We start from the raw sequence: 55,699 nt of genomic DNA on the forward strand, positions 1-55,699 counted from the left end.
GGAGCAGGTGCATAAATGGCCGACGTATTAACGCCCGAACAGCGTCGGCTCAATATGAGCCGAATCCAGGGTAAAGATTCGAAGCTCGAGATGCTCATTCGGCGCGGGCTGCACGAACAAGGACTTAGATACAGGCTACATGCTCGGTCTCTTCCCGGCACACCTGATCTGGTTTTTTCAAGCCAACGCGTAGCTCTATTCGTTCATGGCTGCTTTTGGCACAAGCACGAGTGTAAATTCTCGAGGATACCGACAACGCGCAGAGAGTTTTGGGCAAGCAAACTACAGAAGAACGTTGAACGCGATACTCTCGTCACATCCCAACTTATGAATAATGGGTGGCGCGTCATAGTGATCTGGGAATGTGCATTTCGATCGCAAAGCAGGGAAGCCATTGAAACAGCGCTCGCCACAATCTCTTCCGAAATACGAACTGGCACCACCCCCTTTCGGGAGTTTCCTAGCCGCACCTGAATTGGAACATCGACCAAGGATTCGAAGCGCCCACCAGCGAATTTACGGATAAATCATGGCGAAAGAAGAGATCCAACGGAGGGATATTCCATGAGCAACAGCGACCAACAGTACAGACTTCCGGTAAAAGCTGCAAGCCATGTACTGGCCCTTCTAGGAGACCAACTGATTGGCGACGAAAAGCTCGCCATATTCGAGCTTGTAAAAAATAGCTACGACGCGGACGCAAATAGTGTTCTGGTTTCGCTAAACCTCACGCGCCCCGGCGAAGGAAGCATCGTCATTCATGACGACGGGCACGGCATGGGTAGGAATGGCATAGAGCAAGGATGGCTCTTCATTGGTCATAGCGCTAAGCGTGGTGCGCGCGCGGCCCGGTCTCCGAAATATGGTCGACTTCCACTTGGAGAAAAGGGGGTCGGCCGCCTCGCTGCGTTCAAACTGGGTCGTCGCCTTCAATTGATTACGCGGGCGGCTGGCGAACTAGAGTATGAAGTAGAACTGGATCTGGACGAGTTGATCAACCAAGGGCCGTTAGTCCAGGACCTCTCGGCCACCATCAGCGCACGGCAGCACGGAAAGATCTTTAATGAAGGCAGTACTGGCACTCGTATTGAGATCGGGGCGCTGAATAGAGAACACTGGTCACGAGGCGATGTTCGCCGAATGCAGCGTCTTATTACCAGTCTCGCCAGTCCATTTGCCACACCAGACAATTTTCACGTCGAGCTCCAAATACCCGGGCGCGAGCAGGAACTTTCAGACACGCTGTCACTGAGCCAGTTCCTCGAGAATGCCCCATGGCGCTTTCAATTTGAGCTAACTGAGAATGGTCGCTACAGTTGGGTCTATGAGTTTCGTCCTCCCAATTGGAAAGACCTCAAGATCCGCTACCTAACTTCCGACGGTGCTTCGCTTCTCTTGGTGCCCGAAGACAGCAGCGAGTATCGAAGCCCAGGTGAGCGAGACAGAGTGACGCTGGAATCATCGGATCTGGCCGGCATTGGGCCAATTCGAGGAGTTATCTATGGTTATTTCCGCCGCTCAGAGATCCTCAGAGCCTCGGGAGCGCAGCAGCAATTAACAATGTGGCTGGATGATCAGACCGGCGCCCGAATCTATCGAGATGGCGTTCGCGTATTTACATACGGCGAACGAAACGATGATTGGTTGGGGCTAAACGTCCGTCGAATAAATCGCCCCGCCGGAAAATTCGGGACGAACTCCATTGTCGCTGGCATAGAAATCGGCAGTGAGAAAAGTCGCGGATTGACCGAGAAGACGAATCGTGAGGGCTTCAACGAAAATCAGATTTTTCGAAATTTCCGCAGGGCGACATTGAGTGTGTTCGATCACTTTGAAAGACTCCACTCCGAGGACCGAGTAAAGCTGGTATCCGCTTTAAAGGGCTCCGATCCAGAAGCGCCTCCAATACGCCTGACTACAGCACTCGAAAATGTCAAGCGGGCAGTTGCAAAGGACACATTCCTGTCCGAATCACTCGGCTCTGATATCAAGGTCATCGAAAACGAATTCGAGAAGATGCGGGACGTCATGGTCGCAGCGGGCTCGTCCGGTCTAAACCTTGCCCTCGTAGTTCATGAGGTAGAGCGCGCCGTGGAAGGCGTAGCGAAAGCAATTGACTCGAAAGCACTGGAGACGGCGGCGACACAGCTCAATCATCTCAAGGCACTATTAAAGGAAATTGGGCCACTTCTTCGAAAGGAGCCCGCCCGTCAGCTCATGATCAGTAAGGCGATAAGAGCCGCCCTCGGATTCTACGAAGCGCGCTTTTCCGGCCACAACGTTGCATGGAGCGCTCCTGTCTTATCCGGCGATGATCCCGATTTCAAAGTAAAAGCGCCGAGTAATCTGCTTGTCAGTGCCTTGGCGAATGCCATCAACAATGCCTTATTCTGGTGCCGAGCGAGACGAGATAACGATCCGGACCACCCCGCAGCGGTCGCTTTGAGAACGGCCTGGAACGCAGCAACGGAAAGTGGGCTCGTAGCCGTACTGGATACAGGGCCGGGCTTTTCTATTTCTCAAGATCAAGCTACGCAAGCGTTTATATCAACGCGCCCCGGTGGCATGGGGCTTGGCCTTTACTTCGCGGAGCAGACGATGGAGATTTGCGGCGGAGCTATTGAGATAACTAGCGCCTCGGAAATCGCTGACGAGCTGGATCTTAATGAAGTTTACGATGGAGCGGCCGTAGTATTTCGGTTCGGGAGGACTAAATGATATTCTCGCCCGTGAGAGCGATTGCAATAGATAACAACGCGCTCGAATTAGTCTCAATCGTCAACGGTTTAGCTGCCCAAGGCATCGCTTGCAGCGCCCATCTCTACGACCTCGGAGATTTAATACCGCCGCCGCCCCGGGAGGGATATGAACATCTTCGACTTGCATTCGTCGACATCAATCTACAAGATGCGGCGGATCTCGAGGCAAAGAATCTCGCCTCAATTATCACCAGCGCACTAGCTCGCGCGATTTCCAAAAATTCCGGACCGTATTGTCTGATATTCTGGACGAGCTACTCACAAAGAGTCGATGAGCTAAAGCCAGAGGTAGAAAGGCAATTGACGCAAAAGGGGATTCCTTTACCATCACTCGTTACCCATATGGCCAAGGGCGATCTGATTCCCTTGACAAATGGAAGAGAAGCCGAAGCTGTAAATACAGGGCTTCATACCCATATTGAAAAGCAAGCCGCTCTCACTCATCTACTTGGTGAGTCGATAAAAAACATCGTTGATCAATCGGGAGCAGTAGGCGCTGCTAGCGCATGGGAAACGCTCTTGAGCGAAGCTGCCTCTGCAACTTTTCGCGAGCTTTTCAATGAAGTGCGTCACAAGCCATCGAGCGAGCAAGCGACCGCCTTTGCACAACTTTTGGCCACCGTCGCCATTGAAGCAACAGGCCAAAAAAATGCAAGAGATAATCCTTTAAGTGCCCTGACCGAGGGTTTGCTAGACCTCGTGCTGGATCACCTAAAGGAAGGACCAGCGAGTAGCGCCGCAGAAGAAGCCGTGAGGAGCACTCTTCTGGGCTATATCAGGGCGGGAAGCGCAGACCTACCAAGCGCAACAATTTCCAAACTGAATCGAGTATTTCAGATTGAGTTACTACCTGAACAGGCTCCGCAGCACATATCGCGCGGACTGATTATTACTCCAACCCAGGAATTGCTTCAACAGATCGGGCTGGAAGAAGGGTGGGAGCGGTTCATCTGGAAAGAGGTTCTGCACGATCCATTGCGCTTGAAGAGAGAAGATCCCAAACGTGCAGATCTGCTACTGAAAAAAGATGCTGCTACTCAACGCATTCGCCCCATGCTCGTAGAAGTGGGGGCGGATTGCGATCACGCACAAAGAAAGCCTCGAAGTCATCGGTTTCTTCTAGCGGCAGAGGTACCTAGCGATCTTGTTGATACCTTTCTTGCGTCCAGCGACTCGGGCAGACGTTCACCGTATGTGTCCGATGCAATAGAGGTTCTTGGCCCTTGGCCGATTGGAAGGGATGAGTCAGTACTCGCCGTGTGCTGTAAACGCTTTTGGTCTTATCAATTGGAGAACATTCCTACCGGAAGCAAAAGCATCATGCGCTTAAGAGGGAGTTTGGTTGACCATTTATTGCATCGCTATTCAACCCTGGCGACACGACCTGGGTTTATCAATCTTCGTTCCATTCAACGATGAATGAACTGTATTTTGTCAATTTTGGCCATACCGGTGGAAGCAGGAACGGAAAGCCACGCCCCGCTCTTTTCATACTGTTGCGATATTTTGATTGTTCCGAATGGTAGGCCGTACAGGACTTGAACCTGTGACCAAAGGATTATGAGTCCTCTGCTCTAACCAACTGAGCTAACGGCCCCCTGGGGGTAATGCGCATATACGAACCCTGGCGGGTTCGCGTCTCCGGCGTTGCGCCGAAGGGGCGGATTGTAAGCACGCTCTCGCGCTCCCCAGCCCGCCTACTTCTGCGATAGCGCGTTGCTCACCATCCTCGACGTGATGTCCACGATCTCGATCATCCGGTCGTACGCCATCCGCGTCGGCCCGATCACCCCGAGCGTCCCCACCACCTCGCCATCCACCTCGTACGGCGCCGACACGATCGACAGCTCCTCCACCGGCACCACCTGGCTCTCGCCGCCGATGTAGATCCGCACCCCGTCCGCCCGGCTCGAGACATCCAGCAGCCGCATCAGCTGCGTCTTCTGTTCGAAGAGATCGAACATCCGCCTCAGGCTGCCCATGTCGTGGCTGAAGTCCTGCACCGTCAGCAGATTCCGCTCGCCGGAAATCACCATCGGCTCGTGCTCCTGCAGCCCCTGCTGCCCCACGTCCACCGCGGCGCTCATCAGCTTCGCGATCTCCCCGCGCAACTGATCCACCTCCGACCTCAGCCGGTCCCGCACCACATCCAGACTCAGCCCCGCATAGTGCGCGTTCAGCCGGTTGCTCGCCTCCGTCAGGTCCCCCTGCGTCAGGTCCTGCGCCGTGAACACCAGACGGTTCTGCACATCCCCGTCCGGCGACACCATGATCACCAGCACCCGCCGCTCACCCAGTCTCAGGAATTCAATGTGGTGGAACACCGCCGACTTCCGCGGCGACGTCACCACCCCCACGAAACTCGACAGGCTGCTCAGCAGCTGCGCCGCGTTCGCGATCACCCGCTGCGGCTGGTCAGGCAGCAACTGGCTCTCGAAGCTGCCGTGCGGCATCCCCGGCTTGGCCGTCAGCAAGGTGTCCACGAACAGCCGATACCCCCGCGCCGTCGGGATCCGCCCCGCACTCGTGTGCGGGCTCGCGATCAGACCCAGCTCCTCCAGGTCCGCCATCACGTTGCGGATCGTCGCCGGACTCAGCTCCAGCCCCGACGCCTTCGACAGCGTCCTCGAGCCCACCGGCTGACCATCGGCGATATACCGCTCCACCAGAGCCTTCAGCAGTGTTTTAGCGCGGTCGTCGAGCATGTTTTTCATTCTAGTGAAGCTGGCAGCGCCACCCCCTCGCACCCCCGGTCCGGTCACATCCCCTGTGGTGTAATTCCCCGCTATGTCCAAGCGCTTCCGTCACGTGGCCATCGTCGGAAAACCCCAGTCGCGGGGCATCCGCCCCATCCTGGAAGAGATTGCCGATTTTGTCGCCTCCCAGGGATTGGATGTTTCCCTTGAAAAGGAAACCGCCGACTCCACCGGAATCACCGGCCTCCCCGCCCTGACCCACGCCGAACTCGGCACCCAGTGCGACCTGGCCATCGTCGTCGGCGGCGACGGCACCATGCTCGGCTTCGGCCGCCAGGTCGCCCGCTACGGCCTCCCCCTCGTCGGCATCAACCAGGGGCGCCTGGGCTTCATCACCGACATCTCCGCCGACCAGTTCAAGGACGCCCTCGCCCCCATCCTCAACGGCGACTTCGAGATCGAACACCGCTCCCTCCTCGAAGGCGCCGTCATCCGCGACGGCGAGCAGATCTTCTCCGGCGTCGCCCTCAACGACGTCGTCGTCTCCCGCGGCGCCACCGCCGCCATGGTCGAACTGCGCGTGGACGTCGGCGACGAGTTCGTCGCCAACATGCGCGCCGACGGCGTCATCGTCGGCACCCCCACCGGCTCCACCGCCTACGCCCTCTCCGCCGGCGGACCCATCCTCCACCCCGGCATCGCCGGCTGGGTCCTCCTGCCCATCGCCTCCCACGCGCTGTCCAACCGCCCCATCGTCCTGCCCGACTCCGGCGAGGTCCGCCTCACCATCGTCGCCGGCCGCGACGCCTCGGTGAACTTCGACATGCAAGCCCTGGCCTCCCTCCTGCACGGCGACTGCATCACCGTGCGCCGCTCCCAGCACCGCGCCCCCTTCCTCCACCCGCGCGGCTGGAGCTACTACGCCACCCTCCGGCGCAAACTCCGCTGGAACGAAGGAACCACCTGATGCTTCGCCGCCTCAGCCTGAAAGACTTCGTCATCGTCCCGGCCCTCGAGCTCGACTTCTCCGCCGGCTTCTCCGCCCTCACCGGTGAAACCGGCGCCGGCAAGTCCATCCTCATCGACGCCCTCCAGCTCGCCCTGGGCTCCCGCGGCGACGCCGCCGTCGTGCGCGAAGGCGCCGCCCGCGCCGAGATCGCCGCCGAGTTCGACCGCCCCCGCGCCCTCGCCCCCTGGCTCGAGGACGCCGGCTTCGAGGCCTCCAGCGACGGCGCCAGCGACACCCTGCTCCTGCGCCGCGTCATCGACGCCCAGGGCAAGAGCCGCGCTTGGATCAACGGCGGCACCGCCACCGTGGCGCAGCTGCGCGAACTCGCCGAACACCTGCTCGACATCCACGGCCAGCACGCCTGGCAAGGCCTGACCCGCCCCGCCAGCGTGCGCGAGCTGCTCGACAACTACGCCAGCATCGACACCAGGCCGATGGCCGCCGCCTTCGCCGACTGGCGCCAGGCCACCGAGGCCCTCGCCGCCGCGCAATCGAAGCAGGCCGACCTGGCCCGCGAACACGAGCGCCTGAGCTGGCAGGTCAGCGAGGTCGGCCGGCTCGCCCCCGGCAGCGACGAGTGGGACGAGCTCAACGCCGAGCACCAGCGCCTGTCGCATGCGCAGTCGCTGATGGACGCGGCCCGCGGCGCGCTCGAGCGCATCGCCGAGGCCGAGATCAACGCGGAATCGCTCACCGACGAGGCGCTGTCCGCGCTGCAGGACGTGCTCGAGTACGACGCCGGCCTGCAGGACACCGTCAACGCGCTGCTCGGCGCGCAGGCGCAACTGCAGGACGCGGCGCACAGCCTCAGCTCCTATCTGAACGCCGCCGACCTCGATCCGGACCGGCTGCAGCAGCTCGACGAGCGCGTGTCCGCGTGGGTGACACTCGCGCGCCGCTATCGGCGCCAGCCGGCGGAACTGCCGGCGCTGCTGGAGGAATGGAAGACGGAACTCGCGCAGCTCGACGCCGCATCCGACCTCGACGCGCTGCAGGCCAGGCAGACGGCCGCGCTCAAGCGCTTCCAGAAGGAAGCCAAGAGCGTCAGCACCGCGCGCGCCAAGGCGGCGCCGGCGCTGTCGAATGCGGTGTCGCAGGCGATGCAGCAACTCGGCATGGCCGGCGGCCGCTTCGAGATCGCACTGCTGCCGCAGGACGAGCCGCAGAGCTTCGGGCTGGAGTCGGCCGAGTTCCTCGTCGCCGGCCACGCCGGCAGCACGCCGCGCCCGCTCGCCAAGGTCGCCTCCGGCGGGGAGCTCTCGCGCATCGCGCTGGCCATCGCGGTCACCACCAGCCAGCAGAACAGCGGCGCCGGCACGCTGATCTTCGATGAGATCGATGCGGGCGTCGGCGGCGCCGTCGCGGAGACCGTCGGCCGCTTGATGAAGCAACTCGGCCAGCGCGTGCAGGTGCTCGCGGTGACCCACCTGCCGCAGGTCGCCGCCTGCGCCGATCAGCACTTCCTCGTCGCCAAGGCGCTCAAGGACGGCAAGACCAACTCCGACGTCCGCCCCATCGCCGGCGAAGCCCGCACCGCCGAGATCGCCCGCATGCTCGGCGGCGAACGGCTGTCGTCGACCTCCCTCGCGCATGCGCAGGAGATGCTCGAGCTCTCCGCCCGCACCGCGCCGGCCCAGGCCGCGAGCCCCGCCGGCGCCCCCAGCGCCCCGAGCAGCAGCAGCAGGAAGGTCAAGCCGTGAGCGCGCCCAACACCGCCCCGGTGCCCGCGCCGCAGGCCACGCCCACCGCCAGCTCGCCGCGCGGCGAGGTCGTGCTCGTCACCGGCATGTCCGGCGGCGGCAAGTCCATCGCGATGCATGCGCTGGAGGACGCGGGCTTCTTCTGCGTCGACAACCTGCCTCCGGAGCTGCTGCCGCAGTTCCTCGAACTGGAACGCCAGCGCGGCTGGCGCCGCGTGGCCATCGCGGTCGACGTGCGCAGCGCGGGCTCGTTGCCGCAGCTGCTGCAGCACATCAAGACGATGCGCCAGGAAGGCGTCACGCTGCGCTCGATCTTCCTCGACGCCGACGACGACACGCTGCTGCGCCGGTTCTCGGAGACGCGCCGGCCCCATCCGCTGCGCGCGCGGCAGGATGAGCCGCAGGACGGCGACCTTCATCGCGCGCTGCAGGAGGCGATCGCACTGGAGCGCGAGCTGCTGACCTCGCTGCGGATGGAGTCCACGGTGATCGACAGCAGCCAGCTGCGGCCCGCGCAGCTGCGCGGATGGCTGAGGGATCTGGTGCGGGTCAGCGGCTCATCGCTGACGCTGGTATTCGAGTCGTTCGCGTTCAAGCACGGCGTGCCGAGCGACGCGGATTTCGTCTTCGACGTGCGCGTGCTGCCGAATCCGTATTACGACCGCGAGCTGCGTCCGTTCACCGGGCGCGACGAGCCGGTGGCGGCCTATCTGGAGGGCCAGCCGGAGGTGCGGTTGATGCTCAGCCAGATCGGCGCGTTCATCGCGCAGTGGCTGCCGAACTTCGCGCAGGATCAGCGCAGCTATCTGACGGTGGCGATCGGCTGCACGGGGGGGCAGCACCGCTCGGTGTACCTCGTGGAGACGCTGGCCAAGCAGTTCGCCTTCCACGGGCAGGTGCTCAAGCGGCATCGGGAACTGGACGCGCGCTGAGGGGCTGACTCGCGCCCTTTTGAACTCCCTAGAGTTCCAACTCCCTCGCCCTTTGAACTCCCTCGAGCGCTAACTCCTTCGCGCCTGGAACTCCCTCGCCCCGCTTGCGGGGAGAGGGAGTTCCGGGGGCGAGGGAGTTCGAAGCGCCAGGGAATGGCTCAAGCGGCACTCGCGCCGCCTTTTTCCTGCGCCTGGAGTTCCATCTCCTGCGCCTGGTTGAACAGCAGGATCCCCAGCACCACCGACGAGAACGGCACCAGGCAGACCAGCGCGATCATCCACAGCACCACGCCGCGGCCCGCGCGCTTGAGCGCCAACCCCATGTAGACCCAGTGCGCCACCAGCGCGCAGAACAGCCCGATCCCGAACATCGCCGCCCGCGCCGGATCCACATCGTCCATCTGCGAATCGCTGATCAGGAACCACAGGCACGCGCCGCTGGCCAGCAGCGCGATGAAGGCGGATTCGAGCGCGCTCTTCAGCGCGGCGGAGGGCCTGGGCGAGGCGTTCGACATGATGTCCCTGACTGTCGTGTTTGGCCGCTGCGCGGCGATCGCGCGAGCATACCGGAGCCGCCCTGCCCACAGACCGGCGGAACCCCTGAGGCAGGCGGGGCCGCCCCGCGCCGCACACTCTCCGCCGCTCAGTCCAGCAGCTTCTTCAGCGGCGCCGGCAACGCGTACTCCGACAAGCGCTCCCGCGCCACCCACACGCCCTCGCCCGCCGGCCGCGTCTCGCGCGGCAGCAGCGCCCGCCGCGGATGCAGCAGCCAGTCGAAATGCGTCAGCACATGCTTGACCCGCGGCAGCGTCTCCGGCGCCGCCACGCCCAGCGCCGCGCTCTGCGCCGTCAGCGCCGCCTCGTCGTCGAACAGCGGCAGCGTCCACAGCCCGCCCCACACGCCCTGCGGCGGCCGCTGCTGCAGCCACACCCGCCCTTCGTGCTCGAGCCACAGCCACCAGCTCTCCCGCTGCCCGCGCTTGAGCTTCTTCGTCTTGATCGGATAGCGCGCCGGCTCGCCCTCCGCCAGCCCCGCGCACAGCGAACTCACTGGGCAGAGTAGGCATTGCGGACTGCGCGTCGCGCACAGGCTCGCGCCCAGATCCATCATCCCCTGCGTGTACGCCGGCATGTCCTGCGGCGACTCCGGCAGCAGCGCCTGCGCTTCGCGCCACAGGCGCTTCTCCTGCGCCGCCGAGGCCAGATCGCCATCGAAGGCCAGCAGCCGCCCCAGCACGCGCTTGACGTTGCCGTCCAGGATCGCCACCCGCTCGCCGAAGCAGAACGACGCGATCGCCGCCGCCGTCGAGCGGCCGATGCCGGGCAGCTCCGCCAGCTCGGCCGCGCTGCGCGGGAAGGCGCCGCCATGGCGCTCGACCACCGCCTGCGCGCACTTGTGCAGATTGCGCGCGCGGCTGTAGTAACCCAGCCCGGCCCACGCGGCCATCACCTCGTCGTTCGGCGCCGCGGCCAGCGCGGCCACGTTCGGAAATCGCTCCAGGAAACGCCGGTAGTAGCCCAGCACCGTCGTCACCTGCGTCTGCTGCAGCATGATTTCCGACAGCCACACCCGATACGGATCGCGCGTGTTCTGCCACGGCAGGTCGTGCCGCCCCTCGCGGCGCTGCCACGCCAGCAGCCGCGGCGCGAAATCGCCACGCACCGCGTCCACGCGGGCTCTCAGATCGTCATCGGTCATCGGCATCGTTCGTTCCAGCGAAGTTCACGCGGGCTGGCATCGCTCCATCGCCTCATCGCTTCTGGCAGCTCGGACAGAAGAAGGTCGAGCGCTGCCCCTGCACGATGCGCCGGATCGTCGTGCCGCACTGGCGGCAGGGCTCGCCCTCGCGTCCGTACACCCGCGCCTGCATCTGGAAGCTGCCCGCCACGCCGTGCGCGTCCTTGAAGTCGCGCAGCGTGCTGCCGCCGGCTTCCAGCGCCTCACCCAGCACCTGCCGCAGCGCCGCCGCCAGCTTCGCCGCGCGCGGCCGGCTGAGCTTGCCCGCCGCCATCCGCGGATCGACGCCCGCCAGGAACAGCGCCTCGCACGCATAGATGTTGCCCGCCCCGACCACCACATCGCCGGCCAGGATCGCCTGCTTCACCGCGACGCGCCGGCCGCGCAGGCCTTCATGCAGATAGGGGCCGTGGAACTCGATGTCGAAGGGCTCCAGCCCGATGCGCGCCAGCAGCTTGGCCGCCGGCTCCACGTCCAGCCCGTCCGACCACACCACCGCGCCGAAGCGGCGCGGATCGGTCAGCCGCAGCACGCCGCGGTCCGTGACCAGGTCGAAGTGATCGTGCGGCCCCGCCGCCGGCGGCTGCTCGCGGAACGCCAGCGAGCCCGACATGCCCAGGTGCATCAGCAGCCCGCCGCCCTCCCCGTCCGGATGGCCGGGTTGTTCGCCGGCCGGCTCCAGCGGCAGCCACAGGTATTTGCCGCGCCGCTGCGCCTCGCCCACGCGCCGTCCGATCAGCCGCTGCGCCGCCACGCCGAGCGGCCAGCGCAGCGGTTTTCCCAGCCGCACATCGAGCACGCGCGCCCCCGCGATGGCCGGGGCAAAACTTCGTCGTGTAACTTCAACTTCCGGTAACTCGGGCATCCCCGGATCATAGGCGCGGCCTCGCGCGCGCCCTCCTAGAATGGTCCACGGCTTGCCCGCCAGGCCTTCCAGGACAGTTCAGGAGTCTCCCCATGCCCGCCCTCGTGCGCCACCCCCGGTGGCTCTTCGCCGCCCTCGCCCTGAGCTGCGCCGCCCACGCCCGCACCGCCCCGCCGAACGAGGCCGCGCCCCCCTCCGCCGCACCGTCCGCCCCCGCCGCCGCGGAAACCCCGGAGGCAGCCGCCTCCGCGCCGGTCGTCAACTCCGACCTCGACGCGCCGATGTTCTATCAGCTGCTGGTCGGCGAGCTCGAACTGCAAGGCGGCCAGCCCGGCGTCGCCTACCAGGTGCTGCTCGACGCCGCCCGCCGCGGCAGCGACGAGGACCTCTTCCGCCGCGTCGTCCAGATCGCGCTGCAGGCCCGCGCCGGCGACCAGGCCGTGATCGCCGCGCGCGCTTGGCGCGACGCGGTGCCGACCTCGCTGGAGGCGCATCGCACGCTGGTCCAGTTGCTGGCGCTGCTGAACCGCCCGGCCGAGGTGCCGCCGGTGCTGCGCTCGCTGCTGACGCTGACGCCGGCCGACAGCCGCGGCTCGGTGATCGCGTCGCTGCCCGGCCTGTTCCAGCGCAACCCCGAGCCGGCGCGCGTGCAGGAGGCCTTCGAGCCGATGCTGCGCGAAGCCGCCGCCAAGCCCGAGACCCGCTTCGCCGCGCTGCTCGTGCTGGCGCAGTTCGCGAAGAACGCGGACAACTTCGAGACCGCGCTGGTCCACGTCCGCGCCGCGGCCAAGGACTTCCCGGATCGCGAGGAGCCGCTGCTGATGGCGCTGGAGCTGCTCCCGCGCCGCCCCGAGGCCGAGGCCCTGATCACCGCCGAGCTGCAGGCCCATCCCGACAAGCAGTCGCTGCGCCTGGCCTACGCGCGCGCGCTGGCCCGCGCCCAGCGGCCCGGCGATGCGGCGCGCGAGTTCCGCCTGCTGACGCAGGAGTCTCCGGACGAGCCCGGTCACTGGCTGGCGCTGGGCTCGCTGGAGCTGGACCTGCAGCATCCCGACGCCGCCGAGGACGCGCTGCAGCGCTACCTGAAGATGGTCGACAAGCCCGCCGCGTCGACGCTGGCCGAGCGCGCCATCGCCGCCGCCGGCCTGGACCGCGCCGACAAGGAAGCCAAGCTGCAGGGCCAGTTGCTGCTCGCGCAGGCCGCGGAGATGCGCGGCGATTTCAAGACCGCCGAGAAGCGCCTGGCCGGCCTCGAGGCCGCGCCAGGCAACCTCGACATCGCCTACCGCCGCGCCTCGCTGCTGGCGCGCCAGGGCAAGCTCGACGAAGGCCGCAAGCTGCTGCAGCAGCTCTCCTCCGAACGCGACCAGGACCGCCGCGCCCGCGTGCTCGCCGAGTCCCAGCTGCTGCGCGAGAACAAGCAGTGGCAGGCCGCCTATGACCTGCTCGGCCAGGCCATCGAGAAGACGCCCGAGGACGCCGACCTGCTCTACGAGCAATCGATGATGGCCGAGAAGCTGGGCCGCGCGCAGGAGATGGAAGCGCTGCTGCAGAAAGTGATCCAGCTCAAGCCGCAGCACTACCACGCATACAACGCGCTGGGCTACTCGCTGGCCGATCGCAACGAGCGCCTGCAGGAGGCGCGCGACCTGATCTCCAAGGCGCTGAGCTTCGCGCCGGGCGAGCCCTTCATCGTCGACAGCATGGGCTGGGTGGAGTTCCGCCTGGGCCGCCTCGGCGAGGCCGAACGCCTGCTGCGCCAGGCCTACGGCTCGCGCCCCGACGCGGAAATCGCCGCCCACCTCGGCGAGGTGCTCTGGAATGCCGGCAAGCAGGACGAGGCGCGCAGACTCTTCGCCGACGCCGCCCGCCGCGATCCGCGCAACGAGGCGCTCCAGTCCGCGATGCAGCGCCTGCAGGTCCGCCCCTGATGCGGCGGCGGCAGTTCAACGGCGGCGCGCTGGCCGCGCTCGCCGGCCCGGCGGTCCTCGCGGCGGCGGCGCTGGGCGGCTGCAGCGCGGTGCCCAAGGCCTCGGAATCCGAGGCCGCCGCGCTCGCCAACGCGCCGCGGCTGACCGGCAAGTTCGGGCTGATCGTCCCGCCCTCGGGCAGCCAGCGCGGACAGAACGTCAACGCCAGCTTCGAGCTGCTCGGCGATCCGCGCCGCGGCCAGCTCGAGATGAGCAGCCCGATGGGCAGCCTGGTCGCGCGCGTGAGCTGGCAGCCGGGCTCGGCCTGGCTGAAGACGCCCGACGGCGACCGCGCCTACGACGACATCGATGCCCTCACGCAGGAGCTGCTCGGCGAGCCGCTGCCGGTGCAGGCGCTGTTCGACTGGCTGCGCGGCCGGCCGTGGCCGCAGGCGCCTTCGCGCAGCGCTGGGGAACAAGGCTTCCAGCAACTCGGCTGGCAGGTCGACCTGCGGCGCTTCGCGGATCAATTGATCTCCGCTCAGCGGCTCAATCCCAATGGACCCGAGCCGCTGGCCACGCTGCGCTTGAAACTCGACGCGGCCGCCGCGCCCTGATCCATTCGGCGTCCACCCGTCATATCCACAAAATATCGCGGGGAATTCTTCGAGCAGTTTTCACGAGGGAATCACGCGCAGTTTGTCAATCGCACGCGCGACGCCCTCGAAACTCCCGCGAACCCGGCGGCATACTCCCCCGCCATGTCGACGTCCATGACCTCTCAAGTTCCCGCGGCGCCGCTGAAGGCGCTCTATGACGTGCCGGCGCCGGCCAAGCTCAACCTGTTCCTGCATGTGGTCGGGAAGCGGCCGGACGGCTATCACCTGCTGCAATCGCTGTTCGTGCTGATCGACTGGGCCGACACGCTGCACTTCGAGCGCCGCGCTGACGGCGCGCTGCAGCGCCACGACCGCGGCGACGCGCTGCCGCCGGACGACCTGTGCCTGCGCGCCGCAAGGGCGCTGCAGCAGGCCAGCGGCTGCGGCTTCGGCGCGGACATCCACATCGAGAAGCGGCTGCCCTCGGGGGCGGGCATGGGTGGGGGCTCGTCGGACGCGGCCAGCACGCTGCTGGCGCTGAACCGGCTCTGGGGCCTGCACTGGCCGCGCGAACGGCTGCTGCCGATCGCGCTCAAGCTGGGCGCGGACGTGCCCTTCTTCGTCGGCGGGCGCAACGCCTTTGTCGAAGGCATCGGCGAGATCCTCACCCCGATCGAGGTGCCGGAGCTGCGGCTGGCGGTCGTCAAACCGGCGGTCAGCATCGGCACCAAGGAAATTTTTTCGAGCCCCCTGTTGCAAAGGTCAAAAAGCGTGGCTATAGTAGCGGGCTTTCCTGCAGCGAACGGCAAACGCAGCGAAGAACTCTCGGCAACGAGAATTCCCCGCAACGAAGCCAATAGCTCGGGTGAACGCGAAGACAGTATGTCTGGCGATCACCAAACGCCGGAGATACTCGTGCAGCAGCTGTACGAAGGATGGGGCAGAAATGATCTGCAACCGCCCGCCGAAGCTGCCAGCCGCGAAGTATCGACAGCGCTTGAATGGTTGCAAACCCGCTACGAAAATTCTCGGATGACGGGTTCAGGCAGTGCAGTTTTTGCTATAGTTCAGCCCTCGCCGAACGCGAAACAAAGCGTGAAGCGACATGCAAAGCAAATCGCGGCGCAGGAAATAGACAAGGTCACCGGCCTGGAGAGCAATCTCAAGGCGACACCGGAAAGCGAGTTCTCGGAACTGCCGGACGGTTGGGTCGGAAAGATGTGTCGCAGTCTGACGGTTCATCCCCTGCGGGATTGGGCGGCAGATTGAAGGTTGTAGGGTGTTGTTCCACGAACAATGTCCTGTGTAGGGGAGTCGCCAAGTTGGTTAAGGCATCGGATTTTGATTCCGACATGCGAGGGTTCGAGTCCTTCCTCCCCTGCCAAATTCTCAGTCAGTTCAATCCGGGACCCGCTGGGTTGGCCACCGGGCCATAAATCTAAGGATGGCCCGCTGTGCTACTCAATACCGTCCTCTTCACGGGTAACGCAAACCCGTCCCTCTCCAAAGAAATCGCCACGCATCTGGGCCTCGAGCTCGGCAAAGCCGTGGTCGGTCGGTTTTCCGACGGTGAGGTGGCTGTCGAGATCCAACAGAACGTCCGCGCCCGCGACGTCTTCGTGGTCCAGCCCACCTGCGCGCCGACCAACGAAAACCTGATGGAGCTGCTCATCATGGTCGATGCGTTGAAGCGCGCCAGCGCGCGCCGCATCACCGCCGTGATCCCCTACTTCGGCTACGCGCGCCAGGACCGCCGTCCGCGTTCGACGCGCGTGCCCATCTCGGCCAAGGTCGTGGCCAACCTGCTGGAAACCGTCGGCGTCGAGCGCGTCCTGACGATGGACCTGCACGCGGACCAGATCCAGGGCTTCTTCGACATCCCGGTCGACAACATCTACGCCTCGCCGGTGCTGCTGTCGGACCTGAAGGCCCGCAACTACAGCGACCTGGTGGTCGTGAGCCCCGACGTCGGCGGCGTGGTGCGCGCCCGCGCGCTGGCCAAGCAGCTGGGCTGCGACCTGGCGATCATCGACAAGCGCCGTCCGGCCGCCAACGTCTCCGAAGTGATGCACGTCATCGGCGAGATCGACGGCCGCAACTGCGTGATCATGGACGACATGATCGACACCGCCGGCACGCTGGTGAAGGCGGCGGAGGTCCTGAAGGACCGCGGCGCCAAGAGCGTCTTCGCGTACTGCACCCACCCCATCCTGTCGGGCCCGGCGATCGAGCGCATCGCCGGCTCGCTCCTGGACGAGGTCGTCATCAGCAACACGATCCCGCTGTCCGAGGCCGCCAAGGCCTGCGGCAAGATCCGTCAGCTGTCGGTCGCCTTCCTGTTCGCCGAGACCATCCGCCGCATCTCGGACGGCGAATCGGTGACCTCGTTGTTCTCGGAGCAGAACAACAACTTCTGATCACAAGCGTTCAGGCCGCGGTCCGCGAGGACGGCGGCCTTTTCACGAAGGCGCCTGGTCGCGGGGCCTTCAACCGCAGCGTCAATGGTGGCGCGGCGTCCATTTGGAGATTGATATGAAATTCGTCGCTTTCGAGCGCAAGCTGCAGGGGACCGGAGCGAGCCGCCGCCTGCGTCACGCCGGCAAGGTTCCGGGCATCGTCTACGGCGCCGGCGAGCCGGCCCTGGTCGAGCTGGACCACAACGCGCTGTACCACGCCATGAAGAAGGAAGCTTTCCACAGCTCCATCCTCGACATGGAAGTGGACGGCAAGACCACGCAAGTGCTGCTGCGTGACTTCCAGATGCACCCGTACAAGCAGCAAGTGCTGCACGTGGACTTCCAGCGCGTGGACGCCACGACCCGCATCACCAAGAAGGTGCCGCTGCACTTCGTGGGCGAAGCCGAGTCGCCGGCCGTCAAGACCGACAAGGGCACCGTCAACCACGTGCTGACCCAGCTGGAAATCACCTGCCTGGCGCAGCAGCTGCCCGAGTTCATCGAAGTCGACCTGAGCGGTCTGACGATGGGCCACTCGATCCACGTGAACGACCTGAAGCTGGCCGACCACATCAAGGTCGTCACGCACGGCAAGCCGAACCCGGTCGTCGCGACCCCGGTGCCGCCGGTGGTGGAAGAGATCGTCGTCGCCGCCGCTCCGGCGCCGGACGCCGGCAAGAAGAAGGGCAAGAAGTAAATTCTTGCCTGACGCGGACCTGACGAGGACCGCGATCCGCGCGGGAGTTCCCGATGGAACTCCCTCCAAGGAAGGCCCCCTCGAGGGGCCTTCTGCTTTTGGGCCTGCCACTGATAATTCCGCCTCATGATTCGTCTCTTTGTCGGCCTGGGCAATCCCGGCCCTGAATACGAGGACACCCGCCACAACGCCGGGTTCTGGTGGATAGACGCGCTGGCGCGCGGTCTGAAGGTCACGCCGCAGCTGGACACGAAGTACCACGGCCTGGTGGCGCGGGTGAACGACGCGCCGGGGGCGTCCGGCCCGATCTGGCTGCTGCAGCCGATGACCTACATGAATCTCTCGGGCAAGTCGGTGGCGGCGCTGGCGCGCTTCTTCAAGATCGAGCCCGAGGAGATCCTGGCCATCCATGACGAGCTCGAGATCGCGCCGGGCGAGCTCAAGCTCAAGCAAGGCGGCGGTAATGCCGGCCACAACGGCCTGAAGGACATGCAGGCCCAGCTGGGCAGCGGCAACTTCTGGCGGCTGCGGCTGGGCATCGGCCATCCGGGCCACAAGGGCGAGGTGGCGGGCTACGTGCTGCGCAAGCCGCCGGTGGCGGAACGCCAGGCCGTCGAGGACTGCATCGGCAAGTCCCTCGAGGCCTTCAAGCTGATGACCGCCGGCGACATGGCCAAGGCCGTGGCGCAGCTGCACGCGAAGCCGCCGCGGCCCAAGCCGCCCAGACCGGCCCACCTGCCTCCGAAGCCCGGCGCCCCTGCTGCCGAGGCTGCTCCCGCCACACCCTCGACTTCGACTTCGACTTCGACCGCGAGCCCAAGCTCGCCTGCGACCTCGAACGCGCCCTCGTTGGCGCCCCCCTCTTCCGGAGACTGACATGCCGCTTCGCGCCGCCTCGATCCTGACGACTGTGTTCCTGGTCTTCATGTTCGGCGCGGCGCAGGCGCAGCGGCCCCCGGCGCGCCCGGCGGCGCAGGACGCGCCACGCAGCTATCACCGCTGCGGCCCGCAGGGCCAGGACTTGCGCGATGGGCCCTGCCCCGACGGCCAGGGCCGCGCGCTCGAACTGCCCAAGGACGAGGTCGACCCGAAGGCCGCGGCCGAGGCCCGCCGGCGCGTCGCCGTGGAGACCCGTGAACTGGCCGCGCGCCAGCGCGAGCGTGAGCGGCTCGCCGCCGCGGCGCCCGCGCCCGCCGCCGGCATCGACGGCCGGCTGGCGGCCCAGCGGCCGGCGACGCGCCCCGCCAAGCCGGCCGATCCGAAGAAGCCCAAGCCCAAGGATCCGAAGCAGCCACCGAAGAAGAAGCCCAAGGTGCCGAAGCCGCCAGAGCCCTCGCTGCCGCCGACGCCAACCGCGAAGGCCCGCAAGATGACCAAGGAGCCCAGGCCTCCTCAGACAGGCAAGGCACGCAGGGGCGGCGATGCCAGGTCTCGCTAGAATGCGCGCCGTTGGTGCTCGCGCGGACATTGCGTCCGTGCAGTTAAACGGGAATCAGGAAGCCGGCGCGTCCCCGATGCGCTCGCCAACCTGAGCTGTCCCCGCAACGGTAAGTGGCCGCCGGCCGCGCGACCGCGATCCTGACGCAGGATGCCCGGCTCGCCGCCGGCACTGCCTGTCCCCGTGTCCACTGGCGCGCGAGCGCTGGGAAGGATGCAGGCAGCGGCCACCAGCCCGGATACCGGCCAACAGGTGGTACCTGCCAGCGATCCCGATGCATCGGGACGTTACGGGTGCCGTTTCCTCAGGCGTCCTGCGGGTGAGCAGGGCCCTGAACCGTCGTTGGTCCGCTCCTCATGCTTCCGTTCGTCTCGCGCGCGCGCCTGGCTGCCCGCTCGCTGCTCGTCCTCACGCCGATCGCTTTCGCCTCGGCCGTCTCGGCGCAGTCGGCGCAATCGGCGCCCTCCTCCACCACCCGTCTCGACGAGGTCACCGTCACCGGCACCCGCAGCCCGATGAAGCTATCCGATGTCGCGGCCGACCTCACCGTCATCGATCGTGACACCATCGAGCGCCAGGGCCTGGGCAACATCGCCGCGCTGCTGCGCAACGTCGCCGGCCTGCAGATGACCAGCAATGGCGGTCCGGGCAACACGACCTCGGTCTTCGTGCGCGGCGCCGAGACGCGCCACACGGTGGTCCTCATCGACGGCGTGCGCATCGACGGCCAGTCCACCGGCGGCGCGCGCTGGGAGAACCTGCCGCTGTCGCTGATCGAGCGCGTCGAGGTCCTGAAGGGCCCGGCGAGCGCGCTCTACGGCTCCGACGCCATCGGCGGCGTCGTGCAGATCTTCACCCGTCAGGGCAGCGGCCCGGCGCGCTGGGAATTCGGCGTGGGCGGCGGCAACCTGGGCCAGGCCAAGGCGGATGTCGTCCTCAGCGGCGGCAGCGCGGTGTTCGACTACGCGGCCTCGCTCGCCGTCGATCGCGGCACCGGCTTCAACGCCTACACGCGCACCGAGAACAAGAGCTACAACCCCGACCGCGACGGCTGGCGCAACTACAACGGCAGCCTGCGCCTGGGCGGCCGCGTGGCCGAAGGCCAGCGCCTGGAGTTCCTTGGCTTGAAGAGCCGCAGCGACGTCGGCTACGACGCCGGCAAGAACGCCGACGACCGCGGCATCACCGAAACGCTGGCCGCCAAGCTCAGCCTCAAGTCGACCTGGTCGCAGGCGCTGTCCTCGCAGCTCTCCGTCGGCCAGTCCGAGGAGAACTACGAGACCCGGCCCAGCGCGCCCTACCTCTCCAGGACGCGCATCCGCAGCGCCTCGCTGCTGGGCTTCTACAAGTTCAACGACCAGCACCAGCTCAATGGCGTGCTGGAACGCCGCGAGGACCGCCTCGCCAACGCCGAGCTGATCGCCGGCGGCAAGGACACGCGCAGCCAGAACGCGATCGGCCTGAGCTACCTCGCCACGCTGGACGCCTTCAGCCTGCAGGCGCACGGCCGCCATGACGACGACAGCGAGTTCGGCGGCATCGACACCGGCAGCCTCGCGGCGGGCTACAAGCTCGGCGGCGGCTGGCGCGTCACGGCCTCGGCGGGCAATGCCTTCCGTGCGCCGACGCTCTACCAGCGCGGCAGCATCTACGGCCCCGACACTGCCAAGCCGGGCGTGGAGGCGCTGCGGCCCGAGCGCGCGCACAACCGCGAGGCCGGCCTGGCCTGGAGCCAGGGCGGCTTCGACCTCGCGCTCACCACCTTCCACAACCGCGTCACCGACCTGATCGCCTTCGGCGCCGCGGGCACGTGCCGCGCGACGCTGGGCTGCTACACCAACGTCGCGCGGGCGCTGCTCAAGGGCACCAGCCTCAAGGGCGGCGCGCAGCTCGGTCCGGTGCGGCTCAGCGCCACGGTCGACTTCCTCGATCCCACCGACGCCCGCACCGGTCTGGTCCTGCAGCGCCGCGCCAAGCGCTTCGGCACGCTGCGCGCGGAAACCGCGCTCAGCGCCTGGACGCTGGGCGCGAACCTCGTTGGCTCGGACCAGCGCTTCGACGACGCGGCCAACAAGACGCGCCTGGCCGGCTACGGCCTGCTCAACCTCGACGCGCAGCGCGCGCTCGCGAAGGACTGGCGCCTGCAGCTCAACGTCGACAACGCCTTCAACCGCGCGTACCAGACGGCGAACTACTACCAGCAGGCGCCGCGGACCTGGTTTGTCTCGCTGCGCTACACGCCGTCGCTGTAAGGTCGCGGCATCGCCCACACCGCCCGCACTGCCCGCACCGCCCACACGCCTTCATCGCCAGGGAGACCCGCATGTCCGCTCATCACCTGATCGTCGGCGGCCAACGCAGCGGCAAGTCGCGCCATGCGGAGCGCCTCGCGCTGCGCTGGGCGCGCTCGCCAGGGCACCAGGTCACCGTGATCGCCACGGCCCAGGCCCATGACGACGAGATGCGCGAGCGCATCGCCCGCCACCGCGCCGACCGCCCGGCCGGCTTCGACACCGTCGAGGCGCCGCTGCGGCTGTGCGACGCGCTGCGCGCGCAGTCCTCGCCGCGCCGCCTGCTCGTGGTGGACTGCCTGACCCTGTGGCTCACCAACTGGCTGATGCCGATGGACGGCGCGCCGCGGCTCGACGACTGGCGCGCCGAATGCGCCGGCCTGCAGCGCCTGCTGCCGCAGCTCGCCTCGCCGGTGGTCTTCGTCTCCAACGAGGTCGGCTGGGGCGTCATGCCGATGGGGCGCGAGGTGCGCGCCTATGTCGACGAGCTGGGCCGGCTCAACCAGCTCGTCGCGCGCCAGTGCGGCGAGCTGACCCTGATGGTGGCCGGCCAGCCGTGGACGCGGCCGGTGATCGACGTGGAGAACCCGCACAGCCCGCAACCCCTGGAGGGCGACCAATGAATCCGATGACCCTGCTCCCGCGCGCGCTGCGCCTCATGGGCATGGCGGGCGCGGCGCTCGCTGCCGCGCTCACCGCCGCGCCGCTCCTCGCCGCGCCGAGCGCGCCTGTCGTTCCCATCACGCTGAAGGACGATCGCGGCCATGCCGTCGCGCTGCCGGTCGTGCCGCAGCGCATCGTCAGCCTGCTGCCCTCGCTCACCGAGACGATCTGCGAGCTCGGCGACTGCGCCAAGCTCGTCGGCGTCGACCGCTTCTCCAACTTCCCGGCCTCGGTGCAGAAGTTGCCGCGGCTCGGCGGCCTGGACGACACCAGCATCGAGGCGCTGGTCGCGCTCAAGCCGGACGTCGTCCTGCTGGGTGTCTCGGCGCGGGTCATCGACCGGCTGGAAGGCCTGGGACTGAAGGTCGTCGCGCTCGAGCCCAGGAGCATGACCGACGTCCAGCGCGTGCTCGGCAAGGTCGGCCAGATCCTGGGCAAGGAGGACGACGCGCGCCGCCTGTGGAACCGCATCGACGGCCACATCGCGCAGAGCGCCGCCACGCTGCCGCCTGGCGCGCGCGGCCTGAGCGTCTATTACGAGGTCGATGCCGGCCCCTACGGCGCGGGCACGGCCTCGTTCATGGGCGAGATCCTCACGCGGCTGGGCGCGAGGAACATCATCCCGGCCGAGCTGGGCCCCTTCCCCAAGCTCAACCCCGAATTCATCGTCCGCGCCGACCCGCAGGTCATCATGGTCGGCCAGCGCAACGCGCCGGGCCTGCCGCAGCGCCCGGGCTGGCAGGCCATCCGCGCAGTCAAGAACCAGCGCCTGTGCGTCTGGATCCCGGCCGAGTCCGACGTCCTTGTGCGCCCGGGCCCGCGCATGTCCGAGGCGGCCGCGCTGATGGCGCGCTGCCTGCGTGACGCCGCCAACGGCCCGGTGCCGCTGCCCACGGTGCCCTTCAACGCCCCGCCCGGAGGCATGCGTTGATGCACGCCATGAGCGGCCGCACGCTGACGCAGCTCGCCGCGCTGCTCGCGCTGGGCGCGGTGCTGCTCGCGCTGGGCCTGGCCATCGGCAGCATGGGCTGGAGTCCCTGGACCGAGGGCGGCGACACCATGCGCCTCATCCTCTGGGACATCCGCGCGCCGCGCTCGATCGGCGCCTGGCTCGCGGGCGCGCTGCTCGCGCTGGCTGGCGCCATCGCGCAGGGCCTGTTCCGCAACCCGCTCGCCGATCCCTACCTGCTCGGCTGCTCGGCGGGCGCCTCGCTCGGCGTCGCCGCGCTGCTCTTCGTCATGGGCGTCTCGCCGGCCGCGGCCGCGCTCGCGCTGCGCGTGGGCATGACCGGCGCCGCCTTCGCCGGCGCCGTCGGGGCGGTGCTGCTCACGCTGGTCCTGGCGCGCGGCGTCACGCAGAGCCTGCGCCTGCTGCTCGCGGGCGTCGTCGTCGGTGTCGTGCTCGGCTCCGGCGCGGCGCTGTTCACGCTCATGAATCCCGACATCCTGCGCGCCATGCAGGCCTTCATGCTCGGCAGCACCGGTTACGTCGGCTGGAGCGCGGTGCAGGTCATGGCCGCCTCGTTCGCGCTGTGCCTGCTCGTCGCGCTGGGCAGCAGCCGCGCGCTGGACGCGCTCACGCTGGGCGAGGACACCGCGCGCTCGCTCGGCCAGCGGCTCACGCTCATCCGCCTGCTGCTCATCGCGGCGCTCTCGCTGGCCACCGGCGCGGCGGTCGCGCAATGCGGGCTCATCGCCTTCGTCGGCCTGGTCGCGCCGCACCTCGTGCGCAGCTGGGGCCCGACCACGCACGGCGCGCTGCTGCTGCTGTCGCCGCTCACCGGCGGCGCGCTGCTGCTCGCGGCCGACATCGCCGCGCGCTGGGTCATCGCCCCGCAGGAGCTGCCGGTGGGCATCATCACCGCGCTGCTCGGCGGCAGCTACCTGCTGTGGCTCATGCACCGGCGCAAAGCCCACTTCGGCGGTGCCGGAGGCGCGCGATGAACGGCGCCGCCCGCTTCCCCGCCGAGCGCGACGCCACCGGTGCTGCCGCGCCCGTGGACCTCGGCCGCGTGCCCGCGCTGCGCATCGAGCTGCGCTCGCTCTCGCTCGGCCCGCGCGAAGTGCTGCGGCCGCTGACCCTCGCGCCGGCTCCCGCCGCATGGACCGCGATCGTCGGCCCGAACGGTGCCGGCAAGTCGACGCTGCTGCGCGCCATGGCCGCGCTGCTGCCGTTCGACGGCGCGCTCACGCTCGACGGCAAGCCCTGGAGCGCGTGGCCGGCCAAGGAGCGCGCGCGCCACGTCGCGTGGCTGGGCCAGAACGAAGCGGCGTCCGACGACCTCACCGCCTACGACGTCGCCATGCTCGGCCGCCTGCCGCATCAACCGTGGCTCGCGCCGGCGAGCGCCGCCGACCACGCGGCCGTCGAACACGCCATGCGCCAGACCCAGAGCTGGGACTGGCGCGAGCGCGCGCTCGGCAGCCTCTCCGGCGGCGAGCGCCAGCGGGTGCTGCTGGCGCGGGCGCTGGCGGTGCGCTCGGGCGTGCTGTTGATGGACGAGCCGCTGGCCCACCTCGATCCGCCGCATCAGAGCGACTGGGCGCGGCTCGTGCGCGAGCGCGTCGCCAGCGGGGGTGCGGTCGTCAGCGTCCTGCATGAGCTCAATGTCGCGCTGCAGGCCGACACGCTCGTCGTCATGGACGAGGGCCGCATCGTCCACCAGGGCGCGCCCCACGATCCCGCCACGCACGACGCGCTGCAGCGCGTCTTCCACCACCGCTTGCTGATCCTGCGGGTGCAGGGGCGGTGGGTGGCGCTCAATGCCTGAAGGAACGATGTCATGACGGGTTGTCCCGCCTTCCTCATCAGCGCGCCGGCTTCGGGCCAGGGCAAGACCAGCGTCACCGCGGCGATCGCGCGTTCCGCGCGGCGGCGCGGCCTGCGCGTGCGCGTGTTCAAGACGGGCCCGGACTATCTCGATCCGATGGTCCTGGCGCGCGCGAGCGGCCACACCGTCTATCAGCTCGATCTGTTCATGGGCGGCGAGGCGCACTGCCGGCAACTGCTCGACGACGCCTCGAGGGACGCTGACCTGATCCTGGTCGAAGGCGTGATGGGTCTTTTCGATGGCAAGCCGAGCAGTGCGGATCTGGCCGCGGCCTTCGACCTGCCGGTGCTGGTGGTGCTGGATGCCTCGGCGATGGCGCAGACCTTTGCGGCCTTGGCGACGGGGCTGGCCCGATTCCGCGATGACATCGTGGTGGCGGGTGTCATCGCCAACCGTGTCGGCAGCGACGCGCATGCACGCATGGTCGCCGAAGGGCTGCCGAAGGAACTGCCATTGATCGCCGCGCTCAAGCGCAACGGTGATCTCTCGCTGCCCGAGCGCCACCTGGGTCTGGTGCAGGCCCTGGAGCTTCCTGAGCTCGATGCGCAGCTCGACGCCTGGGCCGACGCCTGGGATCTCGGCGCGGGGCTGGGTGTCTCGGAGGCTGGCGACCGGGTCCCCCTTTTTGGAACTCAAGGAACGAATTTGCTTGCCGGCAGGCAAGCAAAGGGGGGAGATGGAAAAAAGGGGGGCCCGGTTGACGGCCTCGCGCTCGATCGTCGCCTGGAGGGCTGCCGCATCGCAGTCGCGAGCGATGCGTGCTTCTCCTTCATCTACCCCGCCAACCTGGATCTGCTGCGCGCACTCGGCGCTGACGTGCGCGAGTTCAGTCCGATCGCTGGCGAGGATCTTCCTGAATGCGATGCCTTGTGGCTGCCGGGCGGCTATCCCGAGTTGCATGCTGAGGCGCTGCGCGCGCATCCGCGTTTCTTCGCGGATCTGAAGGCTCACCTGGAGGCGCGAAGGCCTTTGCTTGCCGAATGCGGCGGCATGCTGGTGCTGCTTGACGAGTTGAGCGATGGCGAGGGCGTGGCGCATCCGATGGCTGGCGTGATGCCTGGCCGCGCCGCGTTGCAGAAGCGTCTCGCCGCCCTGGGTCTGCAGGCCATCGCCTGGCCCGAGGGTGAGCTGCGCGGCCACACCTTCCATTACTCCACGATGGACACGCCGCTCCCGCCGATCGCCACCGCGCGCAATCCCAATGCCGGCCGCGCCGCCGAGGCGCTCTATGCGCGCGGCCCGCTGCGCGCGAGCTACGTCCATCACTACTTTCCGTCGAACCCTGCCGCCGTCGCGGCGTTCTTCGGCGGCGAGTCCTCCTCCGAATCCCTTTCCAGGAACTGAGTCCCGACCATGCTGCTCGAATCCGGCTTCTCCCATATCGCGCAGGCCCTGCTGTGGCCCGTGCTGATCCTCGTCGCCCTGGGCTTCGTCTACGCGCTGTGGACGGCGGGTGCCACCTTGATGGAGGCCGTGCAGCGCCGCCGCCCCGGCTTCCGCCTGCTGACCGTTGGCGACGACAGCAACCTGGAGGCGCTCGAGCTGCAGATCGTGCGCCGCCTGGAGGCCCCGCGCCTGCTGGGCCGCGTCGCTCCGCTGCTGGGTCTGATCGCCACGATGGTCCCGCTGGGGCCGGCGCTGCAGAGCGTCGCCGCCGGCCAGGGCCAGCAGGCGCTGGCGGTGTTCAGCTCCGCGTTCTCGGGCGTCGTGCTCGCACTGGCGGCCGCGGCCATCGCGCTGGTCGTGTACTCGATCCGCCGCCGCTGGCTGCTGGCCGAGCTGCTGGCCGTCAAGGCCGAGAAGGGCTGGGCATGAGCGCCGGCCGCCGGCTGTCCATCCTCGCCGAGGAGGACGACGATCCGATGCTGTCCGCCGTCAACCTGGTGGATGTGTTCCTGGTGCTGGTGGTGGCGCTGCTCACCGCGGTCGCGTTGCAGCAGCAGTCGCAGCCTGACGAGACCATCATCCGCAACCCTGGCCAGCCGGGCATGGAGATCGTCGTGCGCAAGGACGGCCAGGAGATCAAGTACCGCGGCAATGGCGGCAGCGCCGAGGGCCAGGGCGAGCGCGCCGGCGTCGCCTACAAGATGAAGGACGGCTCCATCATCTACGTGCCCGAAGGCGGCTCCGCCGCCGACGCCAAGGACGCGCCGCAGCGATGAAGCCCGCGATCCTGTTCGCGCGCGGCGTCGCGGCGGCCGCGCTGTGCGTGCCGCTGCTCGCCGGCGCCGCGTCACGGCTGCTGTTCCTCAGCGTCGACATCACGCCCGCGGCCAAGCACGCGCTGGTCGAGCGAGAAGGCCGTGCCGCCGGCTTCGACGTGCGCCAGATCGAGTACCCGCTGCGCGGCGCGCCCGTGGACAAGGATCCGGCGCTCGAGCGTGCGCTGAAGGACGCGGACCTCGTCTGGATCGACGCGCCGCATGCGACGGCGGAGGCGCGCCTGCATCAGATCGCCGATGCCGCGCTGCAGCGCGCCGCCCTGCCCGCTTCGCGCGTGCTGTGGATTCCGGCCGGCGAGCCCGCCTCGACCGAGCGCAGCCTGCGCGGTTATCTGCAAGCCGGCGGCCCCGCCAACACGCGCGCCGCGTTCACGCTGGCGCGCGCGATGCTCGATGGCAAGCCGGTTCCGGACCTCGGTCCGCCGCAGCTGGTGCCGCAGCGCGGCGTCCACTTCCCCGGCGCGCCGCGCCTCTTCGCCGATGCCGCCGAGTTCCGCGCCTGGGCCGCCTCGCAGGGCCTGAAGGGCGAGCCGGTCGCGATCCTGCTGCACCGCTATCACTTCGTGCAGGGCAACACCGCGTGGCTGGATCGCTGGCTCGCGATGTTCCGCCAGCAAGGGCTGCTCGCCTACGCGGCCTTCAGCGGCCAGTTCAGCGACAAGCCGCTGTCCGAGCTGCTCGAGCGCGACGGCCAGATCCAGGCCCGCGTGATCGTCAACCACAGCCTGCTGCCGCAGGGCGCGAGCCTGCAACCCACCTTCGAGCGCTGGGGCGTGCCCGTGCTGCAGACGCAGCCCTATCGCCAGGACGCCGCGGCCGCATGGGAAGCCAGCGAGACCGGGCTCGCGCAGTCCGACATCCCGTTCTACTTCGCTCAGCCGGAAGCGGCGGGGCTGATCGATCCGGTCGTCGTCGTCGCGCATCCGAAGCAGGGCGAGCCCGAGCTCATCGACCGCCAGGCCGCGAGCGTCGCCGGCAAGGCCGCGCGCTGGGTCGCGCTGCAGACCAAGGCGAACGCGGACAAACGCCTGGTCGCCTTCGTCTACAACTATCCGCCTGGCGGCAGCAACTTCGGCGCGTCCTTCCTCAACGTGCCGCGTAGTCTGGAGCGCGTCAGTCACGGCCTGCAGGATGCCGGCTACGCCGTCACGCCCCAGGCCGAGGCCGACTGGATCTCCGGCCTGAAGCCGCTGCTCTCGGCCTACTACCCGGGCACCGATCCGCTCGCGCTGCTGGAGGCGGGCCAGGCCGAGGCGCTGCCGCTGGCCCGCTACACCGCGTGGTTCGACGCGCTGCCCAAGGCGGTGCGCGAGCCCATCGCCGCGCGCTGGGGCGCGCCGTCGGCCAGCCGCTACGTCGTGCGCTTCCATGGCGAGCCGGTCTTCGTCATCCCGCGCCTGAAGCTCGGCGCGCTGACGGTGCTGCCGCAGCCGCCGCGCGAGGAGACGCTGCGCAGCGGCCAGGACCCGTTCATGCATCGCAGCAGGACGCCGCTGTCGCATCACTACCTGGCGACCTATCTGTGGGCGCGGCAGGCCGACGCGGTGATCCACTTCGGCACGCACGGCACGCAGGAATGGGCGCCCGGCAAGATCCGCGGCCCCGATGTGCTCGATCCGGTCTGGCTGCCGCTGGGCGACGTGCCGGTGATCTATCCCTACATCGTCGACAACCTCGGCGAGGCGCTCACCGCCAAGCGGCGCGGCCGCGCGCTGATGGTGAGCCACCGCACGCCCAGCTTCGCGCCGGCCGGCTTCAACGCGAAGATGGCCCACATGCATGAGTTGATGCACGAGTGGGAGACCGTCGATCCGGGTCCCACGCGGCAGGGGCTGGAGCGGCAGATGATCCAGCAGTTCGTCGAGCACAACCTGCATCGCGACCTGGGCTGGACCGCCGAGCAGATCGCCGCCAACTTCAGCGGCTATCTCGAGCTGCTGCATCCCTACCTGGACCGGCTGGCGCAGAGCTCGCAGCCCAAGGGGCTGGCGGTCTTCGGCGTGGTGCCCGACGAGGCCCAGCGCCGCGGCTCGATCCTGCAGCTGCTGCGCGTGCCCTTGATCGAGGCGCTCGGCGAGGACATCGACGAGGCCTTCCTCATCGACCACGAGGGCGTCGCCAAGGCGCGGCCCGCGCGTTGGCTCGACCTCGCGCTGAAGGATCCGGAGGCCGCCAGCCATCTGGACCTGCGGCCCTCCACGCCGGCGTCCGGCAATGAAGCCTTCGTTCCCAATCGCGCGGCGCGCAAGCCGATCGATCAGGCCGCGCTGTACCAGCTCGCGCTGCGAGCGCAGGAGATGTCGGCGCGGCTCTCGACCGAGGGCGAAATGCCCGGCCTGCTGCGCGCGCTCGACGGGCGCTTCATTCCGGCGGCCTATGGCGGCGACCTGCTGCGCAATCCGGACAGTCTGCCGACGGGCCGCAACCTCACCGGCCTCGATCCCAACCGGCTGCCGACGAAGCAGGCCTTCGAGGCGGCGCAGGCGCTGTTCAAGCGCTGGTACGAGGAACAGCGCCGCGCCGGCACCGCGCCCAAGCGGCTGGCGCTGTCGCTGTGGGCCGGCGAGACGCTGCGGCATCAGGGCGTGATGGAGGCCCAGGCGCTGGTGGCGCTGGGCGCCGTGCCGGTCTGGGACGCGACCGGCCGCCCCGCGTCGATCAAGCTGCTGAGCCCGGCCGAGCTCGGCCGGCCGCGCGTGGACGTGCTGCTCTCGATCACCGGCTCCTACCGCGACCAGTTCCCCGCGCTGATGAAGCTGCTGGACCAGGCCGTCGCCGCGGCCGGCGAGGCCGAGCCCGACAACGCCATCGCCAGCAACAACCGACAGATCGCGGCCGAACTGCGCAAGGCCGGTCTCAAGCCCGCGCAGGCGCAGGCCCTCGCGCAGGCGCGCGTGTTCGGGAATCCGGCCGGCGACTACGGCACCGGCATCGCCGACGCGGTGCAGGACAACGGCCTCAAGAGCCAGGACGGGCAGACCGATCCGCGGCTCGGCCAGCTGTTCCTGTCGACGATGAGCCAGCCCTACGTCGATGGCGAGCCGCTGAGCGTGCCGCCGGCGCAGGCGCGCGAGGCGCTCGGCGCGCACCTGCGCCACACCGACGCGGCGCTGATGTCGCGCAGCAGCCATCTCTACGCGATGGTCAGCAGCGACGATCCGTTCCAGTACCTCGGCGGGCTGGCGGCAGCGGCGAAGGTGGCGGGCAACACCAGCGGCGTCGCGCTGCACGTGAGCCAGCTGCAAGATGCCGCGGAGCAGCACACCGAGACCGCCGCGCAGGCGATCGCCCTCGAGATGCAGAGCCGCTACCTGCATCCCGGCTGGCTGCAGGCGCAGAAGGCCGAAGGATGGGCCGGCGCGCTGCAGGTGCTCAAGGCGGTGCAGTACAGCTTCGGCTGGCAGCACATCGCGCCGGGCACGGTTCGCGCGGACCACTGGCAGAGCTTCTTCGACGTGCTGGTCAAGGACAGGCACCGGCTGGGCGTACCCGAGTGGCTCAAGCAGAACCCGCAGGCCTATGCGCAGGCGCTGGAACGGCTGGTGCAGGCCGATCGCATGGGCTATTGGAAGCCGGACGCGCAGACGCGGCAGGAACTCGCGTCGCTGTACCGCGATCTGACGCAGGCCGCGCCGCTCAGCAATGAACTGGCCGCGGTGCGGCGCTGGACGGCGGATCAGCTGCCGCAGCTCGTGCCCGCGGTGCGGCCGGCCGCGCCGGCGGCGGCCGCGCGTCCTGCGGCGAAGGCCCCCGCGCGCGCCACGCCCGCCGCGCCGCCGGTGCCGGCCGTGCGCGGCCTGGCGCTGCAGCGCGTGCCCGATGCGCCCAAGCCGTCGCCGCGCATGAACACGCAGCGCTCGCTCGAACAGGCGCTCGCGTGGGTCGCGATGGCGCTGCTGATGTGCGGCGGCGCGATGTGGCAATCGCGGCGTGCGCCGGGCACCCGGAACGGGGGCGGCGGCCACGGCATTCACAACGACAACAACGACCTGCGCCTCGCTCAGGGCCTCGCATGAACTCGAACAGCAACCCCGCCCTCGCGATCACCGCCCTCGCCGGCGCGATGGCCTGCCTCGCCGGCGCGGCGCAGGCCCAGGACGCGGCGGAGCCGCGCACGCTGGACACCGTCCGCGTCAGCAGCCGCGCCCAGCTCGGAGAGGCCGGCAGCGCCTCCGAGGGCGAGGTCGGCGTCGAGCGCCTCGCGCTGCGGCCACTGCTGCGCCCGGCCGAACTGCTCGAAGCGATGCCCGGCATGACCGTCACGCAGCACAGCGGCGACGGCAAGGCCAACCAGTATTTCCTGCGCGGCTACAACCTCGACCACGGCAGCGACTTCGCGACCTTCGTGCTGGGCATGCCGGTCAACATGGCCAGCCACGCGCATGGCCAGGGCTACATGGATCTGAACTTCCTGATCCCGGAGCTGGTGGAGAGCCTGCGCTATCGCAAGGGCGCGTTCGCGGCCGAGGACGGCGACTTCGCGACCACGGGCGCCTCGCGCATCGGGTACATGAGCGAGATCGATCGCCCCTTCGCGCAGGTGACCGCCGGTCCTTACGGCTACCAGCGCGCGCTGGCGGCGGGCAGCGCGGCGGCGGGTGGCGGCTGGACGCTGCTCGGCGCGGTGGAAGGCAGCCGCTACGACGGCCCCTGGGACCAGCCCGAGGACCTGCATCGCCGCAACGCGGTGCTGCGGCTGACGCGCGGCGACGAGCGCAACGGCGCGCACGTCGACCTGCTGAGCTACAGCGCCGGCTGGCGCGCCAGCGAGCATGTGCCGCAGCGCGCCATCGACAGCGGCGAGATCGGCCGCTATGGCACGCTGTCGCCCAACGATGGCGGGCGAACGCATCGCCATAGCCTGAGCGGCGGCTTCGCCTACAACCAGGGCACGGGGCAATGGACTGCCGATGCCTGGCTGATCGATTACGGGCTCAACCTGTTCTCGGCGCCGTCGGGCTTCATCAACGGCCCGGACGGCGACCAGCATGAACAGGCGGATCACCGCAAGCTGTGGGGCGGCTCGCTGAAGCATCAACTGCCTGCAGCGTGGCTGCCGGCCGGCCAGCAGCTCAGTTGGGGCCTGCAGTGGCGCCATGACCGCATCGGCACGCTGGGCCTCTACGACACGGTGGACCGCGTGCGCACCCGCACGGTCCGCGAGGACCGCGTCAGCCAGGACAGCGCGGGCGTCTTCGTCGAACTCGGCAGCCGATGGACCGACTGGCTGCGCAGCACCGTCGGCGGGCGATGGGACACGATGCGCGCGACGATCACGCCCACCGGCGGCGAATTCAACATGGGCAACGGCGGCAAGGCACGCCAGTCGCAGTTCAGCCCGAAGCTGGGGTTGATCGCGCGGGTCGCGGCGGATACCGAGGTCTATCTGCACTGGGCCCGGGCCTTCCGATCCAACGACGCGCGCGGCGCGACGACCACGGTCAGTCCGGCCGACGGCTCGGCGACGGATCCGCTGCCGCTGCTGGCGCGCACCACGACCTCGGAGCTGGGGCTGCGCACCAAGCCGGCGGCGAACTGGACGACCAGCCTGGCGCTCTGGCAGGCCAACCTGGCGTCGGAGCTGGTGTTCGTCGGCGATGAAGGCGTGACCGAGGCGCGCGGGGCGTCGCGGCGCGTCGGGCTGGAGTGGTCCAACGACGTGCAGGCGGGCAGGGACTGGCTCATCGACGCGGACGTCGCGTGGTCGCGCGCGCGATTCACCGAGGCGACGGAGAACGCGTTCGGCAGCGGCCGCAGCGTGCCCAACGCAGTGCCGCTGTCGGCGTCGTTGTCGGCCAACTGGGCGCCGGCCGGGCGCTGGACCAGCGGCGTCAAGCTGCGCTATCTGGGCGCCTATGCGCTGGAGGAGACCGGGACGCAGAAGTCGCGCGCCGTGTTCACCGCCAACTGGCGACTGGGGTATCAGGTCAGCGATCGCTGGCAGGTGGGGCTGGATGTGCTGAACGTCTTCGACACCAAGGCCAATGACATCGAGTATTGGGGCGCCGCCTGCACGCGGGCCGAAGGCGCCGGATGCAATGGCGGCGCGGGCATCGAGGGGCGGCTGGTCCATCCGATGGAGCCGCGCACCTTCCGGCTCAGTCTGCGCGCTCGGATCTGATCCCGCTCGAGTCCACCACCAAGTCACCCTTCGACAGGTCTCTACTTACGGAACACCGATATGGAAATCGAACAACCGCCCGTTGACCGCGAGCGCGTCATCCCCAGCGGCGAGCGCCGCGGGCTCGTCCTCGTGCACACCGGCAACGGCAAGGGCAAGAGCACCGCCGCCTTCGGTCTGGCGCTGCGGGCGCATGGCCGCGGCAAGAAGGTCCACATCTACCAGTTCATGAAAGTCCCCAGCGCGCGCTTCGGCGAGCATCGGCTGTTCGAGCAGATCGGCCTGCCCATCGAGGGCCTGGGCGACGGCTTCTCGTGGAAGAGCAAGGACCTGGACCATTCGGCGCAGCTCGCGCGCGATGGCTGGGAGCGCGCGAGGGCGACCATCCTGGGCGGCGAGCACTTCCTCGTCGTGCTCGACGAGATCATGTATCCGCTGCGCTACGGCTGGCTGCCGCTGGATCCGGTGCTGGAAACGCTGCGCACGCGGCCATCCCACGTGCACGTGTGCCTCACCGGCCGCGGCGCGCCGCAGGAGCTGATCGACCTGGCGGACACCGTCACCGAGATGACCATGGTCAAGCATCACTTCAAGGCCGGCGTGCCCGCGCAGCGCGGCATCGAGGATTGACCGCTAAGCTGCGCGCCTGATTCCGGCCGCGCCGCTGTCCGCGCCGCCTGCCTCTCCGCCTGCCCCACCGCCCGACGCCCTCATGACTTCGATGCCCTGGCTGTTCGCCCTCGCCATCCCGGTGGCGCTGCTGCTCGACCGATGCTTTGGCGAGCCGCCCGCGCGCGTGCATCCGGTCGTGTGGATGGGGCGCTTCCTGGCGCTCTTCGGCGAGCGGCTATGCGCGCTGTCAGCGCGGGCCGCCCTGCTGGGCGGCGCGATCGCGTGGACGCTGGGCGCGGCGATCGCCGCCGTGATCGCCTGGGCGGTCGAGTCCGCCGTGATCCGCGGCGTCGAGCCCTGGCTCGGCGCGTGGCCGCTGGCGGCGGCGGCCTTGCTGCTCGGGCTGGCGCTCAAGCCGATGCTGGCGTGGCGCATGCTGCGCGATGAGGTCGGCGCGGTGGAGACCGCGCTCGCGCGCTCGCTCGACGAGGGGCGCGCGCAGCTGTCGCGCCTGGTCAGCCGCGACACGCGGCCGCTCTCGCCGGCCCAGGTCCGCGAGACCGCCATCGAGACGCTCGCCGAGAACCTCAACGATTCGGTCATCGCGCCGCTGTTCTGGTTCATGGTGGCCGGGCTGCCCGGCGCGGCGGTCTACCGCTTCGCCAACACCGCCGACGCGATGTGGGGCTATCGCGGCCGCTGGGAGTGGGCCGGCAAATGGGCGGCGCGCGCGGACGACGTGCTCTCCTGGATTCCCGCGCGGCTGACGGGCCTGGCGCTGGTCGCGGCGCGGCCGGCGCTGATCGCGCCGCTGCAGCGCGAAGCGGCGCGAACGCCGTCGCCCAACGGCGGCTGGCCGATGGGCGCGATGGCGTTGCGGCTCGGACGCTCGCTCAGCAAACCCGGCGTGTATCGCCTGAATCCCTCCGGCAGCGAGGTCGTCAGAGACGACCTCCACCGCGCCCAGCGACTCGCGAGCTCGGCGATGCGCACGCTGGCGCTGCTGATGGTGCTCGGCACGGCGGCATTGCGCGGCGGCTTCGCCTCGGCGCTGGCGGGCGGCTTGAGCTTCGGAGGCGCGCGATGAGCCGCTTCATGCACCTCACGCACGGCGGCACCGACGCGGGCCCGCCGGTGCGCCACGATTTCTCGACCAACGCCCATCCCCTCGGCCCGCCGCCCGCCGCGCTCGACGCGGTGCTGCGCGCCGACCGGCTGCGCTATCCCGACCCGGCCTACGCGGCGCTGCGCGCGCGCCTGGGCGCCTGGCATGGCGTCGAGCACGACCGCGTGCTGCCGGCGTCCGGCGGCTCGGAGGCGATCCGCCGGCTCACCCTGGCCGCCATGCTCTCCGGCGTGACGCGCGTGTGCGTGCCGCGGCCCGGCTTCGGCGACTACGCCGCGGCGGCGCACGCGCTCGGGCTGCAGGTGTCGGGCTACGAGGACGCGTTCCAGCTCGCCGACGCGCTGACGCTGCCGTCGCTGGTCTGGGTCTGCGATCCCAACAACCCGACCGGCGAGAGCTTCGGCGCCGCCGAGTGGACGGCGGTGGCGGTGGCGCTCGGGCAGAGCGGCTCGCAACTGGCCGTCGACCAGGCCTATGGCGCGCTGCGCCTGGGCGGCGGCTGCGCGCTGCCGCAGGCCATCGCCGATGGCGCCTGGCGCCTGGTCTGCCCCAACAAGGCGCTCGGGCTGACCGGCGTGCGCGGCGCCTACCTGATCGGACCGCGCGACGGGCTCTGGATCGATCGCGTCGCGGAGCTCGCCCCGAGCTGGGTGCTGTCGGCCGAGGGCCAGGCCTTGCTCGAGGCCTGGACCACGCGGTCGGTGCGCGATGAACTCGAGGCGTCGTTGCCGCTGCTGCGCGACTGGCGCGCCGCGCAATGGGCGCGGATGGCGGCGATGGGCTTCGACCAGATCGACGGCGGCGCGGCCAACTTCTGGCTCGCCGCGCTGCCCGCGCCGTGGGAGGCGGAGCCCGATGCGCTGCTGCGCGGGTTGCGCGCGCTCGGCATCAAGCTGCGCGACGCCGCGTCCTTCGGCCTTCCGGGCCTGGTGCGCGTGTCGGTGCAGGCGCCGGAGGCGGTCGACGCGCTGGAAGCGGCGATGCGCAGCTTCAGCGGCCGGACGCCGATGCCGCTGGTGCCGCCAGCGCCGTCGCGGCATGGTGCGTTCGACACCACGCATCCTCAAGGAGACACCCGATGAGCAGCGCCCCCCGCGGCCGGGCCGTGATGGTGCTGGGCACGACCAGCGGCGCCGGCAAGAGCTTCCTGACGACGGCGCTGTGCCGCTGGTATGCGCGCCAGGGGCTGCGCGTCGCGCCGTTCAAGGCGCAGAACATGAGCAACAACGCGCGCGTCGTGCCGGGCCTGGGCGGCCGCCAGGGCGAGATCGGCTCGGCGCAGTACTTCCAGGCCTTGGCGGCTCGCGCACGGCCGGAGGTGCGCATGAATCCGGTGCTGCTCAAGCCGGAGAAGGACACCGCCTCGCAGGTGGTGGTGCTGGGCGAGGTCGACGAGGCGCTGAGCCGCGCGCCCTGGCGCGCGCGCAGCGAGGCGCTCTGGGGCCGGGCGCGCGGCGCGCTGCATGAGCTCTTGTCCGAGAACGATGTCGTGGTCATCGAGGGCGCGGGCTCGCCGGCCGAGATCAACCTGCACAGCAGCGACTACGTGAACATGCGCACCGCCCGCGAAGCGGGCGCCGCCTGCCTGCTGGTCACCGACATCGATCGCGGCGGCGCCTTCGCGCATCTGTTCGGCACGCACCAGCTGCTGCCGGCGGACGAGCGCGCGCTGATCCGCGGCTTCGTGCTGAACCGCTTCCGCGGCGATGCGGCGCTGCTGTCGCCCGGGCCGGAGATGCTGGCGCAGATGACCGGCGTGCCGACGATCGCGACGCTGCCGATGTGGCGCGGCCATGGACTGCCCGAGGAGGACGGCGTCTTCGACGATCGCGCGACCGGCGGCCTCGGCGGCATCGGTCCGGGTGCGGGTGCGGGTGCGGGCGGCATCGTGCGCGTGGCCGTGGTGGCCTATCCGAGGCTGTCCAACCTCGATGAATTCCAGCCGCTGCGCAATCTGCCCGGCGTGCGGCTGAGCTGGGCGCGCGAGCCGGCCGAGCTCGACGGCGCCGACTGGATCGTGCTGCCCGGCTCCAAGGCGGTGGCCGCCGATCTGGCCTGGCTGCGCGCGCAGCGGCTGGACACGGTGATCGCGGCGCATGCGGCCGCCGGCCGGCCGGTGCTGGGCATCTGCGGCGGGCTGCAGATGCTGGGCGAGGCGCTGGTCGATCCGCATGGCCTGGACGGCAATGCGCCGGGCCTGGGGCTGCTGCCGCTGGTCACGCTGTTCGAGCGCGAGAAGCTGCTGCGCGAGACCGAAGGCCGCTTCGCGCCCGCGCTCGACGCGCCGTGGACGGCGCTGAACGGCCTGCCGGCGCGCGGCTACGAGATCCACCATGGCCGCACGGCGCAGCATCCCGGACTGCCTGCCGCGCGGCCGGTGCTGTTCGATGGCCTGGGCGAGCCGCTGGGTTGGCAGCACGGACCGGTGCTCGGCCACTACCTGCACGGGCTGTTCGAGGACGAGCGGGTGCTGTCCGCGCTGTTCGCGCGCCCGGTGCGCCCGCTCGACCAGGTCTTCGATGAGCTGGCCGACTACATCGATCGCCATTTCGCGCCTGGCGCGCTGATGGGGCTGCTGTCGCCAGTCGCGGCTGCCCAGACTCCCTCCTCCTGAAGTCCACGACGTCCACCATGACCACCCAAGACCTGATCCCCGAGATCCCCTCGCTGCACGACGACGCGCTCGCGGCGGCGCTGCGGCATCGCATCGATCGCAAGACCAAGCCGCTGGGCGCGCTGGGCCGGCTCGAGGGCCTGATGCTGCGCCTGGGGATGATCCTGGGCACGGAGCAGCCGCGGCTCACCGAGCCGCAGATGATGGTGTTCGCGGCCGATCACGGACTGGCCGCGCACGGCGTGTCGGCGTATCCGCCGGACGTGACCTGGCAGATGGTCGAGAACTTCCTGGCTGGCGGCGCGGCGGTGTCGGTGCTGGCGCGCCAGCACGGCCTGACGCTGAGCGTCGTGGACGCGGGTGTGCGGCACGTCTTCGAGCCACGGCCGGGGCTGCTGATCGCCAAGATCGCGATGGGCAGCCGCGACATGCTGGAGGGCCCGGCGATGACGATGGACGAATGCGCGACGGCGGTGGCGGCGGGCAAGACGCTGCTGCAGAAGCGGCCGGGCAATGCGCTGCTGCTGGGCGAGATGGGCATCGGCAACACCTCGTCGGCGGCGCTGCTGCTGGCGCGGCTGGGCGGCCTTGCGCTGAAGGACTGCGTGGGGCGCGGCACCGGGCTGGACGACGCGCAGCTGCGGCACAAGCTGGAGGTGCTGACGCGCGCGCTGGAGCGGCATCCGCGCGCGACCGATCCGCTGACGGCGCTGGCCGCGCTGGGCGGGCTGGAGATCGCGATGATGGTGGGCGCGGTGCTGCAGGCGGCGCTCGAGCGCCGGGTGATCGTGGTGGACGGGTTCATCACGGGCGCGGCGGTGCTGGTGGCGTCGCGGCTTCAGCCGGCGGTGCTGGAACGCTGCGTCTTCGCGCACCGCTCCAACGAGCAGGGCCACCGGCTGATGCTGGACAGGCTGCACGCCGAGCCGCTGCTGGACCTGGGGCTGCGGCTGGGCGAGGGCTCGGGCGCGGCGCTGGCCTGGCCGCTGCTGGAATCGGCCTGCCGCGTGCTCGGCGAGATGGCGAGCTTCGATGCGGCAGGGGTCAGCGACAGGGCTTGATCGGGCGGGCCGTCACGCAGGCTGCGGGACGATCTCCTCGATCGAGACGCCCGAGGCACGTGCCTGCGGCGCGCCTGCCGCCTGAGCGGCGGCCTGCTCGATGACCTGATGGAGATGGGCGCCGGCGAGCTGCTCGTACGCCGCCTGGTGCTCTTCGCTCAGGCCACCCACATAGGCGCCGATCCGGGCCACCTGCGCCTGCAGCTCCTCGGGCGTGCGAGGGGTCATCGTGGCCAGCGTCTGCCCATCCGGCCCCTTGAACAGGTTGGCCACCTGGCTGCCGAGAGAGGCGATCTGCCCGCCGCCCCAGTTCATCGCCAGCTCCGCGCCGCGCGCGACGGGGCCGGGCATCGTCATCGCCATGGCGGTCATGACCAGGCTCGCGTAGTAGGGCGCTGAGGCGCTGGACTCGATCAAGCCCTTGGGCGTGAACTGCTTGGACAGCTTGTCGGCGGTGAGCGCGATGGCCATCACCATGCTGGTCGCGGCCATGCCCTTGAAGCGCTCCATCGCGTCCTGGCGCGTGGTCTGCCGGTTCCAGGCGCTCTGCGCCATGACCGCGGTGACGACCACGCTGTCGGCCGCGAGGTCCACCGTGCCGATCGGGTCGGGCTGGATCAGGTAGACGGTGGTGCCGGTCACGCCGGCGGCGAAGAGCGTGAGCGCGAGCTTGGACGCGAAGTCGGGGTGGGCCTGCGGCTCGCGCGGAATCGAGGCCGCGGTGGGCTCCTGCGCCGCGCCGAGATGGAAGGCCTGGTCCAGGCGCTTCGTGCATTGCGCGATCGAGGCCAGCAGATGCGTGCACTGCGAGTTGAGCGTGCGCGTCAGCTCGTGGCCGGACTCCGGATCGGTGAAATCGCGGCGCGCCTGCTGCAGCGCCTTGCGTCCGTCCTCCAGCCCTTGCCAGAGCTGGGACAGCTCGGCGTGGACGGCCTCGCCGACCTGACCGGGCGTGAACTGGCGGCGCAGCGAGCCGGCCTGGCCGGAGAAGCCCGCCTTGTCCATGCCGGCCGCCACCGCGTTCGCGCCGAGCGCGACGGCCTTGGCCGCGCCATTCCTGATGCTGCCCCAGACGAAGGGGGCGATCAGGATGGTGCCGGCGGCGGCGGCGAAGCCGGCGTGCGCCACCTTGCTGTGGTCGACCGCCTCGGCGTGGTGACGGACCGACTCGGAGCCGTAGCGCTTGGACATCTCGACGGACAGGAAGATCGCGTTGAGCAGGGCCGGATAGAAGTGGACCTCGTCGGACTGGCGGCCGAGTTCGCCGCCCCCCAGCGGGAACGGCAGTCCGTCGGCGGTGGGACGCAGCGTGGTGCCCGCCACGCCGACGACCGCCTTGGCCGCGGCGGCCACGGTGTAGGCGAAGGTCTTGGCCTGATTGGCCAGCAAGGGGCTGGGCACGATCACGGGCCACAGATTGACCAGGTTCAGCAGCGCCTTGGCGGCGCGGCCCGACGCGGAGGTGCCATGCTCCAGCGGATCGATGGCGCGCTCGATGGCCTCGATGTCCTTCATCAGGGTCTTCTTGAAACGCGGCTCGATGCCGGGCTCGCCCTGGACCATGCCGCGCAGGGCGGTCAGTTGCTCGCGGCAGCGGGCGAAGGTGAAGGCCTGGTCGGGTCCCGGCTCGGCGCTGCGCAGCACCGCCAGGAAGGACCGGTCGTCGGCATGCGGCTGCAGCATGGTCCGGAGGTCGCTGAGGGACCACAGGGCCTTCGCGGCGGAGACGACGGCGTCCTGGGTGCTCGACAGGCCTTGAAGGGCCGCGGTGCCCGCGGTGCCCAAGGCGCCGGCCACACCGCCCACGAGTCCGGTCAGCCGGGAGCCCGGCGCGCCGGCCTGCGCAGAGGCCTGGCCATCGACCGCGGGCGATTGCGGCGCCGCGGAGCGCGGCGGCAACGCCACCGTGTCGTCGCGGGGCGGCGTCCCGGTGGTGTCGGCGGAGCGGCGGCTGGAGATCGGCGATTCCTGTGCGGCGGAAGGCGCCGAGGTGGACGCCAGCGCGGCGGGCGAGGTGTGCGCGGGGACCGGCAGCTCGACGTGGCGCGAGGGCGAGGAGGAGGCGGAAGAGATGGGAGACGGCATCAGGGGTGTCCTCATGCAGCCGGAAGGCGCGGCACGCCGTGGCGGCGCCGCCTTCCGGCCGTCCTGGGTTGAACGGAGAAGTGGCGCTGTGTTGCCCGTACTGCAATGGGCGCCAACTCGTGCGAGAGGCCATGATGGCGAGCGGCCGGGCGAACACCGCGCCGAGGCGCGAAGCGCGGCGAGGCTCGGCGAAGAAGGCTTGCGAATCCGGGACAGCGCGGATGAGCCGGACGGGCCGGGCAGCGCCTCCCAGAAGATCCGGGGCGGCATTGCTGACCTACCGCTCAGCCTGTGGTGAGCGGCCCTTTGGAGCATCGGCCTATAGCGGATCGATGGAATCCCGTCCCGTGACCCGCTGGTTTCGCATCCTTGTCCTGACGATCCTCGTTCCCGCCTATGGCATGGCTGCCGCCGAGGTCACGATGTTCGCCGGAGGCGTCGCCCATGCGCAGCACCTGCTGATCGACGGCCACCCCGCCGATTCCGCGATCAATCCATGACTTTTGGTCGCGAAGGGTAGCTCGCGGAATCCGCAGAATGGAATTGAATCATCAACCAAAGCCGCGTAGGTGCCTACGCGGCTGCTCAGCTGAGGAGTGACTTCCATGGCAAGGCCATCGTTCAACAGCGCCTGGGCAGCCTTCATGGCCGTTCGTCTACCGGTGCTCGAAGTGGGCAGGAAGATCGGCGGCAATGTTCAGAAGAACATCGAATTGCCCGAAGGTGGTTTCCGGAATGCGTGCCCCATCCGGATGAGTTATGTGCTCAACAAGACCGGCTTCCCCATTCAAAAGAGCCGCCTGTACGCCATGGTGAGCGGGGGCGACGGGAATCAATACCTTTATCGAGTCGCGGACATGATGGCCTATATGGAGCGCACGTTCGGGCGCGCTGACAAGATGGTCCGTTCCCCAAAGGAATCGGACTTCAAGGGCCGGAAGGGAATCATCGTCGTGAAGGGGAGCGGTTGGGCTGATGCCCGGGGTCACGTTACCCTTTGGGACGGCACCAAATGCTCGGATGTCTGCCATCTGATGCACGACCCCGACAACGGCCCCTTCATCCCGGAGACGGCCTCAATCTGGACTCTGCGATGAAAGCTCTTCTGCTTGCCGCCATGCTCTGCGGCTCCGGCGCGATGGCCCAACAGGCTCGAACCAATTCGGACCAGGCGAAAGGCCCAGTGGCAACCTATTCACAAAAGACGCTGCTGAAGAACTGGACCATGAGCGTCTGCCTCGCCAAAGTGGCGAAGACACAGGACGCCAAGGAAGACGCAAATGCAGCCGCAAGCGCCTACATGGAATTTGGAAAGTTGCCGATCGAGGCTTATGAACCGCTACGAGAACTGGCGGACCGCTTCGCGAAGCGGACCTATGGCGGATCCATCCAGTCCGACTTCAACACGATGAAGTGCATCGACTTGATGCACAGCAGTGAACTGGACACGCTCGCGACCCGTCTGGCGAAATCAGCGAAGTAGCCTGCGCACCGCGCAGTGAGCGGGCGGCGGCACCCCAAACGCAAAGCGGGCCCGCAGGCCCGCTTTCACTTTTCCGTCGCGATTTCCGCGAGGCATCCGATCAGATCGAGTACCCCAGCAGCATCGCCACGCCCGGCTCCTTGTTCGGACGCTTGAAGCCGTCGCGCGTCAGGCGGTTCATCGGAATCGCCAGCGTCGCCGTCTGGAACCACTTCGCGTAGAGCTGCTCGATCTCGCCGCTCGAGTACACATGGCTCAGCGCCCGGTCCACCGCCGACGCCAGCCGCGCATCCCCCTTGCGCATCATGATCCCGTAGGGCTCCACCGAGAACGCCAGCTGGCCCAGACCCAGTTGGTCCAGCGCCTTCTCCTTCGACGCCAGTCCCAGCAGCAGCGCATCGTCCTGCGCGAACGCCCGCGCCTTGCCCTCGCGCAGCGCCTTGAAGGCTTCGTTGTTGTTGGCGTACTGCACCAGCTTCATCTTGGCTTCGCCCGAGTTGTTCAGCTGGTTGAACAGCTTCTCCGACGTCGTGCCCTTGCTCAGCGCGATCGTCATGCCGTCCATGTCCTTCACCGTCTCCACCTTCGAGCCGTTCGGGATCAACACCCGCATGCCCGCCACGAAGATCGTGTAGCTGAAGTCCACCTGCTCCTGCCGCGCCTTGGTGTTGGTCGTGGAGCCGCACTCCAGGTCGATCTCACCCTTCTGCAGCTTCGGAATGCGGTCCGCGCCCGTCACCACCACGTAGTTCACCTTGACGTCGGGCAGCTTCAAGTCCCGCTTGATCTCGTCCACCGCCGCCAGGCACAGGTCCACCGAGTAACCCTGCCCCTGCTTCTGCTCGTTGACGAAGGAGAACGGCCTCGCAGCCTCCCGCACCCCCAGCGTGATCGTGTGCGTGTCCTTGATCCGCGCCATCGTGTCGATGGTTGGTCCGGCGGCCAGCGCCGGTTGCGACGCGAGCGCCGCGAAGGACAAAAGGGCGGACAGCGCAACGGCGCCGCTCGGGCGCCGGATTTCGGTGGGCATGGTGTGAATTTGCGTCAGTGGATACCCTGAATTCTAGGGAGGCAGGCATGCCAACTTGGTAACGAAAGGCTCTCCAGCCTCGCACCGAGCGTGCGATAGTCACGCCGCCTCCGTTTCCGCGTCCCCCATCCGGACGCCCGCTTCATGGTGAACCCCGCCGCCGGGCACGCGCCCTCCCCCGTTCCGCCGTCCGGGGAGACCCCGCATCACGGCCCGCGCCAAGGCTTGGCCGCCCTCACGCTGGGCGCCCTCGGCGTCGTCTTCGGCGACATCGGCACCAGCCCCCTCTACACCATGCGTGAGGTGCTCAACCCCGCCAACGGGGTGACGCTGCAACCCGACACCATCGTCGGCGCCGTCTCCGCCATCTTCTGGGCGCTGATGCTGGTGGTGACCCTCAAGTACGTCGTGCTGATCCTGCGCGCCGACAACCGCGGCGAGGGCGGCATCATGGCCCTCACCGCCCTGGCCGTGCGCGCCGCCGGCTCGACACCCCAGCGCCGCCGCGTGCTGCTGCTGGTCGGCGTCTGCGGCGCCGCCCTGTTCTACGGCGACAGCGTCATCACCCCTGCCATCTCCGTCATGGGCGCCGTCGAAGGCCTGGAGATCGTCACGCCGTCCTTCAAGCCCTTCGTGCTGCCCATCTCGCTGGTCGTGCTCACCGCCCTGTTCCTGATCCAGCGCCATGGCTCCGCCGCCGTGGGCGTGCTGTTCGGACCGGTGATGCTGGTCTGGTTCGCGGTGCTCGGCCTGGCCGGCGTCCACCAGATCGCCCAGACGCCGGAAATCCTGCAGGCGCTGAACCCGCTGCGCGGCCTGGAGTTCCTGCGCGAGCGCGGCCCCGCCCTCTTCCTGGTCGTCGGCGCGCTGGTGCTGGCCCTGACCGGCGCCGAGGCGCTCTACGCCGACATGGGCCACTTCGGCAAGCGGCCGATCCGCCTGGCCTGGACCGCGCTGGTGCTGCCCACGCTCGCGCTCAACTATGCCGGCCAGGGCGCGCTGCTCATGCGCGATCCCGCCGCGCTGGACAACCCGTTCTTCCGCCTCTTCCCCGCCGCGGCCCTGTTGCCCGTCGTGATCCTGGCCACGCTGGCCTCGGTGATCGCGTCCCAGGCGGTGATCTCCGGCGCGTTCTCGCTGACCAAGGAAGCCATCCAGCTCGGCCTGCTGCCCCGCATGCGCGTGCTCTACACCTCCAGCCACGCGATGGGCCAGGTCTACCTGCCCGCCATCAACTGGACCCTGCTGGTGGCCGTGCTGCTCGCGGTGCTGGGCTTCGAGAGCTCCTCCGCGCTGGCCTCCGCCTACGGCATCGCGGTCACGATCACCATGCTGATCACCACCGCGCTGACCTACTTCGTGGTGCGACACGCCTGGCGCTATCCCGCGCCGCTGGCCTGGGCCGCCACCGCCGGCTTCCTGCTCGTGGACGCGGTGCTGGTGATGTCCTGCTCGCTCAAGGTGATGCAAGGCGGCTGGTTCCCGCTGGCCATGGGGCTGGTGCTCTTCGCCGTGATGGCCACCTGGCGCCGCGGCCGCGAGCTGCTGCACGCCCAGGCCGCCGGCGACGACCTGCCCCTGCGTCCCTTCCTCCAATCGCTGGAGCACGACATCTCCGGCAACCGGCCCGAGCGCATCGCCGTCTATCCGGTCGGCGATCCGGAAGTCGTTCCGCCGGCGCTGCTGCACAACCTCAAGCACTACCAGACGCTGCACGCGCGCAACGTGCTGGTGACCGTGCGCTTCGACGAGGTGCCCTACGTCCCCGAGGACCAGCAGCTCACCGTCGAGCCGCTGCCCGCCGGCTTCTGGCGCGTCGAGGTCCGCTACGGCTTCAAGGACGAGCCCAACATCCCCGCCGCGCTGGGCCGCTGCGCGCGCCACGACCTGCAGTTCGATCCCTTCCTGGCCTCGTACTTCCTGAGCCGCGAGGTCGTGGTGCCGGCCGCCAAGGGACAGGCCTCGCAGATGGCGCGCTGGCGCCGCCAGCTGTTCGCCACCATGGCGCGCAACGGCGGCAGCGCGGCCGACTACTTCCGGCTGCCCGACAACGTCGTCATCGAACTGGGTTCGCGGGTGCAGCTGTAGCGCCCGCCGCCGGCGCGCCGCGCACCAGTTGGCGCATCAGCAGCGCCGCCACCGCCGTCGAGGCGATCACGACGTAGCCGACGTGGTCGAAGTCGTTGACATGGCCGTCCGGGCCGATGAACACGATGTGGCCCGCCACCAGCGAGGCCAGCCCGCCGGCCAGCTGCTGCAGCGCCGAGTTGATCGCATTGAACGAGCCGCGCTGCTCCGGCGACGGCACGCCTGCCAGCGTCGCCTGCGCCGGGATCATGCGCGAGAAGATGCCCACGAACATCACTACGTTGACCAGGATCAGCACCCACAGCGGCGACACGCCGAGCCGGGTGTAGAAGGCCACCATCGCGATCGTGATCACGCAGCCCGCATAGAACACCGGCATCGCGCCGAGCCGGTCGGCCAGGCGCCCGATCAGCGGCGAGAACACCAGCGTGCAGATGCCGGTGATCAGATAGATGATGGGCAACTGGTCCAGCGGAATGCCCACGTTGTGCACCACGAAGGCGCTGGCGAAGGGCATCAGCATGAAGCCGCCGGTCGTCAGCAGCGCGGTCAGCGCGAAGGCCAGTTGCTGGCGCGGAATGCGCACCGTCTGCAGCAGGTGGCGCGAGGCACTGTGCTGGCCGGTGCCGGGCGCGCCGAGGTGCGCGTTCACCGGCTGCAGCTTGAGCGCGATCACGCCCAGCGCAATCAACCCGAACAGCACGATCGCCAGGAAAGGCGCGTGCCAGTCGTAGCGCGCCAGATAGATCGAGAACGGCAGCCCCAGCACCTGGCTGGCCGCGAAGCCGCCCTGCAACAGGCCCATGACCCGGCCGCGCTGCGCGGGCGGAAACAGGTCGGCGGTGATCGCCATGATGATCGAGCCGATGACGCCACCGAACAGCCCCGTGACGATGCGCGCCGCCAGCAGCGAGACGAAGCTCGTCGCCAGCCCGCACCACAGCGTGCCCAGCAGGAAGCCGCCGAAGAAGAACAGCAGCAGCCGCTTGCGGTCGAAGCGGTCGGCGAAACCGGCCGTCAGCAGTCCCGCGACGCCGGCGCTGAACGCGTAGGCCGACACGGCCGTCCCGAACTCGCTCGAGCTCATCTTCAGTGCCGGCATGATCATCACGCCCAGCGGCGACATGATCATGAAGTCCAGCACCACGGAGAACTGCAGCAGCGCCATCAGCGCGGCGGCGAGCTTCTGATAGGGCGTGAACGCCTGCATCGCGGCGGGCGTGCCCGGCTGCGCCCCGGCGGGAACCGCCGGCGTGGCCGGTCCGGGCGAAGTGGATTTGCTTTCTGACATGGGGCGCGATTCTGCGCATGCCCGGTCTCCACTGCGTAAAGACATGCCTGCAACGCGGGAAACCCTGGGCCTCCGAGCCGGGCGCCAATCCCACGTCACCGGAAACAGGGGGTGAATCGCGCGGGCGCCAGGTCTAGACTGACTGCACGCCGGCAGGCAGTCCCGCGCATCGACGCACGCAAGTGCGCGCGCGATGGAGTCCGGCGCAGGTCAGGGAGTGGATCTGGCCGGTCGGGGCAGTCGATGCCAAGCCGTGAAGCGCTACTCCGGATCATCGAGATCCATAGTCAGGTCGCCCAGCTCGGGCTGGACCTGGCGGGCGTGATGTCGCTGTCGGTCCACGGCACGCTGGACCTGGTCGAGGCGGACGGCGCCGCCATCGAACTCGCCGAGGGCGAGGACCTGGTCTATCGCGCCGTCGCGGGCGCCGCCTCCCATCAGCTCGGCGTGCGCGTGCGGCGCGATGGCAGCCTCTCGGGCACCTGCCTGCGCCAGGGCATCCCGCTGATCTGCGAGGACGTCGAGTCCGACGGCCGCGTCGACATCGAGGCCTGCCGCCGTGTCGGGCTGCGCTCGATGATCGTGCTGCCGCTGGTGCATCAGGGCACGCCGGTCGGCGTGCTCAAGGCGTTCTCATCGCGCACGCACTGTTTCGGGAGCAGTCAGGTCGACGTGCTGTCGCTGATGTCCAAGGTGCTGGGCGCCGCGATGTACTGGGCGACCCGCTACGGACGGGACGACCTCTTCCATCGCGCCACCCATGACGACATGACGGGACTGGCGAATCGCTCGCTGTTCATGGATCGTCTTCGCCACGCCACCGCCGAAGTCGAGCGCGGCGATCCGCCCATCGCCGTCGTGCTGCTGGACATGGACGGCCTCAAGCGCATCAACGACACGCTGGGCCATGCGGCCGGCGATGCCGCGCTGATCGAGTTCAGCCGGCGCCTGGCGTCCGCGACGCGCGAGTCCGACACCGTCGCGCGGCTGGGCGGCGACGAGTTCGCCGTCCTGCTGACCCACGCCGGATCGGCGGCGGTGCTGGAATCGACGCTGGACCGCATCCACTCGGCGATCGAAGGGCCCTTCCCCTACATGGAGCGCGTGCTGCAGCTGCGCGCCAGCATGGGCGCCTCCCGCTGCCCCGAGGACTGGCGCGACGCCACGGCGCTGATGGAATGCGCCGACATGCGCATGTACGAGGCCAAGCGCGCGCGCCAGGGCATCGACCGGACGGGCCCGGTGCCGCTGGAGCCGAGCTGCTGACGGACAGCGTCCGCCAGCCGCCGCGGCGTGCCCGCGCGACGGCACGGCCTTCCCGCGTGCGAAGCGCACATCCGGCGCCTCTCCGGCGCGGCAAGCCGCGCATGTCCGGATTCCCTTGCCATGGCCGCTGCTGATAATGGTCCGCATGGCCGAGAGCCAGCGAGGGAGAAACCGATGACCGACATGGTGTTCGCCGACGAGCTGCCGGAACCGGGGGAGGACACCCGCACCCGCATGCTCGATCCGTGGGTGGTGATGATCGTGGACGACGATCCGGCGGTGCATCAGGTGACGCAGCTGGTGATGGCGGATTTCGAGTTCGCGGGCCGCCGGTTGCAGTTCCTCAGCGCCTACAACGGGTCCGAGGCCCGCGACCTGCTGCGCGATCGTCATGACATCGCGCTGATCCTGCTGGACGTGGTGATGGAGTCGGAACACGCCGGACTGGACGTGGCGCGCTTCATCCGCGAGGAGCTGCGCAACACGCAGGTGCGCATCGTGCTGCGCACCGGGCAGCCCGGGCAGGCGCCCGAAGAACACGTCATCAAGACCTACGACATCAACGACTACAAGGAGAAGACGGAGCTGACCAAGCGCAAGCTGATCACCGTCTTCTACTCGGCGCTGCGTTCGTACCGGGACATCGTCATCCTGTCGCAATCGCGCGCGGCGCTGCGGCGTTCGATCGACGCAATCACCCAGTTGCACGATTCGAGCAGCCTGCGCCATTTCGCGTCGGCGCTGCTGGAGCAGGTGGGGCACATGCTGGGCTACGAAGCCAAGGGCCTGTGCGCGAGCCGCATGTACGCCGCCTCGCACGCCGAAGGCCGGCTGCGCGTGCTGGCGGCCACCTCGGAATACCAGGGCCTGCTGGCCGAGGCGCAAGTCTCCGACCTGCCCGGCGATGTGCGCGAGGCACTGGACCGCGCGCTGCTCACGCGCCGCAGCAGCTTCGAGGACGGGCGCTTCATCGGCTACTACCGGACGCACTCGGGCAACGAGAGCCTGCTCTACATGGTGCTGTCGGACCCGCTCGACGACGAGGGCCGCGAGCTGCTGGACATCTTCTGCGCCAACGTCGCGATCGCGTACGAAGGCTTGCTGGAGCGCGAGCGCGCCCACTGAAGCCCGGCCCGTATGATCGCGGCCGCTTTGTCGGTCCCGGTCATGCATCAACTCCGCCTGTTCTTCGTCGCCCTGCAGTTCTTCACCCGCGTGCCGGTGCCGCGCTGGGTCGGCTTCGAGCCGGCCTGGCTGCAGCAATGCGCGCGCTACTTCCCGCTGGTGGGGCTGGTGGTGGGCGGGTTCTCGGCGCTGGTGCTGTGGGCGGCGCAGCTGGTGTTCCCGGCGACGGTGGCGGTCGGACTCGCGATGGCCGCGAGCGTCTGGCTCACCGGCGGCTTCCACGAGGACGGCCTGGCCGACAGCTGCGACGCGCTGGGCGGCGCGGTGTCGCGGGAGAAGGCGCTGGCGATCATGAAGGACTCGCGCATCGGCAGCTACGGGGCGCTGGGGCTGATCCTGGTGCTGGGCCTGAAGGCGACCGTGCTGCTGGGGCTGGTGGAAACCGATCCGACGCTGGCGCTGCTGGCGGTGGTGTGGGCACATGTGGCGTCGCGCGCGGCACCGGTGTGGCTGCTGCATGCGCTGCCCTATGCCGGCGACGCCGAGCACGCCAAGGCCAAGCCGCTGGCGACGCAGATCAGCGGCCCGGGCCTGACCATCGCGCTGGGGTTGGTCATCGTGGCGAGCCTCGTGGGCGCGTGGCTGATGCCGGAGAACGCGCCACTGATGCTGGGCGCGGTGGTGGTGTCGGCGGGGCTGACCTTCTACATGCAGTCGATGCTCGACCGCCGCCTGCACGGCTACACCGGTGACACGCTGGGCGCGACGCAGCAGATCGTGGAACTCGGCGCGCTGTTGGCCTTCCTGGCGCTGGCGCCGCTCTTCCCGGCGGAGTGACGCCATGTCCGCGCGCGCGACGAGCGGGCCGAGAACGCTGAACGAGCCAGTCATGCCGCTCACGCCCATCATCCCGATCAGCGTGTGGCGCCACCCGCGACCCGAAGGCGCGACAGGTCTGTGCGTCGGCGGACGGTGCGATCTGCCAGTGAACTGGCGCCGTGCGAAGCGGCTCGCCCGGCGCATTCAATCGCATGCGAGGAGGCACCGGCTGGCGCATGAGGTCTGGACCTCGCCGCTACGGCGCTGTGCCGAGGTCGGACGCTGGCTCAAGCGCTGGGGCTGGCGGCATCGCGTTGACGCGGCGCTCGCGGAGATCGATTTCGGCGCCTGGGACGGTCGGCCGTGGGCCGGGATCCCAAAGACGGAGATCGATGCGTGGGTCGCCGACTTCGCCCGCTTCGCGCCGCAGGGAGGCGAGCCGCTGACGGCACTGCTGGAGCGCGCTTCGGGTTGGTCCAAGGGCGCGCTGGTGGTCAGCCACGGCGGATGGATGCTGGCGCGGCGTTGGCGGCAGATGCATCCGCATGAGGTCCCACAGGCAGACCGCTGGCCGGCTCCGCCCGCTTACGGCGAGCGCTGGGGGCTCTGATCCTCAGCGATCGAGACGTCTCTCCAACACGGCCACCAGGCCCGCTGCAAAGATGTCTCGATAGCTGAAACGATCCCGGCGCGCCTCACGACGCTCAGCAGCCGGAATCAGAAAGCGATGATGGTGCGCCGGGGCGGCCGGCGCTTCAATTGCCCATCCAAGGAGGCGAATGACTCAAGCCGTGGACTGCGTCAACCGCAGATACTTCTGCATCAAGGTCTCGCGCGATTCGACATGCGCCGGATTCACCGGAATGCAGGCCACCGGGCACAACATCGCGCATTGCGGCTCGTCGAAATGACCCACGCACTCGGTGCACTTGCCAGGGTCGATCTGATAGAACTCCTCGCCCATCGAGATCGCCTGGTTCGGGCACTCCGGCTCGCACACATCGCAGTTGATGCATTCGTCGGTGATCATCAAGGCCATGGCTTACTGCTCCACGCGGTTCTTGGCGATGCGCTCTTCCAGCCGCTCACGCACCCGCGGCGAGACGAACTTGGAGACCTCGCCGCCCAAGGTCGCGATCTCGCGCACGAAAGTCGACGAAATGAACTGGTACTGGTCCGACGGGGTCAGGAACAGCGTCTCCACGTCCGGCATCAGCTGCCGGTTCATGCCGGCCATCTGGAATTCATACTCGAAATCGGACACCGCCCGCAGCCCGCGCACCACGACCTTGCCGTCGTTCTCCAGCACGAAGTCGCGCAGCAGGCCCTTGAAGGCCACCACCTCGACGTTCGGATACGGTGACACCAGCTCGCGCGCCATCTCCAGCCGCTCGTCGACGCTGAACATCGTCTTCTTGTGATGCCCCGCCGCGACCGCCAGCACCAGCCGCTCGAACAGCCGGCTGGCGCGGCGCACGAGATCCTCGTGGCCGAGGGTCATCGGGTCGAAGGTGCCGGGGTAGACGGCGGTCAGCAGGGTCTGCGAGGTCATGGGCGCGGATTATCCGCCGCGCCGCAGCAGGCGGTAGTGCACCGCCCCGGCCCGCCCTTCCTTCCACACGGACAAGCCCAGCGCCTCGGGCGCCGCCACCGGTTCCGGCGACTCCAGGTAGATCAGTCCATGCTCGCCGAGCAGCGGCGCCGCGGCCGCCAGCGCGTCGACGAACAGGCTCTGCGCGAACGGCGGATCCAGGAACACCAGATCGAAGCTCCCGGGCGCCGCCCGGCGCATCCAGGCCAGCGCATCGGCGCTCTCGATCGTCATCGGGACCGCGCCGTCCTTGTCGAGCCGCTTCTGATTCGCCCTCAGCGCGGCGGCGAGCTTGCCGTCGCGCTCCAGCAGCACCACCCGCGCCGCGCCGCGCGACGCGGCCTCGAAGCCGAGCGCCCCGCTGCCCGCGAAGGCGTCCAGCACCCGCCAGCCGGCCAGGTCCTGGCCAAGCCAGTTGAAGACCGTCTCGCGCACGCGGTCCGGCGTCGGCCGCAGGCCGTCGCTGACCGGCACCGGCAGCTTCGAGCGCTTCCAGATGCCGCCGACGATGCGGACCTCGCCGGGCCCGCCGCGCCCCTTGGCGCGCGCTTCCTGGCCGCTCATTGACGGACCGGAATGCCCTGCGACGCCATCAGCGCCTTGGCCTCGCCCACCGTGTGGTCGCCGTAATGGAAGATGCTCGCGGCGAGCACGGCATCGGCACCGCCCTTCGTGATGCCATCGGCCAGGTCCTGCAGCGAGCCCACGCCGCCCGAGGCGATCACCGGCACGCTCACCGCGTCCGACACCGCGCGCGTCAGCGCCAGGTCGAAGCCGCTCCTGGTGCCGTCGCGGTCCATGCTGGTCAGCAGGATCTCGCCGGCGCCGAGCTCGGCCATCCTGGTGGCCCACTCGATCGCGTCCAGGCCCGTGTTCTTGCGGCCGCCATGCGTGTACACGTCCCAGCCGGTGCTGCCATCGGCGTTCACGCGGCGCTTGGCATCGATGGCGACCACGATGCACTGCGCGCCGTATTTCTCCGACGCCGCGCGGATCAGTTCCGGATCCGCCACCGCCGCCGAGTTGAAGCTGACCTTGTCCGCGCCCGCGTTCAGCAGCCGCCGCACGTCCGCGACCGCGCGCACGCCGCCGCCGACCGTCAGCGGAATGAACACCTGCGACGCGACCCGCTCGATGATCGGCAGGATCAGGTCGCGGCCATCGCTGGTCGCGGTGATGTCCAGGAAGGTCAGCTCGTCCGCGCCCTGCTCGTTGTAGCGGGCGGCGATCTCGACCGGATCGCCGGCATCCCGCAGCTCGACGAAGTTGACGCCCTTCACGACGCGACCGCCGGTCACGTCCAGGCACGGGATGATCCGCTTGGCCAGCACCGCTCAGCCCCCGTTCAACTCGTCGGCGCGCTGCTGCGCGGCGGCGAAGTCCAGGTCGCCGGTGTAGATCGCACGGCCGCAGATCACGCCGCCGACGCCTTCGGACTCGACCGCGCACAGCGCCTCGATGTCCTTCAGGTTCGACAGACCGCCCGAGGCGATCACGGGGATGGACAGCGCCCGCGCCAGCGTCACCGTCGCGTCGATGTTGATGCCGGTCAGCATGCCGTCGCGGCCGATGTCGGTGTAGATCACGCCTTCGACGCCGTAGTCCTCGAACTTCCTGGCCAGGTCCACGACCTCATGGCCGGTGAGCTTGCTCCAGCCGTCGGTGGCGACCTTGCCATCCTTGGCGTCCAGGCCCACGATGATGTGGCCGCCGAAGGCCGACGCCGCGTCCTTCAGGAAGCCGGGGTTCTTCACCGCCGCGGTGCCGATGATCACGTACGACAGGCCATCGTCCAGATAGCGCTCGATCGTGTCCAGGTCGCGGATGCCGCCGCCCAGCTGCACGGGGATGTCGTCGCCGACCTCGCGCAGGATGGCCTTGATGGCGGCCTCGTTGACCGGCTTGCCGGCGAAGGCGCCGTTCAGGTCCACCAGGTGCAGACGCCGGGCACCGGCGTCGACCCATCGGCGGGCCATCTCGGCCGGGTCTTCGCCGAATGTCGTGGAGTCATTCATGTCGCCTTGCTTGAGGCGGACGCATTTGCCGTCTTTCAGGTCGATCGCGGGAATCAGCAGCATGGCCGAGGGGGCTGAGGGTGGGGAAATGAAGATGCGGAAACCCGGGAATGGCCTGAAAGCCGCGAGTCAGGGCTTCCAGTGCAGGAAATTGCGGTACAGGGCAAGCCCGGACGCGGCACTTTTCTCGGGGTGGAATTGGGTGGCAAAAATGTTATCCCTCGCCACCGCGCAGGTAAAGCTCAGGCCGTACTCGCTCTGGCCGGCGCTGTCGCGCGGGTCCGACGTCTCGGCATAAAAACTGTGGACGAAGTAGAACCAGCTCTGGTCCGGCACCTCGCCCCAGACCGGGTGGGCCTGGCGCTGGCGGACCCGGTTCCAACCCATCTGCGGCACCTTGTAGCGGCTGCCGTCGGGCTGCAGCCGCCCCTCCAGCCGGAAGCGCTTCACGCGCCCCGGAATGAGGCCCAGGCCCGGCGTGTCCTGCTCCTCGCTGTGGTCCAGCAGCATCTGCATGCCGACGCACACGCCCATCAGCGGCTTGTTGGCCGCGGCGTCCAGCACCGCCTCCTTCAGGCCGCTGTCCTGGAGCTCGCGCATGCAGTCGCGCATCGCGCCCTGGCCGGGGAGCACGATGCGCTCGGCGCTCAGGACCTCCTCGGGTCTGGCCGTGATGACCACCCGCACGCCCTGATCCTGCGCCGCGGCCATCACCGCCTGCGAGACCGAGCGCAGGTTGCCCATGCCGTAATCGACCACGGCGACGGTCCTGGGAACGATGCTCACAGCGTCCCCTTCGTCGACGGGATCACGCCGGCCGAGCGCGGATCCAGCGTCATCGCCATGCGCAGCGCGCGGCCGAAGGCCTTGAACATCGTCTCGCACTGGTGATGCGCGTTGTGGCCCTTGAGGTTGTCCACGTGCAGCGACACCAGCGCGTGATTCACGAAGCCCTGGAAGAACTCGTAGGTCAGCTGCGTGTCGAAGGCGCCCACCGAGCCCGCGGTGAACTTGACGTCCATCGCCAGCCCCGGACGGCCGGAAAAGTCCACCACCACGCGCGACAGCGCCTCGTCCAGCGGCACGTAGCTGTGGCCGTAGCGGGTGATGCCCTTCTTGTCGCCGATCGCCTGCGCCACCGCCATGCCCAGCGTGATGCCGACGTCCTCGACGGTGTGGTGGCCGTCGATGTGCAGGTCGCCCTTGGCCTCGATGTCCAGGTCGATCAGCCCGTGGCGGGCGATCTGGTCCAGCATGTGATCGAAGAAGCCGATGCCGGTGTTCAGCGTGGCCTGGCCGGTGCCGTCCAGATTGACGCGCACGCGGATCTGCGTTTCCTTGGTGTCGCGGCGGACTTCGGCGATGCGTTCGGAGCTCATGGGGATTCCAGCGAAATCAGAGGGACGGGGAGGCTTCGGGCCGCGCGAGGCTGGCGTCCAGCGCCGCCAGCATCGCCGCGTTCTCATCCGGCGCGCCGACGGTCAGGCGCAGGCAGCCGGCCAGCAGCGGATGCATGCCGGAGACGTTCTTGACCAGCACGCCGCGCGCCTTCAGGCCGGCATGCAGCCGGTTGGCGTCGGGCACGCGCACCAGGATCATGTTGCCTTCGCTCGGAAACGCGCGCACCAGGGGCATCGCCGCGAGCGCGGCCTGGAGCTTCTCGCGCTCGGCGCGCAGCGTGGCGGCCTGGCGCTCGTACTCGCTGGCATGCTCGAGCGCGAACAGCCCCGCCTCCGCGTTCAGCACGCTGACGTTGTAGGGCGGGCGCAGCTTGTCGATGTGATGGATCAGCTCGGCATGGCCCATCAGGTAGCCGATGCGCACGCCGGCCAGCCCGAACTTGCTCATCGTGCGCATGATCAGCACCTGCGGATGACGCGCCATCAGCGCCATCGCGTCGCGCGCGGCGAAGGGCTGATAGGCCTCGTCCATCACGACCAGCCCCGGCGCGGCCTGCGCGATGCGCTCGATGACGGCGTCGTCCCAGAGGTTGGCGGTCGGGTTGTTCGGATAGGCCAGATAGACGACCGCGGGCTGGTGCTCGGCGATCGCGGCCAGCATCGCGGCCTCGTCGAGCTCGAAGTCCGCCGTGAGCGGCACCCCGACGAAGTCCAGGTGCTGGTACTTCGACGACAGCTCGTACATGACGAAGCCCGGCACCGGCGCCAGCACCGCGACCCGCTGTCCCGGCTTGCAAACCGCCATCGCGAGCAGCGAGATCAGTTCGTCCGAGCCGTTGCCCAGCATCAGCGCCTTGCCCTGCGGCAACTTCGCATGATCGGCCAGCGCCTGCGCGAGCTGCTGGGTGCGTTCGCCCGGATAACGGTTGATCGCGACGGCGCCCAGCCGCTCGCCCAGCGCGCGCTGAAGCGGCTCCGGCAGGCGGAACGGGTTCTCCATCGCGTCCAGCTTGATCAGGCCGGCGCTGGCATGCACCTGGTACGCCTGCATCGCGCGAACGTCGTCGCGCAGCACGCCCAGGGCTCGGTCGAGGGACGCTTTCATGGGGTCACGGACAGGGAAGGAAGGGAATCGGACGACGACACGCCCGCCGGCAGCGCGCGCA

Annotated in this window: 53 protein-coding genes, 2 tRNA genes and 1 riboswitch (2 of these 56 only partly in view); of the genes, 38 read left to right on the forward strand and 17 right to left on the reverse strand. The window is 68.9% G+C overall.

What is annotated here, in order from left to right; genetic code table 11:
• The 4 genes from ABDW61_RS09765 to ABDW61_RS09780 form a co-directional block, all read left to right on the forward strand.
• Window positions 1-15: the 3' end of a DUF2357 domain-containing protein gene (locus ABDW61_RS09765; RefSeq protein WP_343638267.1), read on the forward strand. Its footprint begins 1,647 nt before the window's first position; the window shows 15 of its 1,662 coding nt (coding positions 1,648-1,662); its start codon lies beyond the left edge, outside the window; its stop codon occupies window positions 13-15.
• Complete coding sequence (locus ABDW61_RS09770) at window positions 16-474, forward strand: very short patch repair endonuclease (protein ID WP_343638268.1); 459 nt, start codon at window positions 16-18, stop codon at window positions 472-474.
• A gap of 90 nt (window positions 475-564) precedes the next feature.
• Entirely contained in the window at window positions 565-2,718 is a 2,154-nt protein-coding gene (locus ABDW61_RS09775; protein ID WP_343638269.1) for an ATP-binding protein, read from the forward strand.
• Window positions 2,715-4,178 (forward strand): hypothetical protein, encoded by a 1,464-nt coding sequence (locus ABDW61_RS09780; RefSeq protein WP_343638270.1) that lies wholly within the window; start codon window positions 2,715-2,717, stop codon window positions 4,176-4,178. Before ABDW61_RS09775 ends, ABDW61_RS09780 begins: the two co-directional genes overlap by 4 nt.
• Before the next feature lie 101 nt (window positions 4,179-4,279).
• Here the strand turns inward: ABDW61_RS09780 and ABDW61_RS09785 are convergent.
• Both ABDW61_RS09785 and hrcA read right to left on the reverse strand, forming a co-directional pair.
• A tRNA-Ile gene (locus tag ABDW61_RS09785) sits at window positions 4,280-4,356 on the reverse strand.
• A gap of 100 nt (window positions 4,357-4,456) precedes the next feature.
• Window positions 4,457-5,464 carry a heat-inducible transcriptional repressor HrcA gene (gene hrcA / locus ABDW61_RS09790; RefSeq protein ID WP_343638271.1) on the reverse strand — a complete coding sequence of 336 codons (1,008 nt, stop codon included), beginning with the start codon at window positions 5,462-5,464 and terminating at the stop codon, window positions 4,457-4,459.
• An 82-nt stretch (window positions 5,465-5,546) separates the two neighbouring features.
• Here hrcA and ABDW61_RS09795 point away from each other — a divergent pair, with 82 nt between their 5' ends.
• From ABDW61_RS09795 to rapZ, 3 genes are read left to right on the forward strand one after another with little or no spacing between them, the layout of a single operon-like run.
• Window positions 5,547-6,422 carry an NAD kinase gene (locus ABDW61_RS09795; RefSeq protein ID WP_343638272.1) on the forward strand — a complete coding sequence of 292 codons (876 nt, stop codon included), beginning with the start codon at window positions 5,547-5,549 and terminating at the stop codon, window positions 6,420-6,422.
• On the forward strand, window positions 6,422-8,164 hold the full coding sequence (gene recN / locus ABDW61_RS09800) for a DNA repair protein RecN (RefSeq protein ID WP_343638273.1): 1,743 nt from the start codon (window positions 6,422-6,424) through the stop codon (window positions 8,162-8,164). Before ABDW61_RS09795 ends, recN begins: the two co-directional genes overlap by 1 nt.
• A 20-nt stretch (window positions 8,165-8,184) precedes the next feature.
• Complete coding sequence (gene rapZ / locus ABDW61_RS09805) at window positions 8,185-9,096, forward strand: RNase adapter RapZ (RefSeq protein WP_343638542.1); 912 nt, start codon at window positions 8,185-8,187, stop codon at window positions 9,094-9,096.
• A gap of 158 nt (window positions 9,097-9,254) precedes the next feature.
• Here rapZ and ABDW61_RS09810 read toward each other — a convergent pair whose 3' ends face one another.
• The 3 genes from ABDW61_RS09810 to mutM form a co-directional block, all read right to left on the reverse strand.
• Window positions 9,255-9,611, reverse strand: coding sequence for a hypothetical protein (locus ABDW61_RS09810; protein WP_343638274.1), 357 nt, complete (start codon window positions 9,609-9,611; stop codon window positions 9,255-9,257).
• 128 nt (window positions 9,612-9,739) lie between these two features.
• A complete protein-coding gene (gene mutY / locus ABDW61_RS09815; RefSeq protein ID WP_343638275.1) occupies window positions 9,740-10,795 on the reverse strand; it encodes an A/G-specific adenine glycosylase in 1,056 nt (351 codons plus the stop codon).
• Window positions 10,796-10,847: 52 nt separating this feature from the next.
• The gene (mutM, locus tag ABDW61_RS09820; protein ID WP_343638276.1) at window positions 10,848-11,699 is read right to left on the reverse strand and encodes a bifunctional DNA-formamidopyrimidine glycosylase/DNA-(apurinic or apyrimidinic site) lyase; all 852 of its coding nucleotides are present in this window, start codon (window positions 11,697-11,699) and stop codon (window positions 10,848-10,850) included.
• A gap of 92 nt (window positions 11,700-11,791) precedes the next feature.
• On the opposite strand from mutM, the gene ABDW61_RS09825 reads away from it, so the two are divergent.
• The 23 genes from ABDW61_RS09825 (at window position 11,792) to cobT (ending at window position 38,340) form a co-directional block, all read left to right on the forward strand.
• The gene (locus ABDW61_RS09825; RefSeq protein ID WP_343638277.1) at window positions 11,792-13,630 is read left to right on the forward strand and encodes a tetratricopeptide repeat protein; all 1,839 of its coding nucleotides are present in this window, start codon (window positions 11,792-11,794) and stop codon (window positions 13,628-13,630) included.
• On the forward strand, window positions 13,630-14,226 hold the full coding sequence (locus tag ABDW61_RS09830) for an outer membrane lipoprotein LolB (protein ID WP_343638278.1): 597 nt from the start codon (window positions 13,630-13,632) through the stop codon (window positions 14,224-14,226). The genes ABDW61_RS09825 and ABDW61_RS09830 overlap by 1 nt, the downstream gene beginning before the upstream one ends.
• Before the next feature lie 183 nt (window positions 14,227-14,409).
• Complete coding sequence (gene ispE / locus ABDW61_RS09835; protein ID WP_343638543.1) at window positions 14,410-15,477, forward strand: 4-(cytidine 5'-diphospho)-2-C-methyl-D-erythritol kinase; 1,068 nt, start codon at window positions 14,410-14,412, stop codon at window positions 15,475-15,477.
• A 38-nt stretch (window positions 15,478-15,515) separates the two neighbouring features.
• A tRNA-Gln gene (locus ABDW61_RS09840) sits at window positions 15,516-15,592 on the forward strand.
• 70 nt (window positions 15,593-15,662) lie between these two features.
• Window positions 15,663-16,625 carry a ribose-phosphate pyrophosphokinase gene (locus tag ABDW61_RS09845; protein ID WP_343638279.1) on the forward strand — a complete coding sequence of 321 codons (963 nt, stop codon included), beginning with the start codon at window positions 15,663-15,665 and terminating at the stop codon, window positions 16,623-16,625.
• Between the two features lie 115 nt (window positions 16,626-16,740).
• Entirely contained in the window at window positions 16,741-17,361 is a 621-nt protein-coding gene (locus tag ABDW61_RS09850; protein WP_343638280.1) for a 50S ribosomal protein L25/general stress protein Ctc, read from the forward strand.
• Window positions 17,362-17,487: 126 nt separating this feature from the next.
• A complete protein-coding gene (gene pth, locus ABDW61_RS09855; RefSeq protein ID WP_343638281.1) occupies window positions 17,488-18,237 on the forward strand; it encodes an aminoacyl-tRNA hydrolase in 750 nt (249 codons plus the stop codon).
• 1 nt (window position 18,238) lies between these two features.
• Window positions 18,239-18,799: a hypothetical protein gene (locus tag ABDW61_RS09860; protein ID WP_343638282.1), complete on the forward strand. Its 561-nt coding sequence runs from the start codon at window positions 18,239-18,241 to the stop codon at window positions 18,797-18,799.
• A riboswitch (cobalamin riboswitch) is annotated at window positions 18,795-19,064 on the forward strand. (Overlaps the previous gene by 5 nt.)
• A 91-nt stretch (window positions 19,065-19,155) precedes the next feature.
• A complete protein-coding gene (locus tag ABDW61_RS09865; protein WP_343638283.1) occupies window positions 19,156-21,051 on the forward strand; it encodes a TonB-dependent receptor in 1,896 nt (631 codons plus the stop codon).
• A 71-nt stretch (window positions 21,052-21,122) separates the two neighbouring features.
• Window positions 21,123-21,713 (forward strand): bifunctional adenosylcobinamide kinase/adenosylcobinamide-phosphate guanylyltransferase, encoded by a 591-nt coding sequence (gene cobU / locus ABDW61_RS09870; RefSeq protein WP_343638284.1) that lies wholly within the window; start codon window positions 21,123-21,125, stop codon window positions 21,711-21,713.
• Window positions 21,710-22,684, forward strand: a complete 975-nt coding sequence (locus ABDW61_RS09875) for an ABC transporter substrate-binding protein (protein ID WP_343638285.1) — start codon at window positions 21,710-21,712, stop codon at window positions 22,682-22,684. The genes cobU and ABDW61_RS09875 overlap by 4 nt, the downstream gene beginning before the upstream one ends.
• An 8-nt stretch (window positions 22,685-22,692) precedes the next feature.
• Entirely contained in the window at window positions 22,693-23,697 is a 1,005-nt protein-coding gene (locus ABDW61_RS09880) for an iron ABC transporter permease (protein WP_343638286.1), read from the forward strand.
• The gene (locus ABDW61_RS09885) at window positions 23,694-24,524 is read left to right on the forward strand and encodes an ABC transporter ATP-binding protein (RefSeq protein WP_343638287.1); all 831 of its coding nucleotides are present in this window, start codon (window positions 23,694-23,696) and stop codon (window positions 24,522-24,524) included. The genes ABDW61_RS09880 and ABDW61_RS09885 overlap by 4 nt, the downstream gene beginning before the upstream one ends.
• Window positions 24,525-24,536: 12 nt before the next feature.
• The gene (locus ABDW61_RS09890) at window positions 24,537-25,928 is read left to right on the forward strand and encodes a cobyrinate a,c-diamide synthase (protein ID WP_343638288.1); all 1,392 of its coding nucleotides are present in this window, start codon (window positions 24,537-24,539) and stop codon (window positions 25,926-25,928) included.
• 9 nt (window positions 25,929-25,937) lie between these two features.
• Complete coding sequence (locus ABDW61_RS09895; RefSeq protein ID WP_343638289.1) at window positions 25,938-26,399, forward strand: hypothetical protein; 462 nt, start codon at window positions 25,938-25,940, stop codon at window positions 26,397-26,399.
• Window positions 26,396-26,746 carry a DUF2149 domain-containing protein gene (locus ABDW61_RS09900; RefSeq protein WP_343638290.1) on the forward strand — a complete coding sequence of 117 codons (351 nt, stop codon included), beginning with the start codon at window positions 26,396-26,398 and terminating at the stop codon, window positions 26,744-26,746. The genes ABDW61_RS09895 and ABDW61_RS09900 overlap by 4 nt, the downstream gene beginning before the upstream one ends.
• Complete coding sequence (gene cobN / locus ABDW61_RS09905; protein WP_343638291.1) at window positions 26,743-30,822, forward strand: cobaltochelatase subunit CobN; 4,080 nt, start codon at window positions 26,743-26,745, stop codon at window positions 30,820-30,822. Before ABDW61_RS09900 ends, cobN begins: the two co-directional genes overlap by 4 nt.
• Complete coding sequence (locus ABDW61_RS09910) at window positions 30,819-32,927, forward strand: TonB-dependent receptor (protein ID WP_343638292.1); 2,109 nt, start codon at window positions 30,819-30,821, stop codon at window positions 32,925-32,927. The genes cobN and ABDW61_RS09910 overlap by 4 nt, the downstream gene beginning before the upstream one ends.
• 60 nt (window positions 32,928-32,987) lie before the next feature.
• On the forward strand, window positions 32,988-33,557 hold the full coding sequence (gene cobO / locus ABDW61_RS09915; RefSeq protein WP_343638293.1) for a cob(I)yrinic acid a,c-diamide adenosyltransferase: 570 nt from the start codon (window positions 32,988-32,990) through the stop codon (window positions 33,555-33,557).
• Between the two features lie 91 nt (window positions 33,558-33,648).
• Complete coding sequence (gene cbiB / locus ABDW61_RS09920; protein ID WP_343638545.1) at window positions 33,649-34,626, forward strand: adenosylcobinamide-phosphate synthase CbiB; 978 nt, start codon at window positions 33,649-33,651, stop codon at window positions 34,624-34,626.
• Window positions 34,623-35,747, forward strand: coding sequence for an aminotransferase class I/II-fold pyridoxal phosphate-dependent enzyme (locus ABDW61_RS09925; protein WP_343638294.1), 1,125 nt, complete (start codon window positions 34,623-34,625; stop codon window positions 35,745-35,747). The genes cbiB and ABDW61_RS09925 overlap by 4 nt, the downstream gene beginning before the upstream one ends.
• On the forward strand, window positions 35,744-37,279 hold the full coding sequence (locus tag ABDW61_RS09930; RefSeq protein WP_343638295.1) for a cobyric acid synthase: 1,536 nt from the start codon (window positions 35,744-35,746) through the stop codon (window positions 37,277-37,279). Before ABDW61_RS09925 ends, ABDW61_RS09930 begins: the two co-directional genes overlap by 4 nt.
• Before the next feature lie 17 nt (window positions 37,280-37,296).
• Window positions 37,297-38,340, forward strand: a complete 1,044-nt coding sequence (cobT, locus tag ABDW61_RS09935; RefSeq protein WP_343638296.1) for a nicotinate-nucleotide--dimethylbenzimidazole phosphoribosyltransferase — start codon at window positions 37,297-37,299, stop codon at window positions 38,338-38,340.
• Between the two features lie 12 nt (window positions 38,341-38,352).
• Here cobT and xopX read toward each other — a convergent pair whose 3' ends face one another.
• The gene (gene xopX, locus ABDW61_RS09940) at window positions 38,353-40,425 is read right to left on the reverse strand and encodes a XopX family type III secretion system effector (RefSeq protein WP_343638297.1); all 2,073 of its coding nucleotides are present in this window, start codon (window positions 40,423-40,425) and stop codon (window positions 38,353-38,355) included.
• A 269-nt stretch (window positions 40,426-40,694) separates the two neighbouring features.
• Here xopX and ABDW61_RS09945 point away from each other — a divergent pair, with 269 nt between their 5' ends.
• The 3 genes from ABDW61_RS09945 (at window position 40,695) to ABDW61_RS09955 (ending at window position 41,908) form a co-directional block, all read left to right on the forward strand.
• Window positions 40,695-40,925: a hypothetical protein gene (locus ABDW61_RS09945; protein ID WP_343638298.1), complete on the forward strand. Its 231-nt coding sequence runs from the start codon at window positions 40,695-40,697 to the stop codon at window positions 40,923-40,925.
• A gap of 105 nt (window positions 40,926-41,030) precedes the next feature.
• Window positions 41,031-41,522, forward strand: a complete 492-nt coding sequence (locus ABDW61_RS09950; protein WP_343638299.1) for a type VI secretion system amidase effector protein Tae4 — start codon at window positions 41,031-41,033, stop codon at window positions 41,520-41,522.
• Window positions 41,519-41,908 (forward strand): T6SS amidase immunity protein Tai4 family protein, encoded by a 390-nt coding sequence (locus ABDW61_RS09955; RefSeq protein WP_343638300.1) that lies wholly within the window; start codon window positions 41,519-41,521, stop codon window positions 41,906-41,908. Before ABDW61_RS09950 ends, ABDW61_RS09955 begins: the two co-directional genes overlap by 4 nt.
• Before the next feature lie 100 nt (window positions 41,909-42,008).
• Here the strand turns inward: ABDW61_RS09955 and ABDW61_RS09960 are convergent, their stop codons facing one another.
• The gene (locus ABDW61_RS09960) at window positions 42,009-42,938 is read right to left on the reverse strand and encodes an amino acid ABC transporter substrate-binding protein (RefSeq protein WP_343638301.1); all 930 of its coding nucleotides are present in this window, start codon (window positions 42,936-42,938) and stop codon (window positions 42,009-42,011) included.
• Between the two features lie 225 nt (window positions 42,939-43,163).
• On the opposite strand from ABDW61_RS09960, the gene ABDW61_RS09965 reads away from it, so the two are divergent.
• Complete coding sequence (locus ABDW61_RS09965; protein WP_343638302.1) at window positions 43,164-45,026, forward strand: potassium transporter Kup; 1,863 nt, start codon at window positions 43,164-43,166, stop codon at window positions 45,024-45,026.
• On the opposite strand, the gene ABDW61_RS09970 is transcribed toward ABDW61_RS09965, so the two are convergent.
• Window positions 44,995-46,317 (reverse strand): MFS transporter, encoded by a 1,323-nt coding sequence (locus ABDW61_RS09970; RefSeq protein WP_343638304.1) that lies wholly within the window; start codon window positions 46,315-46,317, stop codon window positions 44,995-44,997. The genes ABDW61_RS09965 and ABDW61_RS09970 overlap by 32 nt on opposite strands.
• 243 nt (window positions 46,318-46,560) lie before the next feature.
• Here ABDW61_RS09970 and ABDW61_RS09975 point away from each other — a divergent pair, with 243 nt between their 5' ends.
• The 4 genes from ABDW61_RS09975 to ABDW61_RS09990 all read left to right on the forward strand — a co-directional run bounded on the left by ABDW61_RS09975 (window position 46,561) and on the right by ABDW61_RS09990 (window position 50,137).
• Window positions 46,561-47,583 (forward strand): sensor domain-containing diguanylate cyclase, encoded by a 1,023-nt coding sequence (locus ABDW61_RS09975; RefSeq protein WP_343638306.1) that lies wholly within the window; start codon window positions 46,561-46,563, stop codon window positions 47,581-47,583.
• 174 nt (window positions 47,584-47,757) lie between these two features.
• Complete coding sequence (locus ABDW61_RS09980; protein WP_343638308.1) at window positions 47,758-48,708, forward strand: DUF3369 domain-containing protein; 951 nt, start codon at window positions 47,758-47,760, stop codon at window positions 48,706-48,708.
• Between the two features lie 42 nt (window positions 48,709-48,750).
• Window positions 48,751-49,545 (forward strand): adenosylcobinamide-GDP ribazoletransferase, encoded by a 795-nt coding sequence (locus tag ABDW61_RS09985; protein WP_343638310.1) that lies wholly within the window; start codon window positions 48,751-48,753, stop codon window positions 49,543-49,545.
• A 4-nt stretch (window positions 49,546-49,549) separates the two neighbouring features.
• A complete protein-coding gene (locus ABDW61_RS09990; protein ID WP_343638312.1) occupies window positions 49,550-50,137 on the forward strand; it encodes a histidine phosphatase family protein in 588 nt (195 codons plus the stop codon).
• Between the two features lie 174 nt (window positions 50,138-50,311).
• Here the strand turns inward: ABDW61_RS09990 and ABDW61_RS09995 are convergent, their stop codons facing one another.
• From ABDW61_RS09995 to ABDW61_RS10035, 9 genes are all read right to left on the reverse strand, one after another.
• A complete protein-coding gene (locus tag ABDW61_RS09995; protein WP_343638314.1) occupies window positions 50,312-50,566 on the reverse strand; it encodes a YfhL family 4Fe-4S dicluster ferredoxin in 255 nt (84 codons plus the stop codon).
• 3 nt (window positions 50,567-50,569) lie between these two features.
• Complete coding sequence (gene coaD, locus ABDW61_RS10000; RefSeq protein WP_343638316.1) at window positions 50,570-51,079, reverse strand: pantetheine-phosphate adenylyltransferase; 510 nt, start codon at window positions 51,077-51,079, stop codon at window positions 50,570-50,572.
• A 9-nt stretch (window positions 51,080-51,088) separates the two neighbouring features.
• Window positions 51,089-51,682 carry a 16S rRNA (guanine(966)-N(2))-methyltransferase RsmD gene (gene rsmD, locus ABDW61_RS10005; protein WP_343638318.1) on the reverse strand — a complete coding sequence of 198 codons (594 nt, stop codon included), beginning with the start codon at window positions 51,680-51,682 and terminating at the stop codon, window positions 51,089-51,091.
• The gene (gene hisF / locus ABDW61_RS10010) at window positions 51,679-52,449 is read right to left on the reverse strand and encodes an imidazole glycerol phosphate synthase subunit HisF (protein WP_343638320.1); all 771 of its coding nucleotides are present in this window, start codon (window positions 52,447-52,449) and stop codon (window positions 51,679-51,681) included. Before hisF ends, rsmD begins: the two co-directional genes overlap by 4 nt.
• 3 nt (window positions 52,450-52,452) lie before the next feature.
• Complete coding sequence (gene hisA, locus ABDW61_RS10015) at window positions 52,453-53,196, reverse strand: 1-(5-phosphoribosyl)-5-[(5-phosphoribosylamino)methylideneamino]imidazole-4-carboxamide isomerase (RefSeq protein ID WP_343638322.1); 744 nt, start codon at window positions 53,194-53,196, stop codon at window positions 52,453-52,455.
• A gap of 66 nt (window positions 53,197-53,262) precedes the next feature.
• Complete coding sequence (gene hisH, locus ABDW61_RS10020; protein WP_343638324.1) at window positions 53,263-53,919, reverse strand: imidazole glycerol phosphate synthase subunit HisH; 657 nt, start codon at window positions 53,917-53,919, stop codon at window positions 53,263-53,265.
• Window positions 53,916-54,512, reverse strand: coding sequence for an imidazoleglycerol-phosphate dehydratase HisB (hisB, locus tag ABDW61_RS10025; RefSeq protein WP_343638326.1), 597 nt, complete (start codon window positions 54,510-54,512; stop codon window positions 53,916-53,918). Before hisB ends, hisH begins: the two co-directional genes overlap by 4 nt.
• A 16-nt stretch (window positions 54,513-54,528) precedes the next feature.
• Window positions 54,529-55,638 (reverse strand): histidinol-phosphate transaminase, encoded by a 1,110-nt coding sequence (hisC, locus tag ABDW61_RS10030; protein WP_343638328.1) that lies wholly within the window; start codon window positions 55,636-55,638, stop codon window positions 54,529-54,531.
• Window positions 55,635-55,699, reverse strand: the final stretch of a protein-coding gene (locus tag ABDW61_RS10035) for a PIN domain-containing protein (RefSeq protein ID WP_343638329.1). The gene runs 454 nt beyond the window's last position; 65 of the gene's 519 nt are visible here — the last part of the coding sequence; its start codon lies off the right edge, out of view; its stop codon occupies window positions 55,635-55,637. The genes hisC and ABDW61_RS10035 overlap by 4 nt, the downstream gene beginning before the upstream one ends.

The sequence above is a fragment of the Roseateles sp. genome (assembly GCF_039595595.1).
Taxonomy (GTDB): domain Bacteria; phylum Pseudomonadota; class Gammaproteobacteria; order Burkholderiales; family Burkholderiaceae_C; genus Roseateles.

Bases quoted from the DNA above. Each gene is read 5' to 3' on its own strand.
- ABDW61_RS09770 (WP_343638268.1), top strand. From the start codon at position 16: ATGGCCGACGTATTAACGCCCGAACAGCGTCGGCTCAATATGAGCCGA.
- ABDW61_RS09775 (WP_343638269.1), top strand. From the start codon at position 565: ATGAGCAACAGCGACCAACAGTACAGACTTCCGGTAAAAGCTGCAAGC.
- ABDW61_RS09780 (WP_343638270.1), top strand. From the start codon at position 2,715: ATGATATTCTCGCCCGTGAGAGCGATTGCAATAGATAACAACGCGCTC.
- hrcA (WP_343638271.1), bottom strand. From the start codon at position 5,464: ATGCTCGACGACCGCGCTAAAACACTGCTGAAGGCTCTGGTGGAGCGG.
- ABDW61_RS09795 (WP_343638272.1), top strand. From the start codon at position 5,547: ATGTCCAAGCGCTTCCGTCACGTGGCCATCGTCGGAAAACCCCAGTCG.
- recN (WP_343638273.1), top strand. From the start codon at position 6,422: ATGCTTCGCCGCCTCAGCCTGAAAGACTTCGTCATCGTCCCGGCCCTC.
- ABDW61_RS09810 (WP_343638274.1), bottom strand. From the start codon at position 9,611: ATGTCGAACGCCTCGCCCAGGCCCTCCGCCGCGCTGAAGAGCGCGCTC.
- mutY (WP_343638275.1), bottom strand. From the start codon at position 10,795: ATGACCGATGACGATCTGAGAGCCCGCGTGGACGCGGTGCGTGGCGAT.
- mutM (WP_343638276.1), bottom strand. From the start codon at position 11,699: ATGCCCGAGTTACCGGAAGTTGAAGTTACACGACGAAGTTTTGCCCCG.
- ABDW61_RS09825 (WP_343638277.1), top strand. From the start codon at position 11,792: ATGCCCGCCCTCGTGCGCCACCCCCGGTGGCTCTTCGCCGCCCTCGCC.
- ABDW61_RS09830 (WP_343638278.1), top strand. From the start codon at position 13,630: ATGCGGCGGCGGCAGTTCAACGGCGGCGCGCTGGCCGCGCTCGCCGGC.
- ABDW61_RS09850 (WP_343638280.1), top strand. From the start codon at position 16,741: ATGAAATTCGTCGCTTTCGAGCGCAAGCTGCAGGGGACCGGAGCGAGC.
- pth (WP_343638281.1), top strand. From the start codon at position 17,488: ATGATTCGTCTCTTTGTCGGCCTGGGCAATCCCGGCCCTGAATACGAG.
- ABDW61_RS09860 (WP_343638282.1), top strand. From the start codon at position 18,239: ATGCCGCTTCGCGCCGCCTCGATCCTGACGACTGTGTTCCTGGTCTTC.
- ABDW61_RS09865 (WP_343638283.1), top strand. From the start codon at position 19,156: ATGCTTCCGTTCGTCTCGCGCGCGCGCCTGGCTGCCCGCTCGCTGCTC.
- cobU (WP_343638284.1), top strand. From the start codon at position 21,123: ATGTCCGCTCATCACCTGATCGTCGGCGGCCAACGCAGCGGCAAGTCG.
- ABDW61_RS09875 (WP_343638285.1), top strand. From the start codon at position 21,710: ATGAATCCGATGACCCTGCTCCCGCGCGCGCTGCGCCTCATGGGCATG.
- ABDW61_RS09880 (WP_343638286.1), top strand. From the start codon at position 22,693: ATGAGCGGCCGCACGCTGACGCAGCTCGCCGCGCTGCTCGCGCTGGGC.
- ABDW61_RS09885 (WP_343638287.1), top strand. From the start codon at position 23,694: ATGAACGGCGCCGCCCGCTTCCCCGCCGAGCGCGACGCCACCGGTGCT.
- ABDW61_RS09890 (WP_343638288.1), top strand. From the start codon at position 24,537: ATGACGGGTTGTCCCGCCTTCCTCATCAGCGCGCCGGCTTCGGGCCAG.
- ABDW61_RS09895 (WP_343638289.1), top strand. From the start codon at position 25,938: ATGCTGCTCGAATCCGGCTTCTCCCATATCGCGCAGGCCCTGCTGTGG.
- ABDW61_RS09900 (WP_343638290.1), top strand. From the start codon at position 26,396: ATGAGCGCCGGCCGCCGGCTGTCCATCCTCGCCGAGGAGGACGACGAT.
- cobN (WP_343638291.1), top strand. From the start codon at position 26,743: ATGAAGCCCGCGATCCTGTTCGCGCGCGGCGTCGCGGCGGCCGCGCTG.
- ABDW61_RS09910 (WP_343638292.1), top strand. From the start codon at position 30,819: ATGAACTCGAACAGCAACCCCGCCCTCGCGATCACCGCCCTCGCCGGC.
- cobO (WP_343638293.1), top strand. From the start codon at position 32,988: ATGGAAATCGAACAACCGCCCGTTGACCGCGAGCGCGTCATCCCCAGC.
- cbiB (WP_343638545.1), top strand. From the start codon at position 33,649: ATGCCCTGGCTGTTCGCCCTCGCCATCCCGGTGGCGCTGCTGCTCGAC.
- ABDW61_RS09925 (WP_343638294.1), top strand. From the start codon at position 34,623: ATGAGCCGCTTCATGCACCTCACGCACGGCGGCACCGACGCGGGCCCG.
- ABDW61_RS09930 (WP_343638295.1), top strand. From the start codon at position 35,744: ATGAGCAGCGCCCCCCGCGGCCGGGCCGTGATGGTGCTGGGCACGACC.
- cobT (WP_343638296.1), top strand. From the start codon at position 37,297: ATGACCACCCAAGACCTGATCCCCGAGATCCCCTCGCTGCACGACGAC.
- xopX (WP_343638297.1), bottom strand. From the start codon at position 40,425: ATGCCGTCTCCCATCTCTTCCGCCTCCTCCTCGCCCTCGCGCCACGTC.
- ABDW61_RS09950 (WP_343638299.1), top strand. From the start codon at position 41,031: ATGGCAAGGCCATCGTTCAACAGCGCCTGGGCAGCCTTCATGGCCGTT.
- ABDW61_RS09955 (WP_343638300.1), top strand. From the start codon at position 41,519: ATGAAAGCTCTTCTGCTTGCCGCCATGCTCTGCGGCTCCGGCGCGATG.
- ABDW61_RS09960 (WP_343638301.1), bottom strand. From the start codon at position 42,938: ATGCCCACCGAAATCCGGCGCCCGAGCGGCGCCGTTGCGCTGTCCGCC.
- ABDW61_RS09970 (WP_343638304.1), bottom strand. From the start codon at position 46,317: ATGTCAGAAAGCAAATCCACTTCGCCCGGACCGGCCACGCCGGCGGTT.
- ABDW61_RS09975 (WP_343638306.1), top strand. From the start codon at position 46,561: ATGCCAAGCCGTGAAGCGCTACTCCGGATCATCGAGATCCATAGTCAG.
- ABDW61_RS09980 (WP_343638308.1), top strand. From the start codon at position 47,758: ATGACCGACATGGTGTTCGCCGACGAGCTGCCGGAACCGGGGGAGGAC.
- ABDW61_RS09985 (WP_343638310.1), top strand. From the start codon at position 48,751: ATGCATCAACTCCGCCTGTTCTTCGTCGCCCTGCAGTTCTTCACCCGC.
- ABDW61_RS09990 (WP_343638312.1), top strand. From the start codon at position 49,550: ATGTCCGCGCGCGCGACGAGCGGGCCGAGAACGCTGAACGAGCCAGTC.
- ABDW61_RS09995 (WP_343638314.1), bottom strand. From the start codon at position 50,566: ATGGCCTTGATGATCACCGACGAATGCATCAACTGCGATGTGTGCGAG.
- coaD (WP_343638316.1), bottom strand. From the start codon at position 51,079: ATGACCTCGCAGACCCTGCTGACCGCCGTCTACCCCGGCACCTTCGAC.
- rsmD (WP_343638318.1), bottom strand. From the start codon at position 51,682: ATGAGCGGCCAGGAAGCGCGCGCCAAGGGGCGCGGCGGGCCCGGCGAG.
- hisA (WP_343638322.1), bottom strand. From the start codon at position 53,196: ATGCTGCTGATTCCCGCGATCGACCTGAAAGACGGCAAATGCGTCCGC.
- hisB (WP_343638326.1), bottom strand. From the start codon at position 54,512: ATGAGCTCCGAACGCATCGCCGAAGTCCGCCGCGACACCAAGGAAACG.
- hisC (WP_343638328.1), bottom strand. From the start codon at position 55,638: ATGAAAGCGTCCCTCGACCGAGCCCTGGGCGTGCTGCGCGACGACGTT.